53 protein-coding genes and 1 pseudogene (2 of these 54 cut by a window edge) are annotated in these 55,645 nt (G+C 71.6%); 22 read left to right on the top strand and 32 right to left on the bottom strand.

Annotation, left to right across the window (positions count from 1 at the left end; genetic code table 11):
• The 4 genes from ACIRJT_RS16575 to ACIRJT_RS16560 form a co-directional block, all read left to right on the top strand.
• Positions 1-88 carry the 3' end of a hypothetical protein gene (locus ACIRJT_RS16575; RefSeq protein WP_403909550.1) on the top strand. 488 nt of this gene lie to the left of the window's left edge, so only the last 88 of its 576 coding nucleotides appear in the window; its start codon lies beyond the left edge, outside the window; it ends in the stop codon at positions 86-88.
• A gap of 10 nt (positions 89-98) precedes the next feature.
• Positions 99-686 (top strand): toxin, encoded by a 588-nt coding sequence (locus tag ACIRJT_RS16570; protein WP_403909547.1) that lies wholly within the window; start codon positions 99-101, stop codon positions 684-686.
• A gap of 66 nt (positions 687-752) precedes the next feature.
• Positions 753-2,024, top strand: a complete 1,272-nt coding sequence (locus ACIRJT_RS16565) for an MAB_1171c family putative transporter (RefSeq protein WP_403909544.1) — start codon at positions 753-755, stop codon at positions 2,022-2,024.
• Entirely contained in the window at positions 2,021-2,635 is a 615-nt protein-coding gene (locus ACIRJT_RS16560) for a hypothetical protein (RefSeq protein WP_403909541.1), read from the top strand. Before ACIRJT_RS16565 ends, ACIRJT_RS16560 begins: the two co-directional genes overlap by 4 nt.
• Positions 2,636-2,688: 53 nt before the next feature.
• Here the strand turns inward: ACIRJT_RS16560 and ACIRJT_RS16555 are convergent, their stop codons facing one another.
• The gene (locus ACIRJT_RS16555) at positions 2,689-4,161 is read right to left on the bottom strand and encodes a ParB-like protein (RefSeq protein ID WP_403909538.1); all 1,473 of its coding nucleotides are present in this window, start codon (positions 4,159-4,161) and stop codon (positions 2,689-2,691) included.
• 272 nt (positions 4,162-4,433) lie between these two features.
• On the opposite strand from ACIRJT_RS16555, the gene ACIRJT_RS16550 reads away from it, so the two are divergent.
• On the top strand, positions 4,434-4,679 hold the full coding sequence (locus ACIRJT_RS16550) for a hypothetical protein (RefSeq protein WP_403909535.1): 246 nt from the start codon (positions 4,434-4,436) through the stop codon (positions 4,677-4,679).
• A gap of 90 nt (positions 4,680-4,769) precedes the next feature.
• Positions 4,770-5,627, top strand: coding sequence for a GNAT family N-acetyltransferase (locus tag ACIRJT_RS16545; RefSeq protein ID WP_403909532.1), 858 nt, complete (start codon positions 4,770-4,772; stop codon positions 5,625-5,627).
• 119 nt (positions 5,628-5,746) lie between these two features.
• Here the strand turns inward: ACIRJT_RS16545 and ACIRJT_RS16540 are convergent, their stop codons facing one another.
• The 7 genes from ACIRJT_RS16540 to ACIRJT_RS16510 form a co-directional block, all read right to left on the bottom strand.
• Positions 5,747-7,444 carry a SpoIIE family protein phosphatase gene (locus ACIRJT_RS16540; RefSeq protein ID WP_403909906.1) on the bottom strand — a complete coding sequence of 566 codons (1,698 nt, stop codon included), beginning with the start codon at positions 7,442-7,444 and terminating at the stop codon, positions 5,747-5,749.
• Between the two features lie 116 nt (positions 7,445-7,560).
• A complete protein-coding gene (locus tag ACIRJT_RS16535; protein ID WP_403909529.1) occupies positions 7,561-8,400 on the bottom strand; it encodes an alpha/beta fold hydrolase in 840 nt (279 codons plus the stop codon).
• A 135-nt stretch (positions 8,401-8,535) separates the two neighbouring features.
• Positions 8,536-9,780 (bottom strand): ABC transporter permease, encoded by a 1,245-nt coding sequence (locus tag ACIRJT_RS16530; RefSeq protein WP_403909526.1) that lies wholly within the window; start codon positions 9,778-9,780, stop codon positions 8,536-8,538.
• 8 nt (positions 9,781-9,788) lie between these two features.
• Complete coding sequence (locus tag ACIRJT_RS16525; RefSeq protein WP_403909523.1) at positions 9,789-10,604, bottom strand: ABC transporter ATP-binding protein; 816 nt, start codon at positions 10,602-10,604, stop codon at positions 9,789-9,791.
• On the bottom strand, positions 10,601-12,163 hold the full coding sequence (locus ACIRJT_RS16520) for a peptidoglycan-binding protein (protein WP_403909519.1): 1,563 nt from the start codon (positions 12,161-12,163) through the stop codon (positions 10,601-10,603). Before ACIRJT_RS16520 ends, ACIRJT_RS16525 begins: the two co-directional genes overlap by 4 nt.
• Positions 12,164-12,183: 20 nt before the next feature.
• Positions 12,184-13,119, bottom strand: a complete 936-nt coding sequence (locus ACIRJT_RS16515; protein WP_403909516.1) for a hypothetical protein — start codon at positions 13,117-13,119, stop codon at positions 12,184-12,186.
• Between the two features lie 127 nt (positions 13,120-13,246).
• Entirely contained in the window at positions 13,247-13,657 is a 411-nt protein-coding gene (locus tag ACIRJT_RS16510) for a hypothetical protein (RefSeq protein ID WP_403909513.1), read from the bottom strand.
• 193 nt (positions 13,658-13,850) lie between these two features.
• On the opposite strand from ACIRJT_RS16510, the gene ACIRJT_RS16505 reads away from it, so the two are divergent.
• The 3 genes from ACIRJT_RS16505 (at position 13,851) to ACIRJT_RS16495 (ending at position 16,601) form a co-directional block, all read left to right on the top strand.
• Entirely contained in the window at positions 13,851-14,336 is a 486-nt protein-coding gene (locus tag ACIRJT_RS16505) for a peroxiredoxin (RefSeq protein ID WP_403909510.1), read from the top strand.
• A gap of 131 nt (positions 14,337-14,467) precedes the next feature.
• Entirely contained in the window at positions 14,468-14,977 is a 510-nt protein-coding gene (locus ACIRJT_RS16500) for a hypothetical protein (RefSeq protein ID WP_403909506.1), read from the top strand.
• Positions 14,978-15,137: 160 nt separating this feature from the next.
• The gene (locus tag ACIRJT_RS16495) at positions 15,138-16,601 is read left to right on the top strand and encodes a flotillin family protein (RefSeq protein ID WP_403909503.1); all 1,464 of its coding nucleotides are present in this window, start codon (positions 15,138-15,140) and stop codon (positions 16,599-16,601) included.
• A 50-nt stretch (positions 16,602-16,651) separates the two neighbouring features.
• Here the strand turns inward: ACIRJT_RS16495 and ACIRJT_RS16490 are convergent, their stop codons facing one another.
• Positions 16,652-17,824 carry a hypothetical protein gene (locus ACIRJT_RS16490; protein WP_403909501.1) on the bottom strand — a complete coding sequence of 391 codons (1,173 nt, stop codon included), beginning with the start codon at positions 17,822-17,824 and terminating at the stop codon, positions 16,652-16,654.
• Between the two features lie 261 nt (positions 17,825-18,085).
• Between ACIRJT_RS16490 and ACIRJT_RS16485 the strand changes: the two genes are divergently transcribed.
• Together ACIRJT_RS16485 and ACIRJT_RS16480 are read left to right on the top strand one after the other, a co-directional pair.
• Positions 18,086-18,676: a YrhB domain-containing protein gene (locus ACIRJT_RS16485; protein WP_403909498.1), complete on the top strand. Its 591-nt coding sequence runs from the start codon at positions 18,086-18,088 to the stop codon at positions 18,674-18,676.
• A 225-nt stretch (positions 18,677-18,901) separates the two neighbouring features.
• Entirely contained in the window at positions 18,902-19,882 is a 981-nt protein-coding gene (locus ACIRJT_RS16480) for a threonine/serine dehydratase (RefSeq protein ID WP_403909495.1), read from the top strand.
• 567 nt (positions 19,883-20,449) lie between these two features.
• Here the strand turns inward: ACIRJT_RS16480 and ACIRJT_RS16475 are convergent.
• Together ACIRJT_RS16475 and ACIRJT_RS16470 are read right to left on the bottom strand one after the other, a co-directional pair.
• Positions 20,450-21,094, bottom strand: a complete 645-nt coding sequence (locus ACIRJT_RS16475; RefSeq protein ID WP_403909492.1) for a hypothetical protein — start codon at positions 21,092-21,094, stop codon at positions 20,450-20,452.
• A gap of 145 nt (positions 21,095-21,239) precedes the next feature.
• Complete coding sequence (locus ACIRJT_RS16470) at positions 21,240-21,713, bottom strand: hypothetical protein (RefSeq protein WP_403909490.1); 474 nt, start codon at positions 21,711-21,713, stop codon at positions 21,240-21,242.
• 109 nt (positions 21,714-21,822) lie between these two features.
• Between ACIRJT_RS16470 and ACIRJT_RS16465 the strand changes: the two genes are divergently transcribed.
• Positions 21,823-22,218: a GNAT family N-acetyltransferase gene (locus tag ACIRJT_RS16465; protein ID WP_403909487.1), complete on the top strand. Its 396-nt coding sequence runs from the start codon at positions 21,823-21,825 to the stop codon at positions 22,216-22,218.
• 146 nt (positions 22,219-22,364) lie between these two features.
• Here ACIRJT_RS16465 and ACIRJT_RS16460 read toward each other — a convergent pair whose 3' ends face one another.
• From ACIRJT_RS16460 to cbiE, 3 genes are read right to left on the bottom strand one after another with little or no spacing between them, the layout of a single operon-like run.
• Positions 22,365-22,670 carry an e9imm peptide gene (locus tag ACIRJT_RS16460; protein ID WP_403909484.1) on the bottom strand — a complete coding sequence of 102 codons (306 nt, stop codon included), beginning with the start codon at positions 22,668-22,670 and terminating at the stop codon, positions 22,365-22,367.
• Between the two features lie 5 nt (positions 22,671-22,675).
• Complete coding sequence (gene cobM / locus ACIRJT_RS16455) at positions 22,676-23,425, bottom strand: precorrin-4 C(11)-methyltransferase (RefSeq protein WP_403909481.1); 750 nt, start codon at positions 23,423-23,425, stop codon at positions 22,676-22,678.
• A complete protein-coding gene (cbiE, locus tag ACIRJT_RS16450) occupies positions 23,422-24,714 on the bottom strand; it encodes a precorrin-6y C5,15-methyltransferase (decarboxylating) subunit CbiE (RefSeq protein WP_403909478.1) in 1,293 nt (430 codons plus the stop codon). The genes cobM and cbiE overlap by 4 nt, the downstream gene beginning before the upstream one ends.
• A 250-nt stretch (positions 24,715-24,964) precedes the next feature.
• On the opposite strand from cbiE, the gene ACIRJT_RS16445 reads away from it, so the two are divergent.
• Positions 24,965-25,375, top strand: coding sequence for a YciI family protein (locus ACIRJT_RS16445; protein WP_215108640.1), 411 nt, complete (start codon positions 24,965-24,967; stop codon positions 25,373-25,375).
• Positions 25,376-25,395: 20 nt separating this feature from the next.
• Positions 25,396-26,648 (top strand): annotated as a pseudogene (locus ACIRJT_RS16440) (RNA polymerase sigma factor).
• 22 nt (positions 26,649-26,670) lie between these two features.
• On the opposite strand, the gene ACIRJT_RS16435 reads toward ACIRJT_RS16440, so the two are convergent.
• The 9 genes from ACIRJT_RS16435 to ACIRJT_RS16395 form a co-directional block, all read right to left on the bottom strand.
• Complete coding sequence (locus ACIRJT_RS16435) at positions 26,671-27,591, bottom strand: NADase-type glycan-binding domain-containing protein (RefSeq protein WP_403909474.1); 921 nt, start codon at positions 27,589-27,591, stop codon at positions 26,671-26,673.
• 407 nt (positions 27,592-27,998) lie between these two features.
• Positions 27,999-28,592 carry a phage tail protein gene (locus ACIRJT_RS16430; protein ID WP_403909471.1) on the bottom strand — a complete coding sequence of 198 codons (594 nt, stop codon included), beginning with the start codon at positions 28,590-28,592 and terminating at the stop codon, positions 27,999-28,001.
• 4 nt (positions 28,593-28,596) lie between these two features.
• Positions 28,597-30,579, bottom strand: coding sequence for a putative baseplate assembly protein (locus ACIRJT_RS16425; protein WP_403909468.1), 1,983 nt, complete (start codon positions 30,577-30,579; stop codon positions 28,597-28,599).
• A gap of 106 nt (positions 30,580-30,685) precedes the next feature.
• Complete coding sequence (locus ACIRJT_RS16420) at positions 30,686-31,126, bottom strand: GPW/gp25 family protein (RefSeq protein WP_403909465.1); 441 nt, start codon at positions 31,124-31,126, stop codon at positions 30,686-30,688.
• A gap of 8 nt (positions 31,127-31,134) precedes the next feature.
• Positions 31,135-31,425, bottom strand: a complete 291-nt coding sequence (locus ACIRJT_RS16415; protein WP_215111400.1) for a PAAR domain-containing protein — start codon at positions 31,423-31,425, stop codon at positions 31,135-31,137.
• A gap of 38 nt (positions 31,426-31,463) precedes the next feature.
• Positions 31,464-33,437, bottom strand: coding sequence for a VgrG-related protein (locus ACIRJT_RS16410; RefSeq protein WP_403909462.1), 1,974 nt, complete (start codon positions 33,435-33,437; stop codon positions 31,464-31,466).
• Positions 33,437-34,261 (bottom strand): LysM peptidoglycan-binding domain-containing protein, encoded by an 825-nt coding sequence (locus tag ACIRJT_RS16405; protein ID WP_403909460.1) that lies wholly within the window; start codon positions 34,259-34,261, stop codon positions 33,437-33,439. The genes ACIRJT_RS16410 and ACIRJT_RS16405 overlap by 1 nt, the downstream gene beginning before the upstream one ends.
• A 5-nt stretch (positions 34,262-34,266) precedes the next feature.
• Positions 34,267-34,704 (bottom strand): phage tail protein, encoded by a 438-nt coding sequence (locus ACIRJT_RS16400; protein ID WP_018488496.1) that lies wholly within the window; start codon positions 34,702-34,704, stop codon positions 34,267-34,269.
• Positions 34,705-34,771: 67 nt separating this feature from the next.
• On the bottom strand, positions 34,772-35,194 hold the full coding sequence (locus tag ACIRJT_RS16395) for a hypothetical protein (RefSeq protein WP_403909457.1): 423 nt from the start codon (positions 35,192-35,194) through the stop codon (positions 34,772-34,774).
• A 964-nt stretch (positions 35,195-36,158) separates the two neighbouring features.
• On the opposite strand from ACIRJT_RS16395, the gene ACIRJT_RS16390 reads away from it, so the two are divergent.
• The gene (locus ACIRJT_RS16390; protein WP_403909454.1) at positions 36,159-36,311 is read left to right on the top strand and encodes a hypothetical protein; all 153 of its coding nucleotides are present in this window, start codon (positions 36,159-36,161) and stop codon (positions 36,309-36,311) included.
• 390 nt (positions 36,312-36,701) lie between these two features.
• Here ACIRJT_RS16390 and ACIRJT_RS16385 read toward each other — a convergent pair whose 3' ends face one another.
• The 4 genes from ACIRJT_RS16385 to ACIRJT_RS16370 all read right to left on the bottom strand — a co-directional run bounded on the left by ACIRJT_RS16385 (position 36,702) and on the right by ACIRJT_RS16370 (position 39,380).
• A complete protein-coding gene (locus ACIRJT_RS16385; protein ID WP_007457431.1) occupies positions 36,702-36,845 on the bottom strand; it encodes a DUF6760 family protein in 144 nt (47 codons plus the stop codon).
• Positions 36,842-37,297: a hypothetical protein gene (locus tag ACIRJT_RS16380; protein ID WP_403909451.1), complete on the bottom strand. Its 456-nt coding sequence runs from the start codon at positions 37,295-37,297 to the stop codon at positions 36,842-36,844. Before ACIRJT_RS16380 ends, ACIRJT_RS16385 begins: the two co-directional genes overlap by 4 nt.
• On the bottom strand, positions 37,297-37,740 hold the full coding sequence (locus ACIRJT_RS16375) for a phage tail protein (RefSeq protein ID WP_018960795.1): 444 nt from the start codon (positions 37,738-37,740) through the stop codon (positions 37,297-37,299). Before ACIRJT_RS16375 ends, ACIRJT_RS16380 begins: the two co-directional genes overlap by 1 nt.
• A 62-nt stretch (positions 37,741-37,802) precedes the next feature.
• Positions 37,803-39,380 (bottom strand): phage tail sheath family protein, encoded by a 1,578-nt coding sequence (locus tag ACIRJT_RS16370; protein WP_403909447.1) that lies wholly within the window; start codon positions 39,378-39,380, stop codon positions 37,803-37,805.
• 720 nt (positions 39,381-40,100) lie between these two features.
• On the opposite strand from ACIRJT_RS16370, the gene ACIRJT_RS16365 reads away from it, so the two are divergent.
• The 4 genes from ACIRJT_RS16365 to ACIRJT_RS16350 all read left to right on the top strand — a co-directional run bounded on the left by ACIRJT_RS16365 (position 40,101) and on the right by ACIRJT_RS16350 (position 45,128).
• Positions 40,101-43,493, top strand: coding sequence for a hypothetical protein (locus ACIRJT_RS16365; protein WP_403909444.1), 3,393 nt, complete (start codon positions 40,101-40,103; stop codon positions 43,491-43,493).
• A 21-nt stretch (positions 43,494-43,514) separates the two neighbouring features.
• Positions 43,515-44,204: a hypothetical protein gene (locus ACIRJT_RS16360; protein WP_403909441.1), complete on the top strand. Its 690-nt coding sequence runs from the start codon at positions 43,515-43,517 to the stop codon at positions 44,202-44,204.
• Positions 44,205-44,448: 244 nt separating this feature from the next.
• The gene (locus tag ACIRJT_RS16355; RefSeq protein WP_403909438.1) at positions 44,449-44,730 is read left to right on the top strand and encodes a hypothetical protein; all 282 of its coding nucleotides are present in this window, start codon (positions 44,449-44,451) and stop codon (positions 44,728-44,730) included.
• Positions 44,730-45,128: a DNA-binding protein gene (locus tag ACIRJT_RS16350; protein ID WP_403909435.1), complete on the top strand. Its 399-nt coding sequence runs from the start codon at positions 44,730-44,732 to the stop codon at positions 45,126-45,128. Before ACIRJT_RS16355 ends, ACIRJT_RS16350 begins: the two co-directional genes overlap by 1 nt.
• Before the next feature lie 26 nt (positions 45,129-45,154).
• Here the strand turns inward: ACIRJT_RS16350 and ACIRJT_RS16345 are convergent, their stop codons facing one another.
• From ACIRJT_RS16345 to ACIRJT_RS16330, 4 genes are all read right to left on the bottom strand, one after another.
• Positions 45,155-47,245, bottom strand: coding sequence for an AAA family ATPase (locus tag ACIRJT_RS16345; protein WP_403909432.1), 2,091 nt, complete (start codon positions 47,243-47,245; stop codon positions 45,155-45,157).
• Positions 47,242-48,078, bottom strand: coding sequence for a DUF4255 domain-containing protein (locus ACIRJT_RS16340; protein WP_403909429.1), 837 nt, complete (start codon positions 48,076-48,078; stop codon positions 47,242-47,244). The genes ACIRJT_RS16345 and ACIRJT_RS16340 overlap by 4 nt, the downstream gene beginning before the upstream one ends.
• Positions 48,079-48,109: 31 nt before the next feature.
• On the bottom strand, positions 48,110-50,149 hold the full coding sequence (locus ACIRJT_RS16335; protein WP_403909426.1) for a VWA domain-containing protein: 2,040 nt from the start codon (positions 50,147-50,149) through the stop codon (positions 48,110-48,112).
• Between the two features lie 193 nt (positions 50,150-50,342).
• A complete protein-coding gene (locus ACIRJT_RS16330) occupies positions 50,343-50,969 on the bottom strand; it encodes a response regulator transcription factor (protein WP_403909423.1) in 627 nt (208 codons plus the stop codon).
• Positions 50,970-51,181: 212 nt separating this feature from the next.
• On the opposite strand from ACIRJT_RS16330, the gene ACIRJT_RS16325 reads away from it, so the two are divergent.
• Positions 51,182-52,534: a hypothetical protein gene (locus ACIRJT_RS16325; protein WP_403909420.1), complete on the top strand. Its 1,353-nt coding sequence runs from the start codon at positions 51,182-51,184 to the stop codon at positions 52,532-52,534.
• 130 nt (positions 52,535-52,664) lie between these two features.
• Here ACIRJT_RS16325 and ACIRJT_RS16320 read toward each other — a convergent pair whose 3' ends face one another.
• Positions 52,665-53,588 (bottom strand): DUF4157 domain-containing protein, encoded by a 924-nt coding sequence (locus tag ACIRJT_RS16320; RefSeq protein WP_403909417.1) that lies wholly within the window; start codon positions 53,586-53,588, stop codon positions 52,665-52,667.
• A 307-nt stretch (positions 53,589-53,895) separates the two neighbouring features.
• On the opposite strand from ACIRJT_RS16320, the gene ACIRJT_RS16315 reads away from it, so the two are divergent.
• Positions 53,896-54,615, top strand: a complete 720-nt coding sequence (locus ACIRJT_RS16315) for an HhH-GPD-type base excision DNA repair protein (protein ID WP_403909414.1) — start codon at positions 53,896-53,898, stop codon at positions 54,613-54,615.
• Between the two features lie 221 nt (positions 54,616-54,836).
• Positions 54,837-55,645, top strand: partial view of a M28 family metallopeptidase gene (locus ACIRJT_RS16310; protein ID WP_403909903.1) — the 5' portion only. The gene runs 724 nt beyond the window's last position; only the first 809 of its 1,533 coding nucleotides appear in the window; it begins with the start codon at positions 54,837-54,839; its stop codon lies beyond the right edge, outside the window.

Genomic DNA, 55,645 nt, shown 5'->3' with positions numbered 1-55,645 from the left:
CGCGGCCCGGGAGAAGGACGGGCCGGAGGGGGAAGGCGGCGGCAGCGATTCCGCCGTGAACCGCCGCCCGGCGGGTCCGGCAGCGTAGCGTCTTGGTCATGTCCCTGCGGAAACTGCGGAGAGAGTGCGAGGCCGGGCTCGCCGACCTGCCCATCCCTGTTCCCTTCACGCTGGACCAGCTCGTCGCCAACATGGAGGAGGCGAGCGGGCGCACCATCCGGCTGCACGAGATGCCGGACCGCCTCGCCCGCGTCAACGCCGCCTGCGGGCTGCGCCTGAAGGCGGGCGGCACCAGCCTCGTCCTCTACCGCCGCAGGCCGACCGCCTACCAGACCCAGCACGTCATCCTGCACGAGCTGTGCCACGAGTGGTTCGACCACGGGACGACGCTCGACGCGGAACAGCTCCGCTCGCTCCTCCCGGTCTTCGACACCTCGCTGATCGCCCGGATGATCTCCCCGGCCGCCGCCGCGTCCTTCGCCTCCGGCGGGGGCACCGTCCAGGCCCGCGCGCAGTACGCGACCCACGACGAACGTATGGCCGAATTCGGTGCCTCGCTGATCCCCCGGATGGCGCGGGACCTCACCACCGATGACATGGTGGGGCGGCTGGACAACTCCCTGTCCCGTCCGGTGGCCCACCGACGGCGCGGTCTCTTCCCCGGAAGACGGTCCGGCGACGCCTGACACGTGCCACCGTCCCACCCGCGGGCCCCACACCCCGCGCTCCCGACCCCGAGGACGAACACCGCCGTGACCCCCCTCGATCTCGCCGGCTACCTGATAGCCGGCCTGATGACGGCCGTTGCCCTGTGGCGTATGCCCGCTGCCCTGTGGGGCGACGAGGAGGACCGCAGACGGCGGGCCCTGTGGGGCTGCTACGCCGGATTCGCCATCGCCCTGTGGACGAAGACCGAGGTGGTGCGCATCGGCCTCAACAACAGCGCGATCACCGACCTCGCCGTCCTCATCAAGCACTACACCGCCACAGTGGCAATTCTGGCCATCCTCGGCTACATCGTGGCCATCTACGGCAGCTATCCCGAAGACGGCGCGGTCCCCCGCCACGTACGGTTCGCGCGGCTCGTCCAGAAGCTGGCGGCCAAGGCCTCCGTCGCCACACTGATCCTGCTGACCGTCCTCTTCTTCACCGTCGTCGACCGCTCCGAGCCCTCGGACCGCTTCGTCTCCGACCACGCCGGGGAGTGGGGCGCCACGCTCTACATGAGCGTCTTCTACCTCTACCTGGGGGCCGCGTCCGCCGTGTGCGCCTTCCAGTGGGCGCTGGCCACCCTCGACACCCGGCGGCGCCATCTGCGCATCGGGCTCGGGATGATGACGTTCGCGATGTTCATCGGCGTCGGCTACACCGTCAGCCGCACCCTGTTCCTGTGGATCAGCGTGGTGGACGAGCCGGGCGAGGCGTTCGCCCTGCGGTTCGACCAGGTCACCGAGGCCGCGCAACTGGTGCTGTTCGCCTTCTTCGCCCTCGGCGCGTCCGTCCCCGCCTTCGCGGCCGGCGCCCGCCGGGCCCGGCTGTGGCGGGCCCAGGTCCGGCTGCACGCCCTCTGGTACGAGCTGATGGCCGCGTTCCCGGACCAGCCGTTCGACCCGCCCGCACCGCTGGCCCGCGAGCTGACCCGCTTCAACGTCCCGGCCGACCTGCGGGTGGACCGCTGGGCCGCCGACATCGCGGACGCAGCCGAGAAACTGCGCCACTACGTGCCCGACGGGCTGCTCGCCGCCGCCGGAAGGGCCGCCGCCCGCGACACGGACGACCCGCGCAGGACCGAGTCCCTCACGGACGCCTACTGGATCCGGGCCGCCCTGCTCGCGAAGGACTCCGGCGCGCCCGCCGGGGCGGCCGCGACGGTCGCCGCCCAGCACGCGGCGGACCAGGACGGCGAGGTGGCCCGGCTGGTCCGGGTCGCCGCCGCCTACCGGACGGTCGACGAGGAGCGCGCCCGCGCCGTCCTCGCGGCCGCGACGGCCGACACCACCCGCACGACGGAGACGAGCGCATGACCGGCACCACGACCGGCGAGGGGACCCCCACCGCCTCCGCCCGCACGGCCTCCGCCGCGCGCACCGTCACCGACGTCCTCCAGCCGCGCAACGTCCTGCTGGCGGGCATGCTCTCCATCGGCCTGGCGGCGGCGGGCGACTGGACGGGGCTGCTCTGGGGCTTCCTCGGGGCGCTCTGCGCCGGGCTGATCCCGGCGGGGTACATCGAGTGGGAGCGCGGGCGCGGCACCTGGGGCGACCGCCATGTGGTGGACCGCACCAAGCGGGCGCCGATCTTCTTCGTCATCCTGGGCTCGATCGGCGCCGGCTCGGTGGTGATGGTGCTGGGGAACGCGCCCACCGGCATCCTCGTCGCGATGCTCGGGCTGTGGGTGATGACGATCGGCCTGCTGGCCGTCAACACGGTGTGGAAGATCTCGGTCGACTCGGCGGTGGCCTCGGCGTCCGTCTCCCTCCTCGCCGTCGTGCACTCCCCCTGGTGGATCGCCGCGTACGCGGTGACGGCGGCGGTCTGCTGGTCCCGGGTCGCCCTCGGCTACCACACCGTCGCCCAGACCGTGGCGGGCGCGGGCCTGGGCGCGGCGACGACGGTGGCGTACGTGCTCGTCTGAGGGCGACCGGGTCGACGTCACCGGATCCGTGTCACCGGATCGGCGTCACCCCGTCAGAGCGCGGCGCACTGACCGGTGCGCGGTCCGCCCACCTCGCCCGCGCGGCCCGTGTCGTCCACGCCCGGCCGGTTGCCGGAGCACACCAGCGGGCCGGTGACCGTGTTGGCGGCGAACAGCACGCCGCCGGTGTTGCCGGTGAGCACGACGGGCCCGGCGACCGTGTTCGCGGTGCAGCCCGGACCCCCCACCCGTACGGGACCGGTCGTGCGGCTCACGGAGACCGGGCCGCCGACGTGCGAGCCGCAGAGGTGGACCGCCGCCGCCCGGTCGGCCTGGAGCGGGCCGTCCAGCGTGGAGCCGGTGACCACGAGTGCCGCTCCGGGGCGGACGACGACCGGGCCCCGCTGGGCGGCGCGGTCCAGGCAGGTGACGCCGCTCGTGACGGTCAGCGGTCCGGTGCGGGGGCCGGTGACCGTGCGGGTGCAGGCGGGGGCGGGCAGGACGCGGGCCTTGTAGTCGAGGGCCTCGGCGAGCTTGCCCGGCTTGGGGTCGCTCAGCGGCCTGCCCAGCTTGGCGAACTCCCCGCCGGTCTCCTTCTTGCCGCCGTTCCACTCGTCGATCCGGCCGAGCTGGGCGGCGGTCCTCCCGTCGTCGACGACCGCGTCGGCGTCCAGGGCGGCCATCGACTTCGAGGCGCCCTTCACCAGGTCGAGGTAGGGGCCCGGGGCCGTCAGGTCGTACGCGCTCGTGTCGTGCTCGCCGCGCAGCCACGACCCCCAGGAGAACTCCAGGAACTCCGTGGCCCCGTCCGGGACCTCGTAACCGATGTCGCGGGTGAAGTAGACGAGGCTGCGGTACGGGTCGTCGCGGAAGTGCGTGATGCCGAGCCGGTCCGGCAGCCGGTCGACGCCGAGCGGCCGGTTGTTCCCGTCGCGCAGCCACACCTTCTTCTGCTCGGTCATCCGCTGCCAGAAGGCCGGGGTGGACAGGGAGCTGAAGTTGTCGGTGACGCGGAGCCGGATGCGCAGGTCGGCGGAGCCGTCGGGGCCCTCCAGGAAGGAGGTCAGCGTGTGGTGCCCGTCGGTGAGGTACAGCTTGCCGCCGGGTCCGACCACGGCCGTCTTCATCGGGGCGATCGTCCCGGCCGTCTCCTGCCCGACCGGGACGGTGCAGGAAAAGCTCGACGGGTCGTCCAGCCGGGCGCCGGGACCGGCCGTGGCCGCCTCCTCCTGGCCGTTGGTCTCGCACCAGTCGTCGAACCGCTTGTTGACGTCGCCCGCCGCCTCGTCACGGTCGCCGCCGTACCGGCCGAGCTTGTAGAAGACCTGGTCGAAGCCGAGTACGGCCTGCGTCGGGTGCAGCTCGCCGAGACGGACGTCGATCAGGTCCCCCGGCTGCGCGCAGACGCGCGGCAGCGGCCCGCTCCCGGTGCACGGGTCCGCGGCGGCGGCTCCCGTGCCCGCACCGGCCACGACCGTGCCCGCCGCCAGCGCCCCGGCCAGCAGCAGCGCGCCGCTCCTCGGCATCCGTGGACCCCTTGGCATCCGTGCCCCCGCCCTCGGTCTGTTCATGGACGTTCCCTCCCGCGTGATGGTCTTCCGCAGGGACGATCGCAAGGCGCGACGACCCCCGCGCGGACGTGGTGTGAACGAGGGATGACGCCGGGGCGCCACGGCGGGACGGGGCCGGCGCGGCGGACTCGCGGGCCGTCCCGTTTGCGGGGGTGGCGGACACCCGGTTACGTGTATGGGGAGGGCTGCCCGCGAACGGGACGGCCCGCAGGCTGGAGGTACGTCCGATGGCGAAGAACCGGTCCGCGCCCGCCAAGGGCCTGCGCGGCAGCAAGGCCGGGCTCGTACTGAGCCTGGGCAGCAGCGCGCTCGCGGTCATCAGGGCGTCCAAACAGGTCCGCCGGGCGAAGGGCTCGCACGACAAGCTGAACACCGCCGACGCGGTGGCGGGGCTGCTGCCGCTGATCACCTCGGCCGCCCTCGTCCTGCGTCAACTGCGCGGCCGACGCCGGGAGAACCCGGAAGCGGTCTGAGCACCGACCGCGCGCCGGCTCCGCCCGAAAGGCCGGAAATCGCCCCGGCGTCGATCACTGAAGCGGCTCCGCCCGGGGTACGACTGTGCCGTGCCGAACCCTTTCGAGATCACCGCGGCCCGCGCCGATGACATCGTGACACTGGGCGAGTGGGCCCACGAGGAGAGCTGGAACCCCGGCCTGAACGACGGCGGGGTGTTCTTCGCGACCGACCCAGGCGGCTTCCTGTTCGGCCGGCTGGACGGCGAGCCGGTCACCTCCGTCTCCGTCGTCCGCTACGGCAGCGACCACGGCTTCCTGGGCTTCTACCTGACCCGCCCCCACCTGCGCGGACAGGGCTACGGACTGCGGACCTGGCAGGCCGGCACGGCCCGGCTCGCCGGGCGCACCGTCGGGCTGGACGGGGTGCCCGCGCAACAGGACAACTACCGCCGCTCCGGCTTCCGCACCTGCTGGAGCAACGCGCGGTACGAGGGAACGCCCCCGCCCCCCGGGGACGTTCCGCCGCCGCCGGGCACCGAACTGGTCGACGCCAGGAGCGTGCCGTTCGACCGGCTCGCCGCCTACGACCTCCGGTACTTCCCGGCCGCCCGGGACACCTTCCTGGCCTCCTGGATCACCGCCCCGGGCCGCACGGCCCTGGCAGCGGTCCGGGACGGCGAGCTCCAGGGCCTCGCGGTGCTGCGCGCGTGCCGCGCCGCGTCCCGGATCGGCCCCCTGTACGCCGCGTCCCCCGCCGTGGCGGCGGCTCTGGTCGGCGCGCTCGCGGCCACCGCCCCGGACAGCCCGGTCGCGATCGACGTGCCCGACGTCAACCCGGCGGCGGTGCGGCTGGCGGAGGAGCTGGGCCTGACCCCCTCGTTCGACACCGCGCGGATGTACAGCGGCCCGGAACCGGTCATCGACCGGACCGGCCTGTACGGCATCACGAGCCTCGAACTGGGCTGACCCGTCACGGCGGGGCCGCGGGCAGCAAACCGGCCCGGCCTCGGGCGGCAGCCAGGCCCGTCGATCCGCCGATCCGTCACTCCGTCACTCGTCACTCGTCACTCGTCACTCGTCACTCGTCACTCCGGAGGAGTCGGCCGCACCACCGGCGGGTCCTCACGGATCCGGGAGGCCAGCACGGCGATGTCGTCCTCCGCGTCGTCGCCGAACCGGTCCAGCACCCGGTCCAGCAGGTCCTCCAGACGCCCGCCGAGCGGAAGGGTCAGCGAGGCCAGCCGCCCCACGGACACGTCGATGTCCTCGCCCCGGCGCTCCACGAGCCCGTCGGTGTACATGAACAGCACGGTCCCGGGGCCGCAGGGCACGGACGCGGTCCGGTACCCGCCGAACCCGGTGCCGAGCGGCGGCCCCACCGGCACCGGCACGACCCGGGCCCCGCCGGGAGCGGGGTCGATGAAGACCGGGGGCAGATGGCCCGCGCTGGCCACCTCGCACACCCCGCCGAACCGGTCGACGACGGCGAGCAGACAGGTCGCCGCCCGGTCCAGGCCCGACCGCTCCACCATGCCGTCGAGCTGCTCCAGGATCTGGTGGGGGTGCAGGTCGTCCCCGGCCAGCAGCCGCAGCAGGGAGCGGTACTGGCTCATGGCGACCGCCGCCTCCACTCCGTGGCCCATCACGTCGCCCATCGCCTTGAGGTGGCGGCCGTCCTTGAGCGGTACGACGTCGAACCAGTCGCCGCCGACCAGGACGCCCTCGTCGGCGGGAAGGTAGCGGGTGGCGATCTCGACGTGCGGGTGCGGGCCCCAGGGCTCGGAGAGCAGGGAGCGCTGGAGTTCGCGGGCGATGCTGTGCTCGTGGTCGTAGCGGCGGGCGTGGTCGAGGTCGACGCCCGCCCGGACGGCCAGCTCGCGGGCGACGGCCACGTCCTGGCCGCTGAAGGCCGGTGAGCCCTCCGCCCGGACGAGGGTGAGCGCGCCGAGCGGCCGGCCGCGGGCGGTGAGCGGGACGACGAGCGCCTCGCGCAGCCCCAGCGCCCGGGAGGCGGTGATCCGGTCCGCGGTCAAGACGCTGCGCCCGCTGCTGTGGTCCTCCCAGTCGTCGAGGACCGGCTCGTTCTCCGCCAGGCAGCGGGTCACCGCGGAGTCCGCCGCGAAGTCGACGTACTCCCCGGGGTGACCGAACCGCTGCACCTGCTCGTCGAGTTCGCCGTCGCCCCGCACTGCGGCCCGCCGGAGCCGTACGACGCCGGGTTCCGCGCGGCGTACGGAGTGCCCCACCTCTGCCGGGAACACGTCGACCGCCGCGACGTCGGCGAAGTCGGGCACGACGAAGGCGGCCAGCTCCCGGCAGGTGGTGTCCATGTCGAGCGTCGTGCCGATCCGGACGGCGGCGGTACTGAGGAGGGCGACGTGGCCGCGGGCCTCCTCCAGCTCCTCGCGCTGGCGGGTGAGGTCGGTGATCTCGACGACGATCGCCATCAGACCGCACGCCGCCCCGCCCGCGTCCAGCCGGCTGTACGTGGCGCGCCAGAAGCGCTGGTCCGCGTCGTCCGCCACCCAGGTCTGCCCCTGGATCGTCTCCTCGCGGGGCTTCCCGTCGGCGAGGACCTCGCGCAGAGCCGAGGCCTGACCGCGCAGCCCGGGCAGCACCTGGAAGAACGTCCGCCCGATGTGGGAGCCGGCGGGGAGGCCGTTGAGCCGTTCGAGGGCCGGATTGACGTAGGTGTAGCGGAGATCGTGGTCGAGGACCGCCACGGCGGCCGGGTTTCCGTCGAACAGGGCCGCGACGGTCCTCGGGTCGAAGAACGACGGCATCCCCTCGTCACACGTGTCGGCCTGCAAGAGCGTGCCTCCCGGCGTCGTCCGCTCCCGGGCTCCCGGGACTCCATCGTCGGCCGCCCGTTCCCGTAACGCATCCGCAGCGCGGCCGGTCAGCGCGGGGCGCCCGTCCGGTCCCGGAACGGGCCGGGGCCCGGGCCGGGGCCGGGGCCCGGGCCGGGGCCGGGGCCCGGGCCGGGGCCGGGGCCCGGGCCGGGGCCGGGGCCCGGGCCGGGGCCGGGGCCGGGGCCGGGGCCGAGATCGGCGTCCAGGTCGAGGGTGCCCTCGGTGGCCTCGGCGGTGGGCGGCAGGGCGAGGGCCTCGCCGACCGGGCCCGGCAGACTGCCGGAACCCAGCAGTCCGGCGACCAGCACGGTGGTGAGCCGGTGCCAGGCCGCGGCCCGGCGGATCATGGCGTGGTCGCCGCCCCGGATGGTGACCATGCAGCTGCGGGCCCCGGCGCGACGGGCCCGGGCGGTGAGGGACTGGGTGGCCTGGGGGCTGGTCATCCGGTCCCGGTTGCTGTGGACGAGGACGATGTCACGGCCCGCGAGCTGGGTGACCGGGTCCCCCGGCGGACACCAGGGGGCGAGCCCGACGACGCCCCGCACCAGGGGGTGCCCGGCGGCGCGGAGGGCGGCGCGCGCGCCCATGGAGTGGCCCAGGAGGACCACCGGCAGCTCCTCGCCCGCTTCCTCCCGCAGCGCGTCGAGGGCGGCCACGGCGTCGCGGAAAGGATCCGCGCGGGCGCCGTTCCAGCCCCGGTGGGCGTACCGCACCTGCCTCACGAGGACGTCCTCGCCGGCCGCGCGGGCGGTCCGGGCGACGGCCCGGACGAAGGGGCGCATGCGGACGCCGGGCAGATTCAGCGGTCCCGTCGGCGGGGGTTCCGTACCGGTCTCGCGGCCCCCGTGCAGAACGAGAACCGCTGCCGACGGCGGTCGTTGGGCCACACGTACCTCCAGGTGCGGGTGCGGGGCGCGCTGCCCCCTCCCCCTGTATTCGGCGCCGAGGCCGCTCCGGATGGGCCCGGGCCTCTCCGATCCGAACGAGACCTCAGGTGTCATCACGGGGCCGTCGCCCCCGTCTCAGCGGCGAAGGGCCTCGGCGGGTTCCACGCGAGATGCACGCCACGAAGGATAGAGGCCGGCCATCAGCCCCGTGGCCAGTCCGATGAGCGGCGCCGCCGCGACGACGCCGGGGTGCAGAACAGGAGTCCACTCGCGGTTCAGCGCGACCCCCAGCACGGTCACGGCTCCGAGCGAGGTACCGACGAGGCCGCCCAGCGTGCCCAGTGCTCCGGACTCGGCGAGGAACTGACCGGTGATGTGATGTGCCCGGGCTCCCAGCGATCTGCGCAGGCCGATCTCGCCGGTCCGCTCCAGCACCGCCACCAGCGTCGTGTTCGCGATGCCCACCCCGCCGATCAGCAGGGAGACCCCCGCGAGCACGAGGAAGAGCTGACTGAGGTCGGTGGAGACATCGCCCCGCAGCTCCTTGGGATCCGGCGGCGGGACGACGGAGAAGTACTCCGGATGGTCGGGCCGCAGGGCATGAGCCGCCCCGTGCGCGATCTGGGAGGCGGCCCCCAGCTCGGTCGACACGATCATCCACACGCCCTCCTTGGGAAGCCCCCACGCCTGCTGGGCAGTTGAGCGCGGCAGCACGACGGACAGGAAGGTCTCCGTCTTGCGGTCCACCCCACCGAGGATGCCCATCACCGTGAAAGGCCGTGTCCCCAGGAAGACGGTGGGCCGATTCTCCAGCGTGGTGATGCCCAGCCGGTCGGCGACTCCCTGGCCGATCAGTGCCACTTCGGAGGCGTTCTCCTCGTGGTAGGCGTCGAAGAGCCGCCCCTCCCGCAGCCGGGCGCCCGCAGCCTCCAGAGCGCCGGGGGTCGCAGCGGTGACGGAGGGCTGCTCCGCCCCCGCGTCCGTGGCCAGGGAGGTGGAGAGCCTCACATCGGCCGGCAGCTGCACCGACCAGTGCACTCCGGCCGCCCGGACGCCGTTGAGCGCGGCCAGCCGTGCGTCGGCGTCCGGGGGGAAAGCGGTGCCGACGACGTCGTCCGTGCCGGCCGAGACGTCCTCGATGCCGACCTCCGTCGCGGACAGGACGCTGAAGCGCGCGTCGATCTGTGCGGCAGCGGTGGCCGTGAGCCCCAGCACGGCCACGAACGCGCCGACGCCGAGCACCGTCCCCAGGGCGGTGAGGAGAGAGCGGGCGGGCCGTTGCAGTATGCCCGCGGTGGCCTCGGCGATCAGATCGCGGACGGACAGGCCGGTGGAGTCCGGCCCCGCCGGACCCCACCGGGCCCACGAGCTTGCGCGCATGAAGATCCTCATGGCCGAGGCTCCCGTGCCGCACTCAGCCGGCCGTCCCTGATCGTGACGGTTCGCCCACCTCGCTCGGCCACCTGCTGATCATGGGTGATGACGACCACGGTCAGTCCGTCCGCGTGCAGATCCGCCAGCAGTTCCATCACCTTGTGGGCGTTGCCGGAGTCCAGGTTCCCCGTGGGTTCGTCGCACAGCAGCAGAGAGGGGTCGCCCGCCAGCGCGCGGGCAATGGCGACGCGCTGCCGTTCGCCACCCGACAGCCGGGTCGGCGGGGAGTCGACGCGATGCGTGAGACCGACCCGGTCCAGAGCCGTACGCGCACGCCTCAGCCGCTCGGCGGGCGAAACGCCCGTGTACACCATGGCCAGCGCCACGTTCTCCAGCGCTGTGCGGTGAGGCAGCAGGTGGAACGACTGGAACACGAATCCGATGCGATTGCCCCGCAGCCCCGTACGCCTCTTGTCGCTCAGCTCGCGGGTCGAGATGCCGTCCAGGAGATAGGCCCCGGCGGTGGGCGAGTCCAGCAGTCCGGCGATGTTGAGAAACGTCGATTTGCCCGACCCGGAGGGCCCGACGACCGTGACGAACTCGCCCTTCTCGATGCGCAGGTCGGACCGCCGCAGCGCAGGGACCGGAGGCGGGCCGGGATAGGTGAGCTCGACGTCCCGGAACTCGATGACGGGGGGAACTTCCGGGCCCGTGCCGCTCAGGGCCGTCGTTCCTGGTGCGCCTTCCTCCCCGGCGACCCCGGCCTCGCCCCGGTGACTGTTCCCGACCCCGCCCCCGGTCGACGCGCGCATCCGTCCGAAGCCCTTCACCGGGCACCCTCCCGGCCGCCCTCCGTCGGCCTGATGCCGACGACGACCTGATCCCCCGCGACGAGGACGTCACCTTCCACGGGGCCGACCTCGACGAACCCGTCGGCCTCCATGCCGGGCCGCACCTTCACCCGGTCCCGCCTCCCGTCGGCGCGGAGCACGGAGACCGCGCTCGATCCGTCGGGAGTCGAGACCAGAGCGGTGACCGGCACGGCGAACACCTTCCCCCTGCTCTGTGCGGCGGCGACGGTCACCCTCACCTCGCGGCCCGACAGGGCGTCGGCGAGCGGACGTTTCGCCTCGACCCGGACCAGATAGCCGCGTGAACCGGCGCGGGGGTCCGGCTCCCCGGGCTCCTCCCCCGCCCCGTTCTCCGTCTCCGCCCTGTCCTGCGCGTCCGCCACGAAGGAGATCCCGGCCGGTATCGGCTCCCGGTCCAGCTCCGAGGAGATCTCGGCTCCTTGGCCGACCTTGAGCAGCCCCACCTGGGACTCGGGGACGTGGGCCGCCACGACGAGTTCGCCGCTGGACAGCGTCATCGCGCTGCCGGACAGCGTCGAGCCCACCGCTACGGACACCGACTCGACCCGGGCCGGAAAGCCGGCGGCGTACACGACCTCGGCGACGGGCAACGACGGCCCCTGCCGCCGCTCCTCCTCGGCGAGTGCGCCGCGGGCCCTGGCCAGGTCCTGAGCAGCCCGTGCGGCGGCGGTTCCGAGCTCCGCGGTCGCGTTGTCGCCGCCGGCGCCGGGGCCCTCCTCGGTGGCCGCGGCATCCTCGGTGGCCGCGGAAGGACGATCGCGGGCTGCCGGCGGGGATATGGGCCGGCCGGCCCGGGCGGCAGCGGCCGCGGTGTCCTGCGCCAGACGCTCCGCGTCGATGACGGCCTGCCGGGCCACCACCAGGGCCTCCTCGCCGTCCGGTCGCGCCGCTCGCGGTTCGTAGCCGCGCCTGCCGTAGAAACCGGACAGGGCCCTGCCCGTTCCGGGCCCGAAGGTACCGGGCCGATCGGGGGCGGTGCCGTGGCCGAGGGCTCGCAGCGCCTTCTGGAGCTGCCCGACGTCCTTGCCCCGGGTTCCCGGCTTGAGGTCCCGGTAGGCGGGCACCGTTCCCGGTAGGGCGAAGACGGGCCTGCCGGAAACCTCCAACAGGACGTCACCGGCCCGGACGGCGTCCCCGACGCCCTTGGCCATGCCGGTCACCACGGACCGTCCCGAAGTCCCGCCGGCCCCCTCGGGAGCGACCTCGACGACCTGGGTCGCCGCCACCGTGCCGCGAATGATCACCGTGTCCTTGAGGACACGCTTCTCCACCGGGACCGTCAGCACGTCCGGGGGCGGTGGGTCGGCCGCCGCGGCGGCTTCGGCCGGGGACTGGATGCGGGCGGCGGCGACGACGCCGGAGGCCGACACGACGACGGCGGCGATGGTGATCGCCAGCACCCAGCGTCGGCGTCCTGCCAGCCCGGAGGCGACCGGGCGCCGGCCCGGTTCTGCGCCTTCGGTATCGAGGGCTTCGTCCCCCGTGTTCCCGCCCGTGCCGGGGCGCGACTCGTCCATGTACGTGACCCCTCGGGTGCTCAGCTGGTCCGGATGCCGGCCACGCGGTCCATCCAGCCGGCTATCTCTTTCCTGACCTCGGCGAAGACCTCGGGCTTCGCCTCGATGTACTGCCTCTGGTAGGCGACGTCCACGGCGTTCCAGACGCCGACGACGTTGTATCGCTGCTTGCAGCGGACATCGGCCACCGCCACCGCGATCTCTTCCTGCGACGCCGTGACATTGCGGTCCCACGCAGGATCGTTCAACGGTTCGAGGGGCGTGGCATACGTGAAGCCCTCCTTCTTCATGCAGGCCGACCACTGCTTGAACACGGCAGTCACCCGCGCGTCCTCGGCGGCCTTGAACACGGAGTCGATGTTGGCGTTGACCGCGACCTCGGAGTCGTCGGCCAGCCGCTCGACCGACCCGGTGAGCGCCTTGTTCGCCTCGCCGAAGCAGCCGTGTTCGGGGACCTTCTGCCCGTTGACCGTCTGGCCGCCCGGGCCGAATTTCTCGCTGCCCTCCGCCCCGGTCAGAACGGTCATCGACCCGGCTACGGGTTCCGGCGGCCTGTCGGCGGTCCGCGGGGTCCTCTTGTTCCCCCGGGTGTAGCCGTTGATCTCCACGTCGGCGGGGTCGTTGGCTCCGTAACGCCACAGGGCGAGCCGGTCCGGGATGCCGGGGTCCTTCTGCCGTACGGGCCTCGGGTGGTCGAAGCCGAAGCGGTCCATGCACCGTACGGTCAACGCGTCGTGCGCCTTGAGCAGTTGGAGCCGCTGGTCGGGGGAGAGGAGATAGGGCTCGACGGGCAGGGTCACATGGTCGGTGGCGAGCAGCTTCTGCACGGCGCCGAGCGGAGGAGCCGGTACGCCGTTCGCGTCGCCCTTTCGGCCGGCGCCGTCGTCCCCGCATCCGGTGAGGAGCAGGACGGGCAGGCAGACCAGTGCGGGACCGGCGAGACGTGCGATGCGCATGACTGAGGACTCCCGAGGAAGGAAGGGACGACGCGGCCGGAGGGATCGACGGCACACATGGCCGGCGACCGGCGGTGGCCGATGGCCGGCGGGCCGCGCACGGTGCGCGGCCCACCGGCCCAACCCGTCAGAGACCCGTGGGCCTGCCGGAGGCGTTGTTGTTCTTCAGCGACGCGTTGAGGTTCTGAGCCCCGGCGACGCCGATTGTCTGGCAGGCAACCTCACAGTTGAAGTTGCGGTTGTAGTACACGGTGAACTCTTTGTTGTAGTCGAAGCTGTTGACCGAGGCGGCGTTGTTCTTGACCGTCTGGCCGGCGCCGGCACTGCCGTTCGTACTGGCGACGTACGTCTTGCCCGTGTAGTCGGAGACCTGGCCCCACTGCTTGTAGATTCCCCCCTGGTAGTGGGAGTTGTAGTGGAGACAGGTGTAACCGGCCGTGCACTCCGCGGCGGCCAGCGCCGGCGGAGCGAACGCGATCCCCGATCCGAGGGCCGCCGCGAGAGCGGCCGCTGCGGCAAAGCGTCGAGACGTGGACATGATTCTCCCTGAGCTGGTGCGGACACGGAGACATAGCGGCCCGAACAGGAGGAAAACGCCCTCCTGGGCCACGGATGCAAGGCTAGGCAGCGGCTCCGGGCGGAAGAAATCATTCCAAGATTGGTCTTGACCAATGAGATGACACACTGGCGCATACAGGACAATCCTTACACGCGACACAGAAGGAGACATCGTGCCATCAAGCCCTCAACTCGGCAGCGCAGCACCGGACTTCACTCTCCCGGGCGGAGTCCTGTCGGGCGACACCTTCGAGCGAGCCGACTACCGACTGTCGTCCGCACGCGGCCGGTCCGTGGTGCTGGCGTTCTATCCCGGGGACAACACCACGGTCTGCACCAAGCAGTTGTGCTCGTACTCCTCCGGCATGGAGGCCTTCGAGGGCCTCGACGCCGACGTCTGGGGAATCAGTCCACAGGGTGTGGACAGCCATGAGTCGTTCGCCCGCGCCTTCGATCTGCGCATGCCGCTGCTGGCGGACGAGGGACGGGAGACCGCCAGGGCGTACGGGGTCTCCGCCCCGGGCATCGGGGTGCGGCGGGCGGTCTTCCTGATCGGCCCGGACGGAGTCCTGCGCTGGAAGCACGTGGCCCTGCTCGGTGCGACGTTCCAGTCGCTCGCCACGCTCACGGACCGCCTGTCCGGCATCAAAGACGCATAAAGACTGCCGGGATCCGGCAGTGACCGAGGTAGGTGCTGTATGGGATCATCCAGCCAGATCGACGGAAAATGCCCGCCGGAAGTCGACAACAGGGGCAACGGGGACACCAGGGACAGCAGAGGAGTGATCGCGTGACCATTTTTCTCGGTCTCGGCATTGCGGGGATCGTGCTGCTCGCGCTCTCCCTGATCTTCGGCGGAATCCTCGAAGGGCTCTTCGACGGTGTTCTCGACGGCCTCTTCGACGGACTGCTCTCGCTTCCGGTGATCGCCGGCTTCATCTCGATGCTCGGCTTCGGCGGAGCGATCGTGCTCGGCTCGACGGGAGCCGGAACGTTTCTGGCCACCGTCGTCGGCGTCGCCGCAGGCCTGGTCGCGGGCTGGCTCACCTGGAAACTCAGCAGGGCCCTGATGCGCGACCAGACAGACGCCACTCCGCGCGGCTCCGACCTGATCGGCAGCTCGGGGTCCGTCGTGACGGCCATTCCGGCCGAGGGTTACGGCGAGGTGCTGCTGCGACTGGGCGGCCAGCCCGTGAAGTACGCGGCCAAGTCGGCCACGCCCGTCGCGCGCGGGACCGAGATCTGGGTGGAAGAGGCGCTGTCGACCACGTCGGTCGCCGTCCGCCCGGTGGAGCGCTGACCACGCGGCCACCGCGCCTCACCCGCGTACCCACCGCCACGCACCCTCGCTCCACGCACCTCTCGCACCTGACGCACCTGACGCACCTACCGATTCCACCGCACCGCCCAGCTCCACAACAATCTGCCGTCCCCCACGGGAGGCAGGGGGGACACATCACATGAGTCCAGTAGTCATCGCCGTCATCGGCATCGTCGTACTCCTCGTTCTGCTCGGCCTCGTCGTCATCACGCGCTACAAGGTCGCCGGGCCCAGCGAGGCGTTCATCATCACCGGCCGCCGCGGCAAGAAGTCGACGGATCCGATCACCGGACAGACCAGCATCGACAACAGCGGCCAGAAGGTCGTCGTGGGCGGCGGCGTCTTCGTCGTGCCGTTCGTCCAGCAGAAGTTCACCCTCGACCTGTCCAGCCGGCACATCCCGATCGCCGTGCGCGGCGCGGTGACGCTGCGCGGCGTCAAGTCGAACCTCGAAGGCGTCGCGATCGTCAAGGTCGGCGGCAGCGAGGACGCGATCCGCGCCGCGGCCCAGCGCTTCCTCCAGCAGCAGGACGGCATCGTCGGCTTCACCCAGGAAGTGCTCTCCGGCGCGCTCCGCGCGATCGTCGGCCGCATGTCGGTCGAGGACATCATCCGGGACCGGGCCGCGTTCGCCGGGCAGGTCGCGGAGGAGGCCGAGGCCAGCCTCTCCGGCCAGGGCCTGATCCTGGACGCCTTCCAGATCCAGGACATCACCACCGAGGGCTCCTACCTGGAGGACCTCGGCCGCCCGGAGGCCGCCCGCGCCAAGCAGGAGGCGGACATCGCCGAGGCCATCGCGAAGCGGGCCTCGGAGCAGGCCCGGCTGAAGGCGGCCGAGGAGATCGCCATCGCCGAGCGCACGTACTACCTGAAGCAGGCCGAGATCAAGGCCGAGACGGAAGCCGCGGCCGCCAAGGCCAACGCCGCCGGTCCGCTCGCCGAGGCCGCACGCCAGCAGGAAGTGCTCCAGGAGCAGGAGAAGGTCGCCGAGCGCCAGGCCGCGCTGACCGACCGCGAGCTGGACACGAAGGTCCGTAAGCCCGCCGACGCCGCCCGCTACCAGGCCGAGCAGGAGGCGGAGGCCCGCCGCATCGCCCAGGTCAAGGAGGCCGAGGCGGACGCGGAGCGCTCGCGCCTGACCGGTCAGGGCGAGAAGCTGCACCGTTCGGCACTGGCCGACGCGGTCCGCATCGAGGGTGAGGCGGACGCCGCGGCGATCGCGGCCAGGGGTGCGGCCGAGGCGGAGGCCATGCAGAAGAAGGCCGACGCGTTCGCGCAGTACGGTGACGCGGCCGTCCTCCAGATGCTGGTCGAGGTCCTCCCGAGCGTCGTGGCGAAGGCCTCCGAGCCGCTGAGCGCCATCGACAAGATGACGGTCATCTCCACGGACGGCGCGAGCCAGCTGGCCCGCACGGTCACCGACAACGTCGCCCAGGGCATGGAACTGCTCACCTCGACGACGGGCGTGGACATGACGTCCCTCCTCCAGAACCTGAAGGGCCGCGTGGGCAGCGGTAGCACGGTGCCCGCTCCCGCCGCCTCGGACGCTCAGGAGACGGACTCCTCGACCTCGAAGAACGGCGAGATCGAGATCAAGGGCTGACGGACGCGGCCCCTATCGGGGCTGAGCCGGTCTCCCGCCACCCTCGCCCGCTATTCGTGCCCGTGCCCGGCAGCGACCTGTTCGCCGCCGGGCACGGGCACGTCCGCGTCCGCTTTCGGTCCCTCCGCCTGCCGGGCGGCGGCAGCGGCGGTGGCAGCGGCCAACCGCCCCCGCCACCCGCCGAGCTGCTCCTGCGCCTGCGCCTGCGCCTGCGCCTGCCAGTCATCGGCGTCGCCCCCGAGGTCGGCGATCCGGTGCTCGGCCCAGCGGGCCCAGGCGGCGGCCTGCCGGCAGTCGGAGCACTCGGTCTCCTCGGCCATGGCCCGGAAGACGTGCTCGGTCCCGGGCCCCGCGCAGGTGACGAGGGGCGCAACGTACCGAGGGGCGGCAGGCGGGGGCGGCAGAAGCGGCGCGGGAGGGAGCGGCGGAGAGAACTGGGACCCCGCCTCCGGCTCGATGCCCGGCGCAGCCGGGAGGGGCTCGGGCATCATCAACTCCAGCCGATGCCGCAGGAACCCCACAGCGGACCGGACCCCGCCCTGCGGGAGATTGCTGCTCAGCACCCGCCGCATTTCACCCCCGGAGACCCCGCGCCGCAGCCACTCCACCGCCTGCGCGACCAGCGAACGAGCCTGGGGAACACCGAGGCGCAGCTGCGCGCTGGCATGCCGCAACGACAACAACACACCCTCCGCCTCGACTGCTTCAGGCGAGCGCGGCACCAAGTCCGCTTCGGTTTCAGGGGCTTCGGTGGGTGGGTGGGAAGTGTTCTTCGCCCGTTCTTCGTCTACCGGTAGTTGATGACCGACGGTCCGGGACCCCGGCTGACCGACGGTCGGAAACCGCGCACTCGGAGACGAGACGACACCACCGCTGACGCCCCCGCCGACACCTGCGTCGCACCACACGGCGACGACCTCGGCCTCGGCCAACGGCACGTTGGCGAACAACTGCTGCGTGCTCCAGCGCCCACGCTCCCCGCAGACCCGCCGCTCATGCACGAACCCGCACAGGACCAACTGCTCCTTGGCCCGCTGAAACGCCCGCCCCCTGATGCCCAGCTTCCGGGCATGCTCGGACAACGCCAGATCCGTACAACCGTCCGGCAACCCCTGGACGTAGAGAATCAGAACCTTCGCGTCACTGCACAGACGCGGATGACGCACGACGTCGTGCGAAGCCTTCGTGTAGCGCCGAGAGGGCGCGATAGCATGCCAAAGCATCCTGCGTGGACCTGTGCTTCCACTAGTTGGGTGAAGGCCCTCGGCTCGGTGCTGTGAACACCACCGGGGGCCGCCCCATGCGCGGTACGCACAGAGCGTGATGATGTGATCACGGTACCGCAGGGTGCGGTTCACGGTGGACCATAGGCCCAAGATCCCACCCGAAAGGGACACGGCTGGCCAAGCTCCCCCGGCAGAGCGGATGTTGCACGGGGGCCGGCCTCGCTCGTCCATCGAAACGGCCGGAAAACCTGATGGCCGATGCCGTGGTCATTACGGGATGCTGATCGAGTGATTGAGCAAGAAGCCGCGGTTCGGACAGTCGAGGAAGAGCTGGAACACGACTACCAACGGCAGCTGTCGGCGGGGCTGGACCCGATGCGCATGGCGGTGTCGCACACAGAGCGGCACGAGCTGGTATGGATCGTCTCCTGGACCTCCGAGGAGTATCTGCGCACCCTGGATCCGAACCTCCTGCTGGCCGGGAACGGGCCGTACCTCGTCGATCGCGTCGACGGAAGCCTGCACCGGATCGGTGTCGTCTCCGCGGTGACCGACGCATGGGAGACGGACTACCGATCCCGCATTCGCGGGCAGGTCACGCGGACCGCGGTGGACGAACTGCACGACGAGGCGCGGGCGATGGCAGACACGCGGGGACGGGTTCATGCCATGCGCCTCCTGCGCCGAAGAGTGCCGGCACTCTCCCACGCCCAGACCATCGAGTACGTGACGGCCTTGCAAGGCGGCGACGCACCGGCGCACCTGGTAGAAGTCGCCACCGGAGAACTGGTGCCACCGATCGACCCGTTCTACTCCGTGACAACCATCCGCGGAGCCGAGCAGCGCTGAGCACCCTGACCGCCTTGACCACCTTGACCGTCATGACGCGAGAAACCAGAACCACCACGCGCCTCGCCCCGGCTCGTCGCCCTCGTCCGGGCCGCCGCCCGCTTCGAGAACGGTCGCCTCGTCGAAGGCCCCCGAGGAACCCGCCGCAGCGTCATTCCCCAACCGACCGACGTATACGACCAGTTGCCCATGGGACCGGCACCGGTGGCGCTACGCTGCTGTGTCGTGCGGGAGACACGGCTCGACACGGCTCGGATCCGGGCGGCTCGCCGGGTGATCGACCCGGTCTTTCTGGACACACCGCTGTACCGCTGCGAGGCGCTGGAGCCCGGCCTCGGGTGCACGGTGAGCATCAAACTCGAAACGGCGAACCCGGTCCGCAGCTTCAAGGCCCGCGGCACGGAGGTGGTCGCGAGCCTGCTCGCCGACAACGGCGCGCGGGCCGCGGTGTGCGCGAGCGCGGGCAACCTCGGCCAGGCCCTCGCCTGGTCCGGTCGCGGCCGGGGGCTCGACGTCACCGTCGTGGCATCCCGCTCCGCGACTCGTGCCAAGCTCGATCGCATCCGCGCACTGGGCGCCGGGTTGGAGCTGGTGGCCGGCGACCATGAGACGGCGCGCGAGCGGGCGGCGGCCATCGCACGGTACGACGGCATCCGGCTGGTCGAAGACAGCCTGGACATCGAGACCTGCGAGGGCGCGGCAACCATCGGCCTGGAGCTGGTGGACGGCTCGCCGTCGTTCGACACCGTCCTGATCGCTCTCGGCGGTGGGGCGCTGGCCACCGGCGTGGGTCATGTGGTGAAAGCGTTGGCCCCCGAAGTCGAGGTGATCTGCGTCCAGCCGCTGGGCGCACCGGCGCTGACACGCTCGTGGCACCAGCGTCGTGTCGTCACCACCGACTCGACCGACACCATCGCTGACGGCGTCGCCGGCCGACGTCCCATCCCGGCCGTCCTGGACGATCTCCTCCTGGTCGCGGACGACGCCGTCCTGGTCCGGGAGCCGTCGATCATCTCCGGTATGCGGATGCTCCTCGACCACGCCGGCCTCGTCGTCGAACCGTCGGCCGCGCTCGGCATCGCGGCGATCCTCGAAGACCGCGACCGCTTCGCCGGCCGGCACGTCGTCACCATCGTGTGCGGCAGCAACGTCGACGTAAACGCGTACCACCGCTGGGTCGGCACGGCTTCCCTCCCCAGGCCGTGACGACTGCTCGGAGTTGCCCGTGGTGCACCGCTGCTTCTCGGTGTGCCCGCTACTTCATGGCACTTGCTGCCACAGGTACCGCAACTGGTACGGCAACTGGTAGACAGCCGCCATGACGTACTACAGAGATCTGACCCCGTACACGTACCACAGCGACAAACGGAGCCCCGAGGCCCCAGGCTCCTGGCGGGGCGTCCCGGTGCTGAACGTCGGCTGGCTCGGACGCGGCAGGAGATACGCGCGGGGCACTCCCCCACCGAGTCTGGCGGAGGCGCTGAAGCGCATGACCCGCACGCACCGGGCGCAGCCGACGCGTGGCTTTCACCTCTGCCCCTGGTGTGCCTCGCGACTGTTTCCTCAGCTTCCTCAGCGCTCCGACGGCCCTCAAGGAAGTGCTGAGATACGCGTGATGGGAAGTGGTGTCGCGTACGCGGCCCCCGAACTCATCGCCCACTATGTCGAAGCCCACGGCTACCTTCCGCCGACTGCCTTCATAGAGGCGGTGTTGTCCTCCGAGGCGGTCTCCTGAGCCCTCAATGGCCTCCATGGCTTCATGGCGTCATGGCGTCATGAGTGCTGCGGGGCTGCGGGGCTGCGGGGCTGCGGGGCTGCGATGACCTTCTGTCCGATCTGTTCGGCAAGCCACTCCGCGAAGCGTTCCTCGTAGCCGTCGCCGTTGTCGCGTCGAACGTGGACGAGCACCAGGTGCGTGTCGGCTCGGGCGTCGAGTCCACGAGAGTCGCGGTTCAACAGGAGCGTGACCTCCGCGTGCGTTCTCTCGCCGTACAGGTCGCGTTCGGGCGCCTCGCGCCAAGACAGCGAGGACCAGTGGATCTCTGCCGGGTGCGGGCCTATCACCGCGGCGAAATGATCCTCGATGCTCCCCAGGGGCTGGTCGAGCATCGAGACGGTCAAGGGAAGATACACCTGTGTGTCGGCCAGGTTGTCCGGAAGCTCACGGGCGGGCGCCGAGCAGGTCAGGTCCGGGATGCCGGGCGGCGGAACGGCAGGCGCGTCCATGTTCCAGCACGTGAACCACGAGTCCGGCAGAGCGTCACGCAGCCGCCCCGCCTCGGCCACGGTAGGCGCCTCGGCCTCCACCGACACCTCGGAGGTGGGCTGGGCACCGAAGGCCACCATCCGGCGAGCCACGCGCAGGGCCAGATCGAGGTCGGGTGTCCGGAAGACGGGGTAGGCAACGCTGCTCGACATGGGAAGAATCTCCCACGACCTCAAGCGAAGAGACCTTCCGTTTTCTACCGCGGGCCCGGTTCTACCGCAGGCCCGGCCGGATCCGAACGACATGCCCTGACGATCACGTCATCCAGCTACGAAGCCCGATGCCCGAATCGGCGCGTCACTGCTCAGGCGGGGACGACTGCCGGGCAAGGAACTCCTCGAACGCCGCCCTCTGCTTCGGATCCATGAAGCCTTGGCGGACATTGCGGGCCTCCTCCTGGAGCCAGTGAGCCTCGTCGGGGTCCAGGAGCTCGGCGACCACGACGCCTTTGCGAGCAACCGCCGTACGCCCACCCGCACGACGACGAAAGAGCGTGAACGCGCCGAACTCCTGTGGATGGGCCAGCTCCGGCTCCTCCGCCACGGGCTGGTTCTCGTCCGCGGCTCCACCCGTCGGGTACGCGGTGGGGGCCCAGTGCTCCCAGAGCGCCAGCGTGGCCGCGGGCACCAGCACCGCGCGTTCCGACTCCTCCCGCCCCTCCCACACGAACGTGACAGAGACGGGCTCGCCGACCGCCTCGGCCAATCCGAGCACCCTCTCCATCTCCTCGTTGATCGGGTAACCCGCCACGACGTCGATCTGTAGGCCCATGAGGCCCGAGGCTACTGGCCACGCCTGACATGCCAGGCCCGCGGCTCCTGGGGCTCGCAGCACTCACCGATATGCGGCGCGCGACTCTGGTGGTCACTAGGTTCGGATCATGACGATCACGTATGAGTGGCGGGGCGAGGTCGACAACTCGGCTCTCAACAAGCTGCATGCCGAAGGGTTCGGTCATCCGGTCGGGCAAACGGACTGGCGTGCAAGGCTTCGGCGTCACAGTCTCGGCTGGGTCTGCGCCTGGGAGAATGATCGGTTGGTCGGCTTCGTCAACGTCGCCTGGGACGGCGGGGTCCATGCGTTCGTCCTGGACACGGTCGTGGCTCAGCGCAATCGTTCGAACGGGTTGGGGGCCGCGCTGGTCAAGGCAGCCGCTGCGGGATGCCGTGCTGCGGGGTGTGAGTGGCTGCATGCCGACTTCGAAGAGCACTTGCGATCGTTCTACTTCGATGCCTGCGGTCTCAGGGAGACGGCGGCAGGACTGATCGCCCTGTGACGTCGGCCGCCACCTCTCCGGCCGCCCGAAGGACGTAGCGAGAACTCCCGGCGTCGAGCGGAGAAGGCAGGCCCGCACCCTCGCAGGCGTCTCCCACGCGCCCGCCCGTGCGACGGGAGGAGCGAGACCCTGCGCCGCTGATCGGGTCAGAGCGCTATCGGTCGGTAGGCCAGTGCTCGGTCGACGATCTGTTCCGGGTCGGGGTCGCGGTCCGGGCTCCAGTAGATGTAGTCGCTGACGTGCGGGCATGCGAGCCCGCGTTCCAAGGCGTCGAGGATCTCGTCCCCCTCCGCCTCCTCGGCACCGTTCAGCAGACGCCGCACGAGAGACAGCGCCTCCTCACGGCTCATCCTCCGGTTCGTCCCCGCGTTCATGGCGTCCGCGTTCGTCCCCGCGTTCAGGTCGTCCGCGTCGGACGAGGGCCGCCCCGCCTCGTCGCCCGTGCTCCGCACGTCCCTCAGCACTCCCCCCGGTCCCGCCCCACCGCATACAGGTGGCTGTCCCGGAACTGTTCCGCACCCAGCGTCCGGCCCACCATGATGACCGCCGTCCGGATCACCCCCGCCGCCTTCACCTGCTCGGCGATCGAGTCCAGCGGGCCCCGCAGGATGATCTCGTCCGGGCGGGACGCCATCGCCACCACCGCAGTCGGGCAGTCCGCCCCGTAGTGCGGGAGCAGTTCCTCCACCACCCGGTCCACGTACCGCGCCGCCAGGTGCAGCACGATCAGAGCGCCGCTGCGGCCCAGCGTCGCCAGGTCCTCGCCCTCCGGCATCGCCGTGGCGCGCTGAGCGATACGGGTGAGGATGACCGTCTGGCCGACCGTCGGGACCGTCAGCTCGCGCTTCAACGCCGCTGCCGCCGCCGCGAACGCGGGCACGCCCGGGACCACTTCGTACGGGACGCCCGCCTCGTCCAGGCGCTTCATCTGTTCGTTCACCGCGCTGAACACCGACGGGTCGCCCGAGTGCAGCCTCGCCACGTCGTGGCCGTCCGCGTGGGCCCGGACCAGCTCGGCGGTGATCTGCTCGATGTCCAGGTTCGCCGTGTCGATCAGGCGGGCGTCCTCCGGGCACTCGGCCAGCAGCTCGACCGGGACCAGACTGCCCGCGTACAGGCAGACCGGGCTGGCGGCGAGGATCCGGGCGCCGCGCACCGTGATCAGGTCGGCCGCGCCGGGGCCCGCGCCGATGAAGTACACCGTCATGATCGATCTCCCTTGTGCGAACGTGCCCCGGAACCCGAGGGCTTGATTGCCGACCACTGCGTTACGGGCATGGCCTGGCGCCAACCGGTGAAGCCGCCGACCGGGACGGCGTGGGCCACCGCGAGGCGCACCAGCTCGCCGCCGTGCGCCTTGTGCCGCTCGGCCAGCAGCGCCTCCGACTCCAGCGTCACCGTGTTCGCGACCAGCCGGCCCCCCGGCCGCAGCGCCTCCCAGCACGCGTCGAGCAGGCCCGGAGCGGTCAGGCCGCCGCCGATGAACACCGCGTCCGGCGCCTCCAGTTCGGCCAGGGCCGCCGGGGCCGGTCCGGTGACGACCTCCAGGGCGGGGACTCCCAGGCGTTCCGCGTTACGGGTGATCCGCGCGGCCCGCACCGGGTCCCGCTCCACGCTCACCGCCCGGCAGGACGGGTGCGCCCGCAGCCACTCGATCGCGATCGAGCCGGAGCCGCCGCCCACGTCCCAGAGCAGCTCTCCGGGCGCGGGCGCCAGCGCTCCCAGCGTGGCGGCCCGGATGTGGCGCTTGGTGAGCTGGCCGTCGTGTTCGTACGCCTCGTCCGGGAGGCCCGGGACCGTGCCCAGCCGCAGCGCTTCCGCCGACGCCCGGCAGTCGATCGCGACGACGTTCAGGCGGTCCCCCGGGGGGTGCTCCCACGTCTCCGCGACGCCGTCCACGCAACCCTCGTCCTCGGCGCCCAGTTGTTCCAGCACCCGCAGCCCGCTCGGGCCGAAGCCGTGCGCCGTGAGCAGGGCGGCGACCGTCGCCGGAGTGCTCGCGTCCGCGCTCAGGACCAGCAGGCGCCGGCCCTCGTGCAGCGACGCCGCCAGGCGCGCCGCCGGGCGGCCCACCAGGGTCACGACCTCCGTGTCCTCCAGCGGCCAGCCGAGGCGCGCGCAGGCGTACGAGACGGACGACGGGTGCGGCAGCACGCGCAGCCCCTCCGGGCCCAGCTCCGCCGCCAGCGCCCGCCCGATCCCGTAGAACATCGGGTCTCCGCTCGCCAGCACCGCGATCCGGCGCTCCCGGTGCTCGGCGAGCAGCCGGGGGACGGCGGGCCTCAGCGGGGACGGCCAGCTCACCCGGGCGCCGGCGCACTCCGGCGGGAGCAGGTCCAGCTGGCGCGCCCCGCCGATCAGCACCTCCGCCGCGCACAGCACCTCGCGCGCCGTACCGGACAGGCCGGGCCAGCCGTCCGCTCCGATCCCCACGACGGAGACGGGGTGCCGGGGAGCGGCAGGGACGGAGGAGGAGGCGGCGGGGGCGGCAGGCACGGTCGGGACCTCGTTCGGCGCGGCAGGGAGGAATCAAGGGGGAGGGCCAGCAGGAGGAAGGGGCAGCAAAGGGCGCGGGGCAACGCTGCCGAACTTTACTGAACCTCACCTTCCGCCCCCTCCAGCGGGTGAATCCGAAAGAACTTCGCGCGTGGTGTCGAGAACCCCGCACCGGCCCCGACGTCCCCTGTGCAAGAGGAAGAAGCACCACCGAACAAGCGAGCGAACGAGCGACCAGGAGGCGACGGTCATGAAGTATCTGGTGATGGTCCAGGGCAGCCAGGCGGACTACGACGCGCAGACCGGCAAGGGGAACGCGGACAGCCCGGCCTGGGACAAGGAGGCCATGCAGGAGATGTTCGCCTACATGGGCAGCATCAACGACGACCTCGCCGAGTCGGGCGAACTGGTCACCGGCTACGGGCTGCGGGAGCCCGCCTCGGGCCGGGCCGTCAGCCTCGACTCCGAAGGCCGTCCGGTGGTCTCGGACGGGCCGTACAGCGAGACGAAGGAGCTGCTCGCCGGGTTCTGGGTGCTCGACTGCGAGAGCCTGGAGAGGGTGACCGAGATCGCGACCCGCGTGGCACGCTGTCCGCAGCCCGCCGGGGCGCCCGACTACCCGGTGCTCATCCGGCCCGTCGACGGCGGGATCGACGACTGACGCGACACCCGGGGACGCGGATGGATCGTACGGCCGACGTCATCATCGAGGACCTGCTGCGCCGCCACGCGCCGCAGGTCCTCGGCGCGCTCGTGCGCCGGTACGGGCACTTCGACCCGCCGAGGACTCCGTCCAGGAATCCCTGATCGCGGCCGCCGAGCAGTGGCCGCGGGACGGGGTCCCCGACAATCCGCGCGGCTGGCTGATCCGGGTCGCCTCCCGCCGCCTCACCGACCGGCTCCGCAGCGACGAGGCCCGTCGCAGGCGGGAGGAGACGGCGGCGGCCCTCACCCCGGCGGACGCGTTCGTCGCGCAGCCGCCCGGGGAAGGCCCCTCCGGCACGGGCCGGGCCCCCTCCGAGGACGACACGCTCACCCTGCTCTTCCTCTGCTGCCACCCCGCGCTCTCCCCCGCCGCCCAGATCGCGCTCACCCTCCGCGCGGTCGGCGGTCTCACCACGGCGGAGATCGCCCGCGCCCATCTCGTGCCGGAGGCGACGATGGCGCAGCGGATCAGCCGGGCCAAGCGGACGCTGCGCGGTACGCGGTTCCGGCGGCCGGACGCCCAGGACCTCGACCAGCGGCTCGGCGCCGTGCTCCAGGTCCTCTACCTGATCTTCAACGAGGGCTACACCGCGACCGCAGGCCCGGACCTCCACCGCACGGACCTGGCGCGCGAGGCGCTCCGGCTGACCCGCGCCGTCCGCCGGCTGCTGCCCCACGAGGGGCGCGTGACCGGGCTGCTGGCGCTGATGGTCCTCACCGAGGCGCGCACCCCGGCGCGCACCGGGCCCGACGGCGAGCTGATCCCGCTCGACGAACAGGACCGGGCGCTCTGGGACCGTACGGCCGTCGCGGAAGGCACCGCGCTGGCCGAGGAGTCGCTCGCCCAGGGCCCGGCCGGGGTCTACCAGCTCCAGGCCGCCGTCGCCGCCCTCCACGACGAGGCGGAGCACGCGGAGGACACCGACTGGCCGCAGATCCTCGCCCTCTACGAACTCCTCGTGCGGCGCACCCCCGACCCCGCCGCCGCGTTGGGCCGGGCGGTCGCCGTGGCCATGGTGCACGGGCCCCGGGCGGGGCTGGCGGCGGTCGACGCCCTGACGGGGACGGTGGAGCCGCACTACCGCCTCGACGCCGTACGCGGGCATCTCCTGGAGCGGGCCGGGGAGCCGGCCGCCGCCCGCGCCGCCTACCGCGCCGCCGCCGACGGCACGCTCAGCGAACCCGAGGCCCGCTACCTGCGCATGCGTGCGGACCGGCTGGGACCGTAACAAGCCGCATCGGTCCGACCGTTCACTCACGCCTTCCGAAGAACTCGATCTCCGCGACCGCCGTCCGCCGGTCCTTCCCCGAGCCGTACGCAGACTCGACCGTGAGCCGGGCCTTGACCGTGTCCGAACCCCGTACGTCGAAGATCTGCTGGCCCGCCTGGTCGCGCAGCCGGATCGTCCGGTCGGTCCTCTCCCCGTCCTTCGACGTCAGCTCCACCGTGAGCCGCGCCGGGCGGCCCTGCGTCAGGAACTCGTTCTGGCGCGCCGACGTCCCGGAGAACACCACGATCTTCATCATCCGCACCGGCTGGGCGAAGTCGCACTCCAAGTGCTCCCCGACCCCTTCGCCGGTCTTCTCCGGTGCCCAGTAACGGTTGTTGAACCCGTCGAACGCCGCCGCCGCCGGGTGCCCGACCGCCTCACTGGAGCCCCGGCAGACAGCGGGCGGCACGGACTCCGGGGTTCCGGTCTCCTGTTTGGCGAAGCCGAACAGGCCCGAGAGATGCGGCAGCGCGAACCAGACGCCCACCGCCAGCAGGATCAGCACGATGGGCAGCCCGACCCTCGGCCGCCGCCACCCGCGCCGGGGACGCGACCCCGCCGCGCGCGCCTGTCGGGGCCGGCGGCGCAGCAGCCGCCGCCACCACGACAGCCGGCCCTCGGGGGCGGGCCCGGGGTCCAGGAGCAGGGCGCAGCGGACGCACAGCGTGCGGCCCGGGGCGTTCTCCGTACGGCAGTTGGGGCAGAGGACCGGCGTGCCGACGGGTTCCGGGTGGCGGGGCGGCTCGGTGGCGGGCCCCGACCCGGTGTCCGGCCACGCGTCGGGGCCGGGAGCTGGACCGGGCGGGGCTTCGCCCGGACGCCGGGGGGCCGCTGCCTCCGGTGGCGGCGGGGGTCCGGAGGGCGTCGCGGACGCCGGGGGCAGCGGGGCCGTTACGGGCATGGGCGCGGGCGACGCCATGGGTGCGGGCGCGGGCGGCGTCACGAAGGGGGAGGCGGGCGGTGCCCCTGGTGCGGGCTGCGTCCCGGGAGGGGACCCGGCGGCGGGCCGTGCCCCGTGAACAGGCTGCGTTACGGGAACGGGCCCGGGCCGTGCTCCGGGACCGGGCACGGGCGGGCCGGAAGCGGGCATGGGCGGGCCAGGAGCGGGCACGGGCGGGCCGGGAGCGGGAGGCCCGGAGGAAGCAGCGGGCCCGGTCGTCGCATGAGGCTCGGTCGGCGTGGTCGGCGTGGTCGGCGCGGCGGCCTCGTTCCGCGCAGGCGAGCCCTCCCCCTCCCACCCCAGGAACGCCTCGCAGGCCACGCAGAACTCCCGGCCCGGCGGGTTCCGATGTCCGCACTCGTCGCAGATCACAGCAGCTCCAGGGTGAATCCGACGTGCGCCGGGACCTCCGCGCCGATCAGCTCCTCCAGCCGCACCCGATCCGGCGGCCGCACGCCGGGCCCGGACCGGCCCCCGTCGCCGCCTCCCCCGCCTCCCCCGCCGTCCCCGCCGTCCCCGGTCGTCCGGATGCGGATGGTCACCCAGGGCCGGCCCTGGCCCGGCAGCGGAGTGCCGGGCCCGGTCGACCAGGCGGTGCCGCCGCTCTCGACGATCTCCGGTTCCGTACCGGTCTCCAGCCGGAGCGCCTCCGCCAGGCCGCCCACCGTGCCGCGCCGGGCGTGCCGGGCGACCGCGCCGCGCACCGCCGCCCGGCGCAGCTCCGGCGGGCTGCCCTCGTGGAGGTCGGCGGCCACCCACTGGGCCAGCCAGTCGAGGAAGTCGTCGGGGGCGCTGCGCGGGTCCAGGTGCGCGGGCAGGTTGTCGAGGGAGAGGAGGACGGGAGCGAGGACGTCGTCCAGGGCCGCCAGGAAGCGCTGGAGGAAGTCCTGTTCCAGGTAGACGGCGGGGAGCCGGTCGATCAGGGGGTGCGGGGTCGAAAGACCCGGGATTCCACCACGCATCGGATCAGGCCCCCCTCACCCGGAGCTGGTGCTCGTAACTGAAGACCAGCGCGTGCGGGTCCAGCGCGATCTTGGCCGTGGCGTCGGTGCGTTCGCCGGTGACCGGGTCGGCCCGGTACAGCCGGACGTCCTCCACCAGGTCGACCCCCGGCACCCGCTGGAGCACGGCGAACGCCTCCCCGGACTGGACGGGCCTGCCGAACGGCCAGCCGTCCCCGGCCGGCCCGCCGGTGAGCGGGTTGAAGTACCCGTACAGCGCGGCCAGCGCGCTCATCCGGACCTTCTCCACGACCGCCCCGCGCTCCGCCTGGACCAGGGCGACGACGGTGACGCCCTGGTAGAACGGCGGCTCGACGACCAGCCGGGCCCCGATCGGCCGCCGGGCGTCCAGGTGTCCGGCGATCAGGGCGAGCGTGTTCGCGGGCGGGATCAGCTCGTCGAACCCGATCCGGCCCTGCTCGTCGCCGCTCCCGGCGGGGACGACGAGCAGCCGCACCCCGCCCGCGTCGGCGGCCTCCGCGCCGTCCTGCGTGCCGGCCCGGATGCAGTGGACCCGGGCCGCGTCCGGGGCGATCTCCCGGGCGAGGAGTTCGTAGTCGTGCGGGACGACCGCCCGGTGCAGGGTGCGCAGGGTCATGGGCCCGCGCACCCGGGCGCTGTCGACGCTCTCGCCGTCCACGCCCCCGAGCGCCGGGCGGCGGTTCTCGACCCGGGCGACGTACGGGATGGCGCTGCGCAGGACGCGGAGCGTGGAGCGGGCGACGTTGCCGCGCAGCCCGCCGCCCCTGCGGTAGGAGCGGACCCGGACGGTGGCGCCCTTGACCGGGACCCGGCCGTAATGGCGTACGGAGCCGTCCCGTTCGCGTACGGCGGGGCCGAACTCGACGCGTCCCGCGCTCGGGTCGAGCGTGATGTGCCGGTCCTCGGGGCCGGAGTGCGCGAAGTCGTCGACCCGGCTCCAGCGGGTGACGTCCGGCCCGACGACGGCGTCGGGCGCCGCCGGGTCGGTCACCTCGACCACGAACTCCCCCGGCACCACCGGCGGCCTGGCCAGCCGGAACACCTGCCCGGGGACGCCCTCCGCCTGGCCCAGCACCTCGTCGGTGACGGTCTCGGCGTGCTCGGCGGCGACGGTCGCGCCGATGGTGAAGGCGGTGACGCCGCGCACGACGGGCGGGGCCATGTACGTCGGCTGGCCCGGATCCGCCTCGATCAGCCGGCAGCGCAGCCAGCCCCCGGTGCGCCGGACGACGGCCGCCGGGACATGGGTGCGCGGGAGGTGGAGGATCAGCTCACCGGACCGGTTGAAGCCGCCGGTGTCGTCCTTCTCCACCTCGCAGACCACCCAACTGGCTCCGTCCCAGGCCTCCCAGAGGATCGGCGGCCGGGCCGGGTCGACGCCGACGCCGTCCACCGTGCAGTCCAGCCGGAGCGCCAGTACGCCTGCGGGAACGGCGGCCGAGAGCCCGACGTACAGGCAGTCGCCGGGGGCGGGCGTGGCCCCGAAGACGGGCACGTCCCGGCCGAGCGTCAGCTCCTCGGTCCGGTCGACGGCCTCCCCGGGCGAGGGCCAGGTGGCCAGGTGGGCGAAGGCGCACGGGACGATGGAGAGCGGCTCGGAGGTGGTGAAGACGACCGCCTCCTCCGTCTCCGTACGGACGGTGGCGACCTCCGTGCCCATGCGCACCAGCACCGGTTCGGGGCGGGGGGCGGAGAGCCGGAACGTCACCTCGGTGTGGGCGGCGGTCGGCGGGTGGAGCTGCACCCCGATCAGGTCGAGGAAGGTCAGATAGCTCTTCTCCGGGACCCGGTTCACCCGGTAGACGAGCTGGTCGACCATGGTCGCGAACGCCTCGATCAGCGTCACCCCGGGGTCGGAGACGTTGTGGTCGGTCCACTCCGGGCAGCGCTGCTGCACCAGGCGCTTCGCCTCGTCGACCAGGCCCTGGAAGGTGCGGTCGTCCAGGTGCGGGCTGGGCAGGGTCACGCCCTCGCCTCCTCTTCGTACGAGCCTTCGTGCGGGCCTTCGTGTGCGCCTTCCCGCGGGGCTCCGTGTGTGCCTTCGTGCGGGCCTTCGTGCGGGCCGGGCAGGGTCATGCGCCCGCCTCCTCGGCGTCGGCCGATGCCTCGGCGGACTCGGCGTGCTGCGGGATCACGTAGAACGGGAAGACGAGGTTGCGGGGGTCGTTCGCGCCGCGCACGGTGTAGCCGATGTCGATGTAGAGGACGCCGTTGTCCGCCTCGTCGAACCGGACGACGACCTCGGTCACCTCGATCCGGGGCTCCCACCGCTCCAGCGCGAGCCGCACCTCGTACGCGAGCTGCCCGGCGGTCCCCGCGTCCGCCGGGGCGAACACGTAGTCGTTGACCGCGCAGCCGAACTCCGGCCGCATGGGCCGCTCCCCCGGCGAGGTCGCCAGGATCAGCCGGATCGACTCCTCCAGCTCGTGCTCGCCCCGCACCAGGGCGATGGAACCGGTGGCGTCCGTGCGCGGCGGGAACGCCCAGCCCGCGCCGATGAACTGCTGTCCCATGGTCCGGCTCACCCGCCGATCAGTACGGTCGGGCAGCCGGAGAGCACCGGGGAGCCGCAGCCCGCCAGGTCCCCGACACGGGCGGCCGGCTGCCCGCCGATGAACACCGTCGAGCTGCCGGGCGGTGCGAGGACCGTCGGCGGATGGGCGGCGGGCGAGGAACACAGATGGGCGGTCCCGACGGTGGCGGCGGGCTTCCCGCCGATGAGCACCGACAGGACTCCTGGCGGCCCGACCGTGCCGGGATGGCCCGTAGGGTCGCCGACCCGGGCCGCCGGAGCGGCTGTTGCGTCGGACATGCTGTGCACTCCTCCCGCACGTGATGAATGACTGGTCGTCAATTGAGCTTCACCATGGGCGCGTTGATCTTCACCGAGCCCCCGCTCCTGATCTCCGTGCCGCGGCTTCCGTCGACCGTGACCTCACCGCCCCGCACCTCCACCGGGCCCTGCGCCGCGAGACCGACCTTTCCGGTGCCGCCGTCCACGGAAACGCCCTTCCGCGCGGTCAACGTGACGCTCTCACCTGTCAGTTCGAGCGCACCTCGGCCGGCGTCCAGGGCGACGCCGTCGGCCGCCCGGATGGAGACCTGCTCCTTGGCCTCGATGGTCACGCTGCCGTCGCTGCCGATGACGATGGCGGTGCCCTTGCGGTCGAGGTCGATGGTGAGCTTGCCGTCACCGGTGCGGAGCCGGACGCCCTGCGGTCCGTTCGCCGCGTCCAGCAGTTCCAGCTGGTTTCCGCTCTTCGACGCGAAGGCGCGGCGGTTCACCGCGCCGGTGGTGGGATCGACGAGTTCGTCCCCGCCTCCCGCGCCTCCTGCGCCTCCTGCGCCGCCAGAAGCACCGGTCGCACCAGGGGCGCCGGAAGCACTTGATGCACCAGGCGCACCGGGCGCACCGGCGGCTGGGCTCCCTCCCCCGCCTCCACCCCCCGGCCGGTCCTGCCCGTTGTACAGCCCCGCCAGGACGTACGGCCGGTCCAGATGCCCGTGCTCGAAGCCGACCAGCACCTCGTCACCCACCTCCGGGATGAACGCCTCGCCGCCCCCCGTACCGCCGGACTGCGCCGTGCGCGCCCAGTCGCTCGCGTACTCGTCGGAGAGCCACGGGAACCGCACCTTGACCCGCCCGGACCCCTCCGGATCCTGCGTGTCCGTCACCGTCCCGCTGACCAGCCCCGCGCACCGCGAACTGCCCGCCGCCGCCGGGGAGCCGCCCGTAAGCCCGAAGAGCGACCGCTCCTGCTGCCCCGACACGGTGATCCAGGTCTCGTACCCGCGTACGGCGTCGAAGACATGGCGCGAGGTCGTCACCGTGTACCGGCCCTCGAACGGCGCGCCCACCGCGTTCAGCGCCACCGCACTGCCCGCCCGCACCTCCGGATTCCCCCGGATCACCGCCTCCAGCTCCGCGAACGACCCGGCGATCCGCTCCGCCAGCGCCTTCGCCGCCTGGTCGACCTGGGCCTGCGTCCCGTACGCCGCGTCGGTCACCACGAACCGGGCCTCGCCGAACGGGGCCGACACCTCCGCCGCCGTCACCCCCAGCTCCAGCGTCGCGGACGCGCCCGCCGGGGCCCGGCCCACCAGCGGCTGCTTGGCCCGGACGTCCCAGCCGCGCACCTCCACCTCGGAGACCTGCTCGGCGGCCGAAACCCCGGCCCGGCAGCGCAGCAGATTGCTGCCCAGCTCCAGGACGAGCGGGTCGCGGTCGGCGCGCGCCGAGGCGTCGGGGGCGGCGCCCGCCTCCGCCGGCTTCGTGATGTGCAGCTGCCCGTCCCGTACGTACGCCTGCGCGCCCGCCTCCTCCGCGAGGCCGCGCACGAACTCCCAGTCGGTGATGTTGGGTTGGGCGATGTGTTCCAGTACGGGCCCGGCGATGTCGACCGGGCCCGGCTTCAGCCCGGCACGCTGGGCGACCTGGCCGCAGATGTCGGCGAGGGTCATGTTCTGGTAGCTGGCCACCCGGCGGCCCCGGAACAGCCGGTGCGACTCGTCGAGCCCCCGGACGACGGTGAACGTGCCGGACTCGTCGAGCTCCACCTCCAGCGCGGTGACGACTCCCTCCAGCAGCGGCTTCGGCTCGGTGCCGCCGCCCGCGCGGGCCAGCAGTCGGGCCTCGGTGCCGATCTTCAGCCCGGCCTGCTCCAGCAGCACCCGGTCGGGGTCCCGGAACCGCAGCAGGAACAGGTCGGGGAGCGTACGGCTGTCGTCGACATAGCCCTCGACCAGCGTGTTCACGAACTTCGCGGGCAGCGGCGTACCGCCGAACTCCACCGTCAGCGCCGTGGAAACCCCCTGCTGCGCCATCAACCCCGCCCCCTGCCGCGCCCGGCCCCGGCGACGTCCCGGCCCGAGGAGTCCCTGAGCCGGGCCAGCTCGTCCAGGGCGGGCAGCAGGAGCTGGGTGCCGGGCGCGAGCCGCATCGGGTCGTCGATCCCGTTCGCCTCGGCGATCACCCGCCAGGCACCGGGGTCCCCGTACTCCCGGTGGGCGAGCGAGGGCAGCGAGTCGCCCGAGCCGACGCGGTGGACGCGCCGGGCGGCCAGCGCGCCCGAGGTCGGGTTCTGGCCGGGCGTCTCGCCGCTGATCTCCTCCATGGTGACCTGGCAGACCGCCCGGATCGGCACCCCCGACGTCGTGAACAGCGTGTATTTGGCCGCGACTTGACTCACGTAACCGGGAAATCCCGTCAGCCCGCCCCAGTGGAAGACGACCCACGGCGGGGACGACCGCTGCTGCTGCCGGGTCTCGTCCGTCGGCACACAGCACGCGAAGAGCTGCTCCACCGAGGTGACGACCCGGGTGTCCTGGGTGTCGCTGGCGTCGAAGAACATCTCGACGGTGAGCTTGCTGGGCTGCGAGCCCTGGTACTCCGGCGGGCCCGAGCTCTTCGCCCCCTTCGCCGGACTCCGCTTCCAGGAAGCCGCCTTGGTCAGGCTCAACTCCTTGGGGTTGAACTGGAAGTCGATCCGCCCGCACGGCCCGCCGGGCGTCAGCCCGCCCCCGGTCGGCGGGGTCCGCAGCTCCAGGTAGGCGTGCTCCAGCTTGGGCCGCGCCGAGCCGCCCTTCGCCGCCGAGGCCACCCCCGACGTACCGGCCGCACTGAACGCGATGGGACCCGCACCGCTCATCGCCCTCAGCCCTCCATCACGTAACCGTGGTGCGCGATCTCGATGGTCTCCATCGCGACCTTGGGCGACTCGGGCGTGAACGAGGGCCCGGTCCACCGCACCGGCACGACCTCCAGCAGCCCCCACTGGGCGACCTTCTGCCCGTCCCCGGTCCGCGCCTCGATGTGCGCGGTCTTCCGGCTGAACCCGGTGGTCATCGTGGCGAACCAGCGCGCCACCTTCTCCGTCTCCCGGGTGAGCGGCCGGGACAGCTTCACGTTGCTGTACTTCAGCCGGGTCGGCAGCTGCCACAGATGCCCGTTGTTGCCGCCCTCCTCCCGGGTTTCGAGGACCACTTCGCAGCCGAGGCCCTCGCACGTGTTGAACGACCCGAGCTCGATGTCGTCGATGGTCACGACGAAGCAGACGCTGACGGCGGGGTCGCTGTCCTGGGCGGTGGCCATGACACGTACCTCTCAGTTCGGTCGAGCAGCCGATCGGCCGGGCTCATTGCGGGCTTCAACCCGGTGGTCAGTGACGGGTGTTGATGAGATGACCGGCGCGTTCGCGGTCCAGCCGGAGATCGTTCTTCAGGAGTCGGCTGAGCGGGGCGTACAGGGCCCGGACCAGCTCGTCCGTGACGGCGGGAGCCTCCTTGCCGTCCTTCGGGGCGCCCTCGGCTCCGCCCCCCGTCTCCGCCCCGGGGACGGGGCCGAGCTCCGGTTCCGTTACGGGGTCGGGCTCGGGCGGCGGCGGTTCCTCGACGGCCTCGGCCACCTCGGAGTCCCGCTGGACGACCGGCCGAGAGGTGCCGGAGAACGGCGCACCCCCGAAGACGACGCTGCCGTCGGCCATCCGCTGCGCCACCCCGGCCGCCACCGCCACGGCACCGGCCGAAGGCAGCCGACGCCCACTGGCGGAGCCCGGCAGGGAACGCGCCACCGAAGCCGGCACGGGAGGCCCTCCGGCTGCCCGCCGCTGAAGGGACGCGGAGGCCACGGGGGGCACGGAGTCCGCGGAGGACGATCCGGCGGGGCCGGACAGCGGGGGCGCGGGCCCCACGGAGACACCGGGCCCGGCCAGCGGCCCCCCGTCCTCCGCCCCGGTCCACCGGACCGGTACGCCCTCGGAGGGCGAGGCGGACCCGCCCGGATCCGGCGCGGCCTCCCCGCCGGGCCCGGAACGCGACTCCGCGGCACGCTGTACGTCGATGTTCCGCGGGACCAGGGGCCGATCGCCCAGGAGGGGGGCGACGGGGCCGCTGTCCGCCGGGGCGAGCGGGGCGGGAGACGCGGACGACGGACCGGAAACGGCAGGCGGACCGACCTGCGACCGCTGAACGGAACTTCCGGTGCCCCCGCTACCCCCGATATCCACGGAAACCCCGGTACCTCCGATCCCCCTGGCCCCACCCGCACCACCCGCACCACCCACGAAGCCCTCATCGCCCGTACCGCTCACATCACTCACATCACTCGCAGAAGCGGGCGCCTCCACTCCAAGATCACCGGAACGGCTCAGGGACGACTCCCCCACCAGCGGATCGTCACCGAGCAAGGGAGCGACGGGCTGGTCCGCCCCTCCCGGCGACACGGCATCGGACGGGCCTGGCACAGCCGGGGCACCAGGCGGAACCTGCCCCCCGGGGGCTTCCGGGCTGGAGGCGGCCCGCCGCTGGGCGGTCGGCGGCAGACCGGGCAGGGGCGCACCGAGCCCGGGTGCCCGCCGGGGCCGGTCCGCCCCCGGAGGCGTCACGGCCCGCTGAACGCCGACGCTGCCGGAGGCCGGGGCGGGCGTCGGGTCGGGCGACGGAGCCGGAGGAGTGGGCTCCGCCACGACGGGCCGCTCACCCACCAGACGTTGTACGGGCAACTCCTCCCCGCCCCCGGGACCGCTCTCCGCCCCGGAGGAGGACGTCATGGCCGAGTGCTCACCGCCGTACAGACGCTGTACGGGTACGGGTACGAGCGCGGGTACGGGCGCGGGCACCATCCCCGGCACGGCCTCGGGCCCGCCCACCCGCCCGAAGCGGGTCACCGCCTCCCGCATCGGCATGTCCACGGACCGCTGAGCCGCGACGGACGACGGCGACGGCGACGGGGTGGACTCCGCTACACCGACCCCGCGCACCAGCCCGGCCGGAGCGTCAGGGCTCACCAGGTGCCCGAGCGGGGTGCCGAGCGCGGTGTCCTGACGGGTGGCGAGCGAAGACTCGAACTCCGCGGGTCCCACGGTCAGTTGCTGCCCGGACACCACACGCTGGATCGGCTCCAGCCGGTTCACGTCGACCCGTTCGCCACGATCGGCCACGGGCACGGGCACGGACGCGGGCGCGGGCGCAGGGACGAGGGCGGGCGCATCGCCGGAGCGGTCAGCACCGCCGCGGCCGCCCCGCAGCCAGGACATCAACCCCATGAGCTCCTCGTCCTCCCCTGCACGGTGTGTCGCGCCCGGCCGGCGGCTAGTGCCCGTTGAGGCGGGCGACCTGCGCGACGAACTTCAGGCGTTCCGGATGTTCCAGGTCCAGCAGATCGTCCAGTGGCCAGTGGAAGTGGTAGGCGAGGTACGCGACCTCCTCGTAGAGCAGGTCGGCCGCGTACGTCACGATTCCCCCAGGCGGCCACCGGCGAGATTCACCGCGAACTCCTCGTCGCAGGACGGGCAGGTGACGGCGGCGCGGGTGTGACCCTCGGCGTTGATCCGGCGGTAGAAGTCCTGGAGGAAGGCCAGGTCGGAGGCGAACAGATCCTCGATGACACCAGGGTGGATGTCCTCGACCGTGCCGATGCGCGTCACGACCCGCGAGATGAGGACCACCGACAGATAGGCGGAGTTCTCCCTGACCCGGTCGTCCCGCAGGGGGACGAGTTCGTCGCGTGCGGTGGCCAGGCGCATCACACCGGTGCGGTGGACCGCGCCCGAATCGTCGACGTAACCACGGGGCAGCTCGAACCCGAACTCCGTACGCAGCGTCTCCTGCCGGCCTCCGGAGCCGCCCCGGTCCCCGGCCGCGGCCTCGACCTGATCCGGGCTCCGGTACTGGACCGAGCGGCGCATCAGTCGAGTTCCATGGCCTCGTAGGTGATCGCCAGTTTCTCGGTCAGCACCGAGGTGTCGCCGGCCTTCAGGGTGCCGATCTCCAGGGACTTCGGCCAGGCGTTGATGAGCTTGTAGCGCTTGATCGGCAGGCCTTCGTAGTCGTAGACGATGACGGCCCCGTTGCGGCGGGCGTTCGTCATGCGGCCGAACCGCGAGTCCTTGATCCACCGCTCGAAGCTGTTGTCCTCGGTGAGCCCGCGCGTCACGGTGACCTCACCCGCCTTGGGGCGACCGGGCAGCTTCTTGATGGCGTACTTGCCGTCGAAGGTGTTCTGCTTCAGCTCGATGACGTCCTGTTCCATCTTCAGACCGCTGACCTCGGTGATCTGCTTGATGATGACGCTGTCGAATTCGAGGCCGAAGGAATGCCCGACGGAACTGTCGAGATCGGGAAGTGGCACAGCAGACTCCTTACGCCGGACTCAGGAACGGGCTGTCAGCGACCAACGGGGGCGGCGGCCGGTCATTCGTCGACACCGCCGCTGCCGCCGGTCAGCTGGGAGAGCCGGAACACCACGAACTCGGCCGGTTTGACGGGGGCGACCCCGATCTCGCAGATGACCTGACCCGCGTCGATGCTCTCCGGCGGGTTCGTCTCGCGGTCGCACTTCACGTAGAACGCCTCCTCGGGGGTCAGCCCGAACAGCGATCCCTTGCGCCACTCGTTGACGAGGAACGCCGAGACGGTGCGCCGGACACGGGCCCACAGGGCGTCGTCGTTCGGCTCGAAGACGACCCACTGCGTACCGGCGAGGATCGACTCCTCCAGGTAGTTGAAGAGCCGCCGGACGTTCAGGTACCGCCAGGCGGGGTCGGACGCCAGAGTCCGTGCGCCCCACACCCGGATGCCCCGGCCGGGGAAGGCGCGGATGCAGTTCAGCCCGATCGGGTTGAGGAGGTCGTGCTCGCCCTTGGTGAGCTGGGTCGCCAGCGCGACGGCTCCCCGGACGACCTCGTTCGCCGGGGCCTTGTGCACGCCCCGCGTATCGTCGTTGCGCGCCCAGACCCCGGCGATGTGCCCGCTGGGCGGTACGAGGGTGGCGCGGCCGGACGCGGGGTCGGCGACGCTGATCCAGGGGTAGTAGAGCGTGGCGTACTTGGAGTCGAAGTTGGCCTGCCCGGTGCGCCAGCCGCGGATCTGCTGCGGGGTGAGCCCGGGCGGCGGGTCGAGGATGGCCACCCGGTCGCCCATCAGCTCGCAGTGGGTGATCAGCCCCTGCTGGACGGCGATGACCGACTCCAGGTCGAGCAGCCCGCGTTCGTACGCGCTCATCAGGTCGGGCACGGCGATCATGGTGACCTCGTCGACCGCTTCGAGGCCGCCGAGCCCCGTACGGCGGTCGGCGTCGCCGACGTACACCTCGGGGGCCATCGCACCGGAGCTGCCGGCGGCGGGGGCGGCCGGGGCGAGGACCACCGTCTGCGGCGCGGGCGGGGCGGGGGCGGCGCCGCGCCCGGACTCCCGTACCTCGATCAGCTCGGACTTGGCGTTGACGCGGGTGGCGACGTTGTCCTTGCTGCGCTTGGTGGTGACGGAGGGGTATGTCTCCACAACCTGTCCGTCGCGCTTCACGAGGAACCGGAAGACGTCGGCGGGCGGATCGTCGCTCTCGACCGGGGCGACCTCCACACTGATCTCGCCGCTCACGCCGGGCCGGGGCCGTACGGCGTAGGGCCCGACCGGGACCTCGGCGCCGACGGGCAGCTCGCCGGTCTCACCGGCTTCCCCGGTGTCGCCCGCCTCGGCCCCGTCGGCCCCGATGTGAGCCGCCGTCGTGCCGTCGTCGACGCGGACGACGTAACAGACCCCGCCACCGTTGGCGAAGAAGCCGTAGACGGAGGAGGCGAGGTAGGTGCCGTCGACGAAGTCGCCGAACGTGGCGACGAACTGGCTCCAGTTGGTGATCAGCGTCGCCTCGTCGAACGGGCCCTTCTGGGCGAAGCCGACGAAGGCGGCGACCGAGGTGCCCACCCCTTCGATCGGCCGGGACCCGGACTCGACCTCTTCGACGTAGACGCCGGGGGACAGGTACGACGGCATAAGGGCCTCTCCTCGACACACTCCTGAACGCACTGCTTGAAGGCACTGCTTGAACGCACGGCTTGAACGCACGGCTCGACCGGGTGACGCGGGCCATTCTCGTCACGGGGGCGATCACCGGGAACGGACGGTCGGCCGCCCCGCCGCGCATCGAGGGCTGCCCGATGAGGCAACGCGACCGCGCCGCGGATGCCGCCCCGCCGTGCCCCGCACGCGGTCCGCGCGCGCTGCGTACGTCCCCGGCTTCCCCGGCACGGTGGCAGCCACCACGCATGCACCACATCCGGGCGGCCTCCTGGCCGGCGGGAGCGGGAGAGGCGGGAGGGGCGGCGGATGAAGGCGGTTCCGGAGAAGCCTTCCGCCACGCCACCGCGTCACGACGCCGTGCACGCCCCGCACCTCGACGCCGTGCACGCCCCGGATCACGGGACGGCCCTCGAACTCTCCCGCTCGGAAGCGCCGCGCACAGAAGCGCCGCATACGGAGCGGGCGACCACGGCCCCGTTCCCCGACCGCCGCTCCATCCAACGGCTGCAACGCATGGCGGGGAACGGGGCGGTGTCGCGGCTGGTCGCCCAGCGGTACACGGCGCCGGTGAAACCGTCCCCGGCGCAGTCGGCCCGCTTCCGCGGTGTGAAGGCCGACGTGGCGGGGAAGAGGACCCGGCTCGCCGCGCACGCCCCGGCGGCAGCGGAGTCGAAGGCCTCGCAGGACGCGGCGGTGGCCCCGCCGGACGACAAGGAGGCCCAGGGCAAGACGGCGAACGCCGAGAAGATGAACGCGGCGAAGCCCGGGGAGTTCGACAAGAGGGCGTTCATCGACGCGGTGAACAAGGCGATCGACTCCCAGGCCCCCAAGAACCTCGACGAGGCCGACAAGTTCGCCAAGTCCGGCAAGGCGGACCAGGTCAAGGCAGAGGTCGACGGCAAGGTCACCGACGGCAAGGAGACCTCCGCCAAGGACATCGACACCGCCACCAAGGCCCCGCCCGACACCTCGGCCGCCAAGGACAAGGAGGTCACCCCGCTCTCCCCCGACCAGGCTCCGGGCAATCCGGGCGCACCGTCCGCCACGGACGCGGTGCCCGAGAAGCAGCCCGCGGCCGTCACGGACTTCTCCGAGGGGCCGGCCGAGAACGACAAGGCGATGGCGGACGCCGAGGTCACCGAGGAACAGCTCGCCAAGGGCAACGAACCGGAGTTCACCGAGGCGCTGTCGGCGAAGAAGACCTCCGAGGCGGACGCGGCGAAGGCCCCCGCGAAGGGGAAGGCGGCGGAGGACCAGCAGCTCTCCACCGCCAAGGAGAACGCGGCAGCTTCCGGGGCCCAGGCGATGGCGGGCCTCACCGCGACCCGGGCCACCGCCGGCAAACAGGTCGACGGCGGCAAGAACGACACGAAGTCGAAGGACGAGAAGAAACGCGCCGAGGTCACGGCGAAACTCCAGAAGGTCTACGACGGCACGAAGAAGGACGTCGAGGACACCCTGTCCGGCCTGGACAAGAAGGTGGACACGGCGTTCACGTCGGGCGAGAAGTCAGCGCGGGACGCTTTCACGGCCGACCACAAGAGCCGGATGAAGAAGTACAAGGACAAGCGGTACTCGGGCGTGCGGGGCAAGATCCGCTGGGTCAAGGACAAGTTCGCCGGCCTGCCGAAGGCGGCGAACGACCTCTACCAGGAGTCCCGCAAGCTCTACGTCTCCCGCATGCAGACGGTCATCTCCTCGGTCGCCGACATCATCGGCGCCGAACTCGGCAGGGCGAAGGCCCGCATAGCCAAGGGCCGCACGGAGCTGAAGGCCGAGGTCGACAAGCTCCCCGCCGACCTGAAGCAGTTCGGCGAGGAGGCGGCGAAGGACTTCGCGGGCAAGTTCGACGACCTGGAAGCCACGGTCAACGAGAAGTCGGAACAGCTGGTCCAGGACCTGGCCCAGAAGTACACCGCCGCCCTCAACAAGATCGACGAGGAGATCAAGAAGCTCCAGGAGGCCAACAAGGGCCTGATCGACAAGGCCAAGGACGCCATCGTCGGAGCCATCAAGACGATCAACGAGCTGAAGAACCTGCTCCTGGGCATCCTCGCCAAGGCCGCCTCCGCGATCATGAAGATCATCAAGGACCCGATCGGCTTCCTGGGCAACCTGGTGAAAGCGGTCGGCGCGGGCCTGAACCTCTTCATCACGAACATCGCCGACCACCTGAAGACCGGCGTCGTCTCCTGGCTGCTGGGCACAGCGGTCAAGGCGGGCCTGGACCTCCCGGCCAAGTTCGACCTCAAGGGCATCATCCAGCTCATCGGCTCGATGCTCGGCCTGACCTGGGACAACATCCGCACCCGCGTCACCCGCAAGGGCGTCCCCGACGAGGCGATGAGCGCGGTCGAAACCTCGGTCCCGGTGGCGAAGAACCTCGCCGCCGAAGGCCCGGCCGGCGCGGTCAAGGAGATCCAGGCCGAGACGGGCGACCTCAAGGCCACCATCCTCGGCAAGCTGACGACCTACCTGATCCCCACGGTCCTCATCGCGGGCATCACGTGGATCATCTCCCTGCTGAACCCCGCCTCGGCGTTCGTCCGCGCGGTCAAGGGAATCATCGACATCGTCACGTTCATCGTGACGCAGGGCGCGCAGATCGCGGACTTCGTCAACGCGGTCCTGGACGCGGTCATCGCCATCGCCAACGGCGGCCAGGCCGGCGTCCCCAAACTCATCGAAGCCGCCCTCGCCTCCAGCGTCCCCCTCCTGATCGGCTTCCTCGCCGCCCTGCTGGGCATCGGCGGCCTCGCCAACAAGGTCAAGTCGGTCTTCCAGTCGGTGTCACGACCGGTCACGCGAGCCATCGACAAGATCGTCGACTTCATCGCGAAGAAGGGGAAGTCGCTGTGGAACAAGAAAAGAAAGGTCGATAAGAACGACGAGACTAAAAGAAGGAATGGGGACGAAAACAAAGAGCCGGGAAAGGGTTCGAACCCGGCAACCGACATCGCCCTACCATCCACGCCTTTTGCCACTCGCGACGGAGAGAGGCATAAGGTACTTTTCGCGGGCCGTGGCACTTCGGCGGAGTTGAAGGTACACAGCGTCGAACAACGGATCACCGAGTTCTTCGGGGCGTGGGACACAGAAGTTAAGAATATGCCCGAGACAAGCCCAGCCAAGGCGCAACAGGGTGAGGCATTGGCCGCCGCGATAGCGAAGTCCGATGACGTAGGAAAAAGAAAGGATGCGTTGGGCAGAAACGGCGCGCCCAGCGCAGGACGCCAGCGGGACTACGACCTGCTGGTCGCGGACATGAAGGACCTTGCAGCTCTCCTCGCCGTCCGAAGCCCCAAGCCTCCACTCCCTCCTCCTGTGCTGCCGCCATTCTCTAACGGTGTGCTAACTACCGGGTTCAAAGCGCATTACCTGCCCAAGGATATTGCGAGCATCCACCCGGGTCAGCTCGCAGACGCAAATAATGGCGCCACGCTGCGCGGGTGGAGTTTCGTCAGCTTGAACAGCCTCAACCCCTCCAAAAATGCAGTCTGGGTGAAGATGCATCTACTGCCCTTCCCTCTCGGCGGGAAGGCTACCGATTCCAATCTGGTAGTGGCCCGTGGCACGACGAACACAACCTTCCACTTCGGGGTCGAAGACCCTGCGGCAGAGGCCCTTAGGGAAGGGCGAGAGGAAATGATCTGGTACGAGGTCGACGTAAGCACGCACACAAATCCCGACGGCTTCCTCGACACCATAACGGTGCGCTGGGCTGGCTACGAGGTCAAGGACGGTGCGTGGGAACCGAAGAATCCTAGTACCGCAAAGAAACAAGAACTTACGTCGAGCCCTCAGACGGCACCAAGCCTCACCGGGCGAAACCCGCTGATACTCGACTCGATCGGCAAGCGCGGCTGGAAAGGTCTCAGTAACGCGATTTTCGGATCGAAAACATTCGAATCATTCTCTCAGATGGTGATCGATGAACTCAAGAGCGGCGGGACCTTCACCAGCACCACCAGTCTGAGACTCAGGCTAATAGCCGCCGACTCCCGACGCTCAAACGGAATCGACGGAGTTACAAATAAGATAGACACCCTAATCGACGCAATAAACCAAGGACGCATTAGCATCTAAATCAAGGAGAATGGAAACGGCATGCCTACTCCCAGCCCGTCACCGATCGAGAGTCGCTTTCTCGATATGATCGAAGCTCTGAAACAGTGCGACGTCATCCGTGTGGACGGAGAAAGGAAGGGCGCCATCAGCGACATAGCCGAAGATTCTTCGGCTGGATTCTCCCAACTCATGGAAGTGTGCGGAATCAACCTAGACCCCAGCCTCACAGAAAAACACGTGCGCTACTTGGACCTCGGAATCCACTGGTACGCAACCGATGCCTCTACCAGCGGAGGTGGAGAATTCTTCCTGCACGAACTGATTGACGCACTGGCATCCGCGCCGCCCGACACCAGCAGCGCCCAGAACGACGCAGAAAGTGAACTCTTCCAGCAGCTGCGAGTGATCGACTACCACCCGGAAGGAGGAGCCATATCATTTGCCGCCGTCCGGCTGCTGTCCAACACCATTGCACCCCGGGTGTGGGCCCACTATTTCCCGTTCGGGACCTTCGAACTCGACCTGGATTATTCCGCATACTTAGATGCACTCCTGCTGACCAAGGGCTTTCACGGATGGCATTTTCTTTATGCGGACATACGACTTGCGGACCCGAAGTACGCCCCTCTCGTCGGCCTTATCCGGACCGGGCTCGACCTCCTGAAGGTGGCCCTGCCGGATCCGCGGCACGAGGAACTCGAGGTCCGACTGGCCGAGCGTATGGGCTGAACAGCCCGGTAGCGCCCGGTGGCCTCCGAGGCCCTCGCCGGGGTGACCTTCATCGCTGGTCGTCTACCGAACAGATCTTCAGTCACCCCAGGATCGACGCCATCCATGGCCCGTGAACGGAACAGGAACACACACGGGCATAGCCACGCCCTACGCGAAACCTCGACAGAAGAAGCCGGGTACCGGACACCGACAAACGGACGCACTATCTCTACTAGAAGAAATACTAGTTAGAATCAGTCCCATGAGCGACGAAGTCACCTATGGACCCGGTGAAGGCCCCACCGCCAACGTCTCCGTCAGCCTGCACTCCGGCAACATCGCCGCCGTCCGCGCGCGCGTCGGGAAGCGGGGGTTCTCCGCGTACGTGGACGCCGCCGTGCAGCGGCAGATCGAGCGCGACAACCTCGCCGAGCTGACCGCCGCACACGAGGCGGAGCACGGTGAGTTCAGCCAGGCGGAGATCGACGCCGCCCGTGCCCTGCTGCGCGGGGACGCCGACGGCGGCATGGGGAGCGCGGCTTGATGAACCGGCCGGGAACCCTCGTCCTGGACAGCGAAGGACTGTCGAAGGTGATCGCCGACGACCGCCGGGTCATGGCCCTGGTACGCGGGGCCGAACAGGAGGACATGCGGGTCGTGACCAGCATCCTCACCCTCATCGAGGCGCATCACGCACGGGTGAACTCAGCCCGCTTCAACTGGGCCGTGTCCCGGCTGAACGTGGAACCGGTCACCGAGGAGATCGGGCGCACGGCGATGGCCCTGCTCGTCGACGCGGGCCTTCATGGGCACAAGTACGCCATCGACTCAGTCGTCGCGGCCACCGCGCTCCACGCTCCGAAGCCGGCCGTGATCCTGACCTCCGATCCCGAGGACCTGACCATGCTCTGCGGCGACAGGGTCCGGATCGTCAAGGTCTGATCCCAGCTCCCGCCCCCGAGCGCCCCTCAGGTCACCAGCCCCAAGTACGGCCCGAACTCCGAAACCAGCGTCAGCCGACCCAGCTTCTGGTACTCCCGCTGGATCGCGTGGATCACCGTCTCCATCGTCACCGCACCCCCCGCCTCCGCCGCCAGGTACGCCGACGTCACCGCGATCGAGCGGATGTTGCCCCCCGCCAGCTCGAAGTTCTCGGCGCAGAAGGGCAGATCCAGGTCCGTGCCGCGCGGGAGGGTCGGGCCCAGGCAGCGGTCCCAGAGGAGGAGGCGTTGTTCGGGGTCCGGGACCGGGAAGTCGATGACCAGGTCCAGGCGGCGGGTGAAGGCGTCGTCCAGGTTGGCGCGGAGGTTGGTGGCGAGGATGGCCAGGCCGTCGAAGGACTCCATGCGTTGCAGGAGGTACGCGCTCTCCACGTTGGCGTAGCGGTCGTGCGCGTCCTTCACGTCGGAGCGCTTGCCGAAGATCGCGTCCGCCTCGTCGAAGAGGAGCACGCCGTTCACGCCCGCCGCCTCCGTGAAGATCCGCTCCAGGTTCTTCTCCGTCTCGCCCACGTACTTGTCGATCACCGTCGCCAGGTCGACCGTGTACAGGTCCAGCCCCAGGTCCGCGGCGATCACCTCCGCCGACATCGTCTTACCCGTGCCGGAGTCGCCCGCGAACAGCGCCGACACCCCCCGGCCCCGGCCCCCGCCCGGCCGCATCCCCCACTCCCCCAGCACCCGGTCACGGTGCCGGGCGCGGGCCGTGAGCTCGCGGAGCTGGGTGTGGGTGTCGGGCGGGAGGACCAGGTCGTCCCAGGTCACCGTGGGTTCGATGCGGCGGGCCAGCCGGTCCAGGCCCGCCGCGTTCTGGGCGCGGGCCCCCCGCCGTACGTGGTCCGCGGTGAGCTCGCCGCCCGCCAGCCGGGCCGCCTGGGCGGCTGAGCGGGCGGCTCCGGTGATCTGTTCCGGAGTGAGGAGGAACGGGGCCAGCAGCTGGTCGGGGGCGAGGGCGGCCGGAAGCGGCGCGTCCTCCCGGAGGCGGTACGCGTCCCGCCACAGCGCCCCCCGCGCCGACGGCTCCACCCGGGGCGCGTGCAGCAGCAAGGGCGGGGCGACCGACCAGGACGCGTCCCAGGGCGCCCGGCCCACCAGGACCGTGGGGACCGGCGTGGCCGTGAGGAGCCTGAGCAGCCCCGGGCGCTCCCGGGACACCGCGTCCAGCGGCGCGCAGACCAGGCCCGCACCCGTCAGGCGCGCCTCCCGGACCAGGGCGCTCACCGCCTCGGCGGGCGACGGGTCCTCCGCCAGGCGGGCCAGGTCCAGGCCCAGGACGCCCAGGCCCGCCCGCGTCAGCGCCGACGCTGCCAGCGCCGTGCCGGCCCCGCCCTGGTCCTCGCTCAGGTAAGCCAGCCGTACGCCGTCGGCGAGGACCCCGGCGAGCGGGGCCGGGTCCCCCACACCGGGCACGGCCTGCCACGGGGCCAGCAGGTCCGCCAGTCGCGGGTCCGGGGTGTCGTCGCCCAGCAGGTGCGCGGCCACCCGGTCCGGCACCCGCAGCGCACGGCTCAGGAACGGGCGGTTCAGGTCCTCCGCCAGGAGCAGCCCGCCGGACCGGAGCGGTGCTCCCGCGGCCAGCCGGGCACGGGCCGCCGGATCGGAGAGAGCCACTCCGCACAGGCCCAGCGCCAGCCCGATGGACGGGCGGCGACGGGACACGTCGTCGTTCAGATAGCCGTAGAACGCCTCGAAACGGTCGTCCAGATCCGGTACGAGCGCGATGAGCAGGATCTCCGTGTCGATCGACGTGAGCCCGAACTCCCTCGCGAGTGAAGCCAGTCGGGAATCCCCCTCCGCATCGGCGGCCCCCTCACCGGCCGGTTCCTCGGCCGACGAACCCTCGGCCGAGGAACCGTCCAGCGCCGGGAACCCCCTCGCCCCCTCCTCGTCCAGCAGCCGCACGATGCTGTCATCCGTGAGATACAGGCCCCGGAAGTCGTCGTCCGGGTCCGGATCGGTGCTCCGCCGCAGCTCCACCGCGTGCCGGATGCGCCGTTCCACGGCCGCCGCCCGGGCGAGCAGATGGCGGAGGTCCGGGGCGACGGCGTCCCGGGCTGTCATACGTCCCCTCTCTCAGGTGACGTACCCCGTCGCTCACGTTGCTCAGGTGATGTACCCCGTCTCTCACGTTGCTCAGGTGGCGACCCCCGCCGCTCCGTGATCCGCAGCGACACCGCCCGTCCGTGCGCCCCGCCCGAGGGCGCGGAGGAAGGCTCCCGGACCGGCCGCCCGGGACGCGACCCGTACACCGGCAGCCCCGGCCGACCCGGTTGCGCCTCCGTCGCACCGGCCCCCGCCAGCTCCCCGGAAACCGGCGCGGGTACATCCCCGAACTGCGCCCGCAGCCCCTCGTCGCCCACCGGCGGGCCCGCCTCGTAGACCGGCGAGGCCGTCACCGGAACGCTGATCACCAGGTCGAGCGAGGGTTTCAGTTCGCCCCCGAGCGCGCTCCACACATCGGCGAACGACCGGTCCTCCGGCGGCGGCAGGGCGATCGACATCGGGACGGCGGCCCCGACCTCGGCCAGCGAGCCCGCCAGCCGCTCCGGCGGCAGCGCCTCGTACCGCAGCAGACAGGCCAGCAGGGAGGAGAGCAGCCGGTGTTCGTCCTCGGGGCGCTTCGTCCACGCCGTGATCAGGTACGACAGCTTGAAGAAGCGCGGCGGGCGGCGCCGGGCCACGATCGCCCCGCGCTCGTCGTACTCGTTGTGCAGGCCGCGCTCCCGCCGCCGCATGTCTTCGCGTATGTCGTAGAGGTAGAGGTTGACCATCGGGGCGTTGACCTTGGCCGCCCACTCCCGGGTCGGGGCGTCGAAGACCACCGCGATCTGACGGCCCTCCAGCACCTCGGCCCGGATCAGGGCCCGCAGGACGTCGTCCACCTCGTGGATCATCCGGTGACCGCCTCCGAAGCGAAGAGCCCACTCATGACCGGCCCGCGAAGTCCGGGGGCTGGAGGTTGTGCTGCACGACCAGGACCGGTTTCCGCAGGCGCGGCAGATCGCGGGCCTCCGCCCGCAGAACGCGCGGGCCCAGCGTGTCCTTGCGCAGGACCAACACCTGCACCTCGAAGGTGCCGTCCCGGCCGACCCGTACGCCGGACCGGTCCGCCGTGATGCCGATGTTCCACGTGAAACGTACGGTCTCGCCCGGCGGATAGTCCTTGCCCCGGGCCAGTACCGGCTGCCCCGGCTTCGCCACCTGCGGGGTGACCGTCAGCGAGGGCTTGAGGACCCTCAGCCGGTCCAGGTCCCGGTTGTTCGCCGTACGCCCGTCGGGCAGGGTTCCGCGCACGGTGGCCCGCACGTCACCGGTGACCGCCGCCCGGTAGGTCGCCCTCTGCGTCACCTCGATCCGGTCCCCGGCGGCGATCGTGCAGGGCCGCGCCGCCGTGCACCGGCTCAGGCCGGGCAGGCTCCGGTCCTTCGACTCGTCCGTCCTCGGCCAAGCTGTCCCGAGGACGACGCCGGTCGCCGTGTCCGGCCCCGCGTTGGTGATCGTGAACCGGGCGGTGGCGGGCCGCCCCACGTACGTACGGTCCGGGCTGACATCGGCCAGTACCGCGAGGTCGGAGGCCGGAGGCGGGGGCGGCGGCGGAGGCGCGGGCGGGTCCGGCGGGACCACGGGTTCCAGCACCTCGAACCGGGCCGTGTCCGCCCCCGTGTTGCCCGCCGAGTCCGTGGCGGAACAGGTGACCGTCGTCGTTCCGACCGGGAAGAGCGATCCGGACGGCGGGGCACAGGTCACCGACAGCGCCCCGTCCTGCGGGTCCGTCGCCGTGGCCGTGTAGTCGATGCGGACGCCGTCGTCGTCGGTCGCCCTGGCCGTACGGTCGTCCACGGTGACGACGGGCACGTCGACGTCGTTCACGGCGATGCTGATCTGCTGCTGGAAGTCCGGATCGGGCACCGCGGCCGGCCCGATCGTGTCCGTCCCCGGCACCTGGGTTCCGAGCAGGAACTGCACGGTGCAGGTCAGCGTCGTGCCCTGCGGGGCATCGGCCGACACGTCGACGGTCTCCGTGAACTGGGCGGTTCCGCCGCTGGTCAGCCGTCTCGTCGGCGGGTCCAGGGCGACGCTGAGATGTGGGTCGCAGTCGGCGAGTTCATGGCCGACGGAGGTGGGCAGATTGTCGAAGCCGTTCATGATCGCTTCGGCCGTGTCGTCCGGCTGGATACCTTCGAGCAGTTGGCCACCGGTCGCTTCGATGATCCGGGTGGCCTGACCGGTTTCGGTCGGCGGAATCTCGATCTGACCCGGGTAGTCCGGGTTGTTGGCGTTCCCGTTGCCGTTCAGGCCGTCCCCGCGGTCGCTCTCCACTTCGATGCCGATCACCCGGACTCCGTTGTCCTGAAGGTCGGCGATCGTGTCGTCGATGGTGTGGCCGTTGCTCGGCGCGTGACTGGAGGCGTCGCTGACCAGGACGACGACCGGGCTCGCGCCCTCACGGAAGACCGTCTTGCCGTCCGCGCCGTCGGCGATCTCCCACAGACCGTTGATCCAGTCCTCCGACGGACCCATGCTGAACCCGCCGAGGTCCGTGCGCAGCCCGTTGACACCGGTCTGGACCAGGCTGATGTCGTCCGTCAGCTCTTGGAGTACCCGGAACCCCGCGTTCGGCCTGTCGACCTGCTGGTCGCCGAACGTGGCGACCGCGAACCGCGAATCAGGCTCCTCGGCCCTGATCTTGCCGACGATGTCGGGCAGATTCTCCTGAACGCTCGTGATCGGGACCTCCATGCTCCCCGTACCGTCCACCAGCAGGACCACATCCGGCCGCGGTGGGATCGCCGGGGTCCGCACCCGCTTGTCCACACCCGTCGAACCGCCCGGGTCGAGCGCCTCCTCCAGCGTCGCCGGAGTGACCCACGGCTCCGGCGGCACGGGCACGGCGGACGCCACACCGCTCACGCCCGAGGCGGGGGCGAGACCGGCGGCCAGCAGCAGGAGAACGAGCCCCGCCACTCGCCTTCGCGGTCCCGTTCCTGGCTGAAACCACCGCACAGCGTTCCCCTCCTCGCGCCCCGCCCGACACCCGGAGGCCACCGTCGCGCACCGGCCGGGCGCGTGCGGAGAGAGACGAGTCACTTCCGCGGGAAGGCGGAACTGCCCGATGGTGCATAGGGGTTCATGATGACGTCCGCGGCTCGACCGACCGTCAGATAAGGCCCTGACGCATCGCGTACGCCACGGCGTGGGAGCGATTACGCAATTGCAGGCGGGTCATCACCGAGTGCAGCACGTTCTTGATCGTGCGCTCGGAGTACGCCAGCTTCGTCGCGATGTCCGCGGTGTCGTACCCCTCGGCGACCAGGCGCAGCACGTCCACCTCGCGCGCGGCCAGGCCGGTGAAGTGCAGGCCTCGCGGGCCGAGCACCTGGCCCTGGAGCCTGCCGACCTCTTCGAGGAGGCGTCCGAGCAGGTCGGAGGGGAGATGCCCCTCGCCCCGGGCCACCGTGCCGATGACCTGCACCAGATGGTCCGGCGTCGACTCGGACCGCCTGACGACCCCCGCGACCCCGCACTCCGCCGCGCTGACCAGCTTCTGTTCGTCGATGTCCGTGGTCACCAGCACCGTGCGGCAGGTGCTGGTGCGCTGGATGTTACGCAGGACGCGCAGCACCTCGTCGTCCACCGCGTCGACCACCATGACCACGACCTGGGGCGCGGGCTCGGCGTCGTCGCGGTCAACGACGACAACCTCGGGACGGGCCCGTAACTGGCTGGCCACTCCGGCCTGGGAAATCGGGTCCTGCGCACGTAAAACGACAGTGATGCGCTCCATGCGAATGCTCCCCCTGGGCACCAGCCGGAAGCGTCACACTGCAGGCACAAGCTCCACAGCTGTATTCGTCCGCCCCATCCGTTGTGAGGCGGTCTGAGGATTCCCGTTCTTACTCGTGAGGAAACTGAAAGGTTGCCTCGGGCATCACATCTGCCCGAAAGTGTTCCTCCGTGACCGGTGCCCGCCCTCCGGCCCGGTCCTACGGTCCGCGTATGAGTCTTACCGCAAGCCTCGACGCGTCGTCCGTCACCGTCGCACCGGGCGAGGAGACGACCCTTCCCCTGCAGATTCTCAACTCCGGCCGGACCGTCGAGGAATACCACTTCGAGGTGGTCGGGACCTGTGCCGCCTGGTCGGCGATGGAGCCCGCGGTCCTCTCCCTCTACCCCGGTGACTCCGGAACCGTCTCCCTGGTCATGCGCCCGCCGCGCGAGGCGACGGTCCTCGCGGGCGAGAGCACGTTCGGGATCCGGGTGATGCCGACCGGCGACCGGAGCGAGACGGTGGTGCCCGAGGGCCGGGTGACCGTCCTGCCGTTCACCGAGACCACCGCCGAACTGGTCCCGCGCGGCTCGAACGGCTCGCGGAGCGGACGGCACCAGTTCGCCGTCGACAACCGGGGCAACACCCCGGTGACCGTACGGCTCGGAGCCCAGCCCGGCACGGAACAGGCTCGGGTGGTGTTCGCCGCGTCCGAGCTGCGGATCGAGCCGGGGCACGCGGAGTTCGCGAAGCTGCGCGTCCACCCGGCGAAGCGGATGTGGCGCGGTACGCCGGTGACGCACGCCTTCCAGGTGTTCGCCGCCCCGCAGCCGCCCGAGGGCGAAGAGGCGCCGGCCCCCGTGCTGGTGGACGGCTCCTACCAACAGGACCCGATCCTGCCGCGCTGGCTGCCCCGGGCCCTGCTCACCGCCGCTCTGCTGATCCTCGTCCTGGTGGGGCTCTGGTACGCGCTGCTGCGCCCGGCGGTGAAGTCCGCGGCCCGGGAGGCGGTCACTCCTGAAGCGGTACGGTCGGCCGCCGCGGCCGACAAGAGCAAGGCCCCGGAAGAGGGCGAGCAGGGCGGTGCGGACTCCGGAGGCGGCGACTCCGCCGGTGCGGGCACGGGCGGCGGCTCGACCGACCCCACTCCGTCACCGGGCCCTTCCGCCTCGGGCGGCAGCGGCGGGGGCGGCGGCGACACGGCGTCGGGCGCCCCGACCAGCGCGCAGGCCCGGGTGCGGGACGCGGTGGGCGGCGGTCCGAACACCGGGACGGCCCTGGAGGTACCGGCCGGCCAGACCTTCCAGCTCACCGACATCGTGGTGCAGAACCCGCAGGGCGACGCGGGCACGGTCACCGTCACGGCCGGCGAGGGCACCCGCGTCCTGAGCCTCGGCCTGGAGAACTTCCGCGACTCCGACTACCACTTCGTGACCCCGATCCTGGTACCCGCGGGCGGCAAGGTCACGATGACGATCGACTGCCGGCGGGTCGGCAAGCCGGTGGGCGCCCCGGCCCCCTCGCGGTGCTCGTCCTCGATGTTCCTGGGCGGGACGATGCGCACGGACACCCCGGCAGGCTGAAGCCCCACACAGGGACCGGCCCACGGGCCCACCGGCCGACCCGTCCACCGGTCCATCGGCCGACCGGTCCACCAGGTCATCAGGTCACCGGCCGACTGGCCGGCAGGCCGGTCGGCCGAAGCGGACTCCCTCAGGCCGGGGGCTTCTCCTCTTCCTCTTCCTCGCCCGGCGCCTTCTCCGCCGCACGCTGCACGAACGACCCCTGTACGTCAGCGGGTTGCTCGTCCTCGTCCTCCGTGGCCGCCCGCTGCACGGCGGCGGAAGCGGCGACGGGCGCAGGGGCGGCCACGGGGGCAGCCGGGGCGGGCGCGGCCTCCGGCGCGGGATCGGACAGCACCCGGTCCGCGTTCGCGACGGCTTCGCGCTCGAACCGGTCCGAAGGGTCGCTGACCCGTATGCCGCCCGGGGCCTCGGTCCCCTCCACCGGGCCGTTGCGCTGCTGGATCACATGGGTCAGCTCATGGGCCAGCGTGGTCCGGCCCTGCGGCGATCCGGGGTCGTAGGCGTCGCGCTGGAACACCACGTTGTTGCCCACGGTGTACGCGTGCGCCCCGACGCCCTTCGCCGACTCGTGCGCGGCGGAGTCGTGGTGGACGCGCACGTCGGAGAAGTCCGCGCCCATCCGGCTCTCCATGTCCGTACGGGTGTCGGTGTCCAGGGGCGAGCCGCCGGAGGAGACCACGTCGTGCACCGGCGACCGCTGCTCCTCGGCCTGCCCCGTCCGCCCCGTCGGCTCGGCCGGCTCGACCTGCTCGGCGGCGGTCTCCGCGGCCCCGGACCGGGCCCGTTGGACCATCGCCCCGATCGCCCCGTTGCCGGCGGTCCGCTGGAGCAGCCCCATCCCGGCCGCCCCGACCACATCGGCCCGGCCCGCCGCGGCGGCGCGGAAGACGTGGTGGTCCCGCTCGCCGGGCGCCTCGGCCGCGGTTTCGCCGCGCTGCTCATCGCGCTCGTGGGCCTGGTCCCGCCCGCCGTGCCCGTGGTGTCCACCGTGTCCACCGTGTCCGTGGTTCTCGTGGTGTTCCTGCTCGATGTCGTGCGCGTCCATCCTCATCTCCCCTGACCGCACCGTCCTCGGCATTCCACGATCACGGCGCGGCCCCCGGGCCGTCCAGCCCGAGCCCCGGCCCGGCCGGGGCATCCGGAGCTGCCTCATCGGGCAGCGCGGCGGCACGGACGGACGCGCGCACCATGGCCGCCCCTCTCCTCCCGGCTCGGCTTCCCCGCTCCTCCCTGCTCGGCTTCCGCGTTCGCCCCTGCTGGGCCGCCCCGCTCCTCCTTACTCCCTTCGGCCGACAGGGAAGAGGCCATCGGCGCAGTACCGCTCGCCGTCGTCCGCCGTGCTCGCGATGATCGGCACCATGACCACGAGCGACAGCGGCAAGGACATCACCCTGCGGATCGCCCAGAATCCGGAGGCCGACGAGCTTCTCGGCCGCAGCCCGCTGGCCGCCCTGGTCGGCATGTTGCTGGACCAGCAGGTTCCGATGGAGTGGGCGTTCACGGGCCCGTACACCCTCGCGGAGCGCATGGGCTCCGACGACCTGGACGCGGGGCGGATCGCCGCCTACGACCCGGACGCCTTCACCGAGCTGTTCACCACCAAACCGGCCCTGCACCGCTACCCCGGCTCCATGGCCCAGCGAGTGCAGCAACTGTGCCAGTTCCTGGTGGCGGAGTACGGCGGTGACGCGAGCGCCGTGTGGCGGAACGCGGCGACCGGCGCCGAGCTGCTGGAGCGGCTCAACGCGCTGCCCGGCTTCGGCGAACAGAAGGCGCGGATCTTCCTGGCGCTGCTCGGCAAGCAGTTCGGCGTACGGCCGACGGGGTGGCGAGGGGCGGCGGGCCCGTACGGCGAGGCCGGATCGCACCGGTCGGTCGCCGACATCACGGGCCCGGAGTCACTCGTGGAGGTGCGCGCGTACAAACAGGAGGCCAAGCGGACGGCCAAAACGGCGGCCAAAACGGCGGCCAGGACGGCGAAGTCTGCCGAAGCGGCGAAGCAACGGGGCGGGGCGTCGCCAAGGAAGTCGGGCGGCTCATCACCCGGGAAGTCGGCCGGGCAGTCGACCGGGAAGTGACCTGGTCGAGCGCCGGATCAGGCCGACACCGCCCTCTCACCGATCGGATCCGGCCACATCTGTTCACAGGCGTCACCCCACTCGCTAGCTTTCGCAGCACATTTGTTCAGCCGTTCAGGTACTGAGCCGCTCGAAACACCGGCGGTCCAGGTACTGAGCCGCTCAGAGCACCAGCCGTTCAGACCGGAAGGACTCCTGTGCACGCAACACGTCGCAGAGCCATGGCTGTCGTGGCCGCCACCGCCCTGGCCACACCGCTCCTCCTGGCCGCGTCCCCGCACCCCGGGCACCCCGCGCCCCACGACCCCGGGAAGGAAGCAGCCAAGCTGTCACGGGAACTGGTGAGGAACGCGTCCGCAGGCGACGCCTACCGCCACCTCCAGCAGTTCCAGGCGATAGCCGACTCGACCGACGGTCACCGCGCCGCCGGATCGCTGGGCCACGACGCCTCGGCGGCGTACGTCTACCGCCAGCTCCAGCGCGCCGGGTACAAGGTCTCGTACGAGACCTTCCGCTTCACCTACACGGAGACGCTGGCCGAGAAGCTCTCCGTGGTGACGCCGACGCCCCGCGACGTCACGATCAAGGCCATGACGTACACGCCGTCGACCGAGGTGGGCGGCCTGACAGCGGCGCTCGTCGCGGTGCCCGTCGACGCGACGACGGGATGCGAGGCCGCCGACTACGCCTCCACGACCTTCACCGGCAAGATCGCGCTGATCAAGCGCGGCGGGTGCTCCTTCGCCGAGAAGCAGGCAGCCGCCGCCGAGGCGGGCGCGGCCGGAGCGGTCATCTACAACAACGTCGAGGGCGTCCTGTCCGGCACGCTCGGCGAGGTCGCGGCCGGAAAGATCCCGACCGGCGGCCTCACCCAGGAGGAGGGCGAGAAGCTCGCCGCCGACCTCGCGGGCGGCGAGGTCACGGTCTCCTTCGAGATCCGCGAGTTCCAGCAGGACCGACCCACCCGCAACGTCATCGCCGAGACGCCCGGCGGCAGCACGGCGCGGACCGTGATGCTCGGCGCCCACCT

This window comes from Streptomyces sp. NPDC102283 (assembly GCF_044766265.1).
Taxonomy (GTDB): Bacteria; Actinomycetota; Actinomycetes; order Streptomycetales; family Streptomycetaceae; genus Streptomyces.
The sequence above is the reverse complement of the archived record's forward strand: the minus strand, read 5'-3'. Positions and strand labels throughout refer to the sequence as shown.

Bases quoted from the DNA above. Each gene is read 5' to 3' on its own strand.
- ACIRJT_RS16485 (WP_403909498.1), top strand. From the start codon at position 18,086: ATGCCGTGGTCATTACGGGATGCTGATCGAGTGATTGAGCAAGAAGCC.
- ACIRJT_RS16490 (WP_403909501.1), bottom strand. From the start codon at position 17,824: ATGCTTTGGCATGCTATCGCGCCCTCTCGGCGCTACACGAAGGCTTCG.
- ACIRJT_RS16340 (WP_403909429.1), bottom strand. From the start codon at position 48,078: ATGATCCACGAGGTGGACGACGTCCTGCGGGCCCTGATCCGGGCCGAG.
- ACIRJT_RS16520 (WP_403909519.1), bottom strand. From the start codon at position 12,163: ATGGACGAGTCGCGCCCCGGCACGGGCGGGAACACGGGGGACGAAGCC.
- ACIRJT_RS16515 (WP_403909516.1), bottom strand. From the start codon at position 13,119: ATGCGCATCGCACGTCTCGCCGGTCCCGCACTGGTCTGCCTGCCCGTC.
- ACIRJT_RS16355 (WP_403909438.1), top strand. From the start codon at position 44,449: ATGAGCGACGAAGTCACCTATGGACCCGGTGAAGGCCCCACCGCCAAC.
- ACIRJT_RS16540 (WP_403909906.1), bottom strand. From the start codon at position 7,444: ATGCCGTCGTTCTTCGACCCGAGGACCGTCGCGGCCCTGTTCGACGGA.
- ACIRJT_RS16495 (WP_403909503.1), top strand. From the start codon at position 15,138: ATGAGTCCAGTAGTCATCGCCGTCATCGGCATCGTCGTACTCCTCGTT.
- ACIRJT_RS16550 (WP_403909535.1), top strand. From the start codon at position 4,434: ATGGCGAAGAACCGGTCCGCGCCCGCCAAGGGCCTGCGCGGCAGCAAG.
- ACIRJT_RS16410 (WP_403909462.1), bottom strand. From the start codon at position 33,437: ATGGCGCAGCAGGGGGTTTCCACGGCGCTGACGGTGGAGTTCGGCGGT.
- ACIRJT_RS16420 (WP_403909465.1), bottom strand. From the start codon at position 31,126: ATGGGACAGCAGTTCATCGGCGCGGGCTGGGCGTTCCCGCCGCGCACG.
- ACIRJT_RS16350 (WP_403909435.1), top strand. From the start codon at position 44,730: ATGAACCGGCCGGGAACCCTCGTCCTGGACAGCGAAGGACTGTCGAAG.
- ACIRJT_RS16430 (WP_403909471.1), bottom strand. From the start codon at position 28,592: ATGCGTGGTGGAATCCCGGGTCTTTCGACCCCGCACCCCCTGATCGAC.
- ACIRJT_RS16570 (WP_403909547.1), top strand. From the start codon at position 99: ATGTCCCTGCGGAAACTGCGGAGAGAGTGCGAGGCCGGGCTCGCCGAC.
- ACIRJT_RS16380 (WP_403909451.1), bottom strand. From the start codon at position 37,297: ATGCGCCGCTCGGTCCAGTACCGGAGCCCGGATCAGGTCGAGGCCGCG.
- ACIRJT_RS16325 (WP_403909420.1), top strand. From the start codon at position 51,182: ATGAGTCTTACCGCAAGCCTCGACGCGTCGTCCGTCACCGTCGCACCG.
- ACIRJT_RS16400 (WP_018488496.1), bottom strand. From the start codon at position 34,704: ATGGCCACCGCCCAGGACAGCGACCCCGCCGTCAGCGTCTGCTTCGTC.
- ACIRJT_RS16555 (WP_403909538.1), bottom strand. From the start codon at position 4,161: ATGCCGAGGAGCGGCGCGCTGCTGCTGGCCGGGGCGCTGGCGGCGGGC.
- ACIRJT_RS16405 (WP_403909460.1), bottom strand. From the start codon at position 34,261: ATGAGCGGTGCGGGTCCCATCGCGTTCAGTGCGGCCGGTACGTCGGGG.
- ACIRJT_RS16360 (WP_403909441.1), top strand. From the start codon at position 43,515: ATGCCTACTCCCAGCCCGTCACCGATCGAGAGTCGCTTTCTCGATATG.
- ACIRJT_RS16470 (WP_403909490.1), bottom strand. From the start codon at position 21,713: ATGGGCCTACAGATCGACGTCGTGGCGGGTTACCCGATCAACGAGGAG.
- ACIRJT_RS16315 (WP_403909414.1), top strand. From the start codon at position 53,896: ATGACCACGAGCGACAGCGGCAAGGACATCACCCTGCGGATCGCCCAG.
- ACIRJT_RS16510 (WP_403909513.1), bottom strand. From the start codon at position 13,657: ATGTCCACGTCTCGACGCTTTGCCGCAGCGGCCGCTCTCGCGGCGGCC.
- ACIRJT_RS16445 (WP_215108640.1), top strand. From the start codon at position 24,965: ATGAAGTATCTGGTGATGGTCCAGGGCAGCCAGGCGGACTACGACGCG.
- ACIRJT_RS16435 (WP_403909474.1), bottom strand. From the start codon at position 27,591: ATGCCCGTAACGGCCCCGCTGCCCCCGGCGTCCGCGACGCCCTCCGGA.
- ACIRJT_RS16345 (WP_403909432.1), bottom strand. From the start codon at position 47,245: ATGACAGCCCGGGACGCCGTCGCCCCGGACCTCCGCCATCTGCTCGCC.
- ACIRJT_RS16560 (WP_403909541.1), top strand. From the start codon at position 2,021: ATGACCGGCACCACGACCGGCGAGGGGACCCCCACCGCCTCCGCCCGC.
- ACIRJT_RS16415 (WP_215111400.1), bottom strand. From the start codon at position 31,425: ATGTCCGACGCAACAGCCGCTCCGGCGGCCCGGGTCGGCGACCCTACG.
- ACIRJT_RS16370 (WP_403909447.1), bottom strand. From the start codon at position 39,380: ATGCCGTCGTACCTGTCCCCCGGCGTCTACGTCGAAGAGGTCGAGTCC.
- cobM (WP_403909481.1), bottom strand. From the start codon at position 23,425: ATGACGGTGTACTTCATCGGCGCGGGCCCCGGCGCGGCCGACCTGATC.
- ACIRJT_RS16390 (WP_403909454.1), top strand. From the start codon at position 36,159: ATGGCCGAGTGCTCACCGCCGTACAGACGCTGTACGGGTACGGGTACG.
- ACIRJT_RS16465 (WP_403909487.1), top strand. From the start codon at position 21,823: ATGACGATCACGTATGAGTGGCGGGGCGAGGTCGACAACTCGGCTCTC.
- ACIRJT_RS16475 (WP_403909492.1), bottom strand. From the start codon at position 21,094: ATGTCGAGCAGCGTTGCCTACCCCGTCTTCCGGACACCCGACCTCGAT.
- ACIRJT_RS16530 (WP_403909526.1), bottom strand. From the start codon at position 9,780: ATGCGCGCAAGCTCGTGGGCCCGGTGGGGTCCGGCGGGGCCGGACTCC.
- ACIRJT_RS16330 (WP_403909423.1), bottom strand. From the start codon at position 50,969: ATGGAGCGCATCACTGTCGTTTTACGTGCGCAGGACCCGATTTCCCAG.
- ACIRJT_RS16320 (WP_403909417.1), bottom strand. From the start codon at position 53,588: ATGAGGATGGACGCGCACGACATCGAGCAGGAACACCACGAGAACCAC.